Genomic DNA, 44,860 nt, shown 5'->3' with positions numbered 1-44,860 from the left:
CACCAACCAATGGGGCACCCAGATGGGCAAAACCACCATCGGCAGCGACGGCACCTGGGCCTTCACCCGCAACCTCGGCCCCACCAACCCCGGCTACGTGCTCACCTTCACCGCGACGCTCGGCAGCGACGTGCGACAGGAGAAACTGTCGCTGACGTACGAGACGGGCGACCTCGTCGACGTGCAGATCGCCTCGCCGGTCATCCGAGACGGCGGCATCGCCGAAGCCCACCGCACCATCACCTTCCGGGGCACCGCCACGCCCTTCGCCACGGTCGTCGGCAAGAACCAGTGGGGCACGCCCTTCGGCAGCACCACGGCCTCGTCGACGGGGGCCTTCGCGTTCGACCGGTACGTCGGGCCGGTCGGAACGGTCTACCAGCTGACCTTCGAACAGACAGGTCTCGACGGAGCGACGAAGACCACCACCGGAATCGACTTCGTCACCGGACGCTGACACCACCGCACCCACACCCACACCAGGGCCGGCCCCGCTTCACGCGAGGCCGGCCCTGCATCGCACGAGGCCGGCCCACCCCCGACACCACTGACGCCACCACCCACGACCCCGACGTCCGCATCGGACGACACCCCGACGCCGGCCACGCCTGCCGCGCACGTGAGCCAGATGAAAAGGCCTCGTGCCCGCCGCCTTCGTCGTGCTCATGCTGCCGGTGAGGACGATGCGGCGCGCGTCGACTGATCCTGACGCGAGGCAGGAGGCTCCGGGCATGTCATATACAATATGCTTTCGACCGCCCCGTTCGGTCGCTCACCACCGACCGGAAGAAGACATGAAGACCCTCTCCTCGACCATGGCCGTCATCGGCCTCACGAGCCTCGCCCTCGTCGCCGCGAGCCCCGTCACGGCAACGGCGGCCCCGACGACCACCACCCCCTCCCCTCGTGCCTCCGCCCCGTCGTCGACACCGAGCACACCCGTGGTGCACGCCGTCAGCCGGTACTCGCCCGGCACGCTCGTCGTCGAGGGAACCGTGGCCGACGCCCCCGCCGGCACCCTCGTGACCGCGAGCATCGACGGCACCGGCGTCACCGAGCAGCTCGTCGAGAACGGCAGCTTCTGGCTGAGCGTGCCCGACGAGCACGCGGGGCAGGACGTCGAGATCCGGGCGTTCGTCGACGACTCGCCGAGCGCGACGACCACCGTCGACCTCGTCGAGACCGAGGACAACACCGCGTCGGAAGCGTGGCCCCTAGCCCTCGACTCCCCGGTCGCGGGCAGCCTCCTCACCGATCAGACGGCGTCGTTCGTCGGCAGCGGCATCCCCGACTCGCGGATCACGGTCACCCGCGACGCCGGACAGGGCTCGCCGGTCGTCACCCTCTGTGAAGCCCGAGTCGTCTCGTCCGGCGACTGGAGCTGCACGTCGCCGATCCCGCCCGGCGACCACGCAGCCACTGCCACCGAGGTCCCGACCTGGGCGTCGGCGGCGCGTCAGACCGCCGGCACGGCGTTCTCCGTGACCGACGAGGTGACGGCGGTGCCCCGGCCCCTGCTGCCCACCGTCTCGTCCATCACGGTGGACGAACGCGGCGACCTCGTCGTGCGTGCCGTGTCGCACGGCGCGGGCAACGCCCGCATCGTCGTCGGCGACCACAGCTGGGCCGTGCGAGCCGAGCAGGGCCGCTTCGCGTTCACCCTCGACCCCTCGTCGCTCGGGAAGACCGCCACCATCACCGGCATCCACGGGCTCACCGAGAGCCGCCCCCTCGCCGTGGCGTTGACGCCCGTCGAGGCCGCAGCCCCCTCGCCACTCACGCCGCCGACGGTGCACGGCATCTCGCAGGCCGACCCCGCCCGGAGCTTCGTGCTCGAGGCGACGACGGACTACTTCGCCGACGAGTGGGAGGTGCCGAGCGTGACCGCCTACGTCGACGGCGAACTGGCCGGTCGGCCCGTCACGAACGCCGCGGGCGCCGTCTCGCTCTTGCTGGGCGACGCCTACGCCGGCAAGTGGGTCGAGCTCGTCACGACCCGGGGCGACGAACGGTCCGAGGCCGTCGAGTTCTGGCTGGAGCCGACCGAGGGCAACACCGCCCCCGAGACGTTCCCGCTCGACGTGACCTCGATCGCCGAGGGTTCCACCGTGCCGACCGACACCCCGGTCATCACGGGCAAGGGCATCCCCGGGTCGACGATCTCGCTCACGACCGACGTCACCCGCGACGCCGCCCCCCTCCTGGCCGACGTCCTCGGTGACGGCACGTGGACGGTCGAGGTCGACGAGCCCCTCGCCGTCGGCGCCCAGACCATGACCGTCACCGAGACCCCGTACTGGTCCACCGTCGCCCCGATCACCTCGACCCGCTCCTTCACCGTCTCCGACGACGAAGGCGGCGACGAGGGCGACACCACGCAGCCCCTCACCGTCACCAGCCACACCGACGGCGACCGCTACTCCACCGGCATCGCGACGTTCGCCGGCCGCGGCACGCCCGACGCCCGCCTGACCGCCGCCAACCAGTGGGGCACGCCCATGGGTTCGACCCGCGTGGACGAGGACGGCTATCGCGACGTTCGCCGGCCGCGGCACGCCCGACGCCCGCCTGACCGCCGCCAACCAGTGGGGCACGCCCATGGGTTCGACCCGCGTGGACGAGGACGGCGACTGGAGCTTCAGCCGCAACCTCGGCCCGACCAGCGCCGGCTACGACATCACCTTCACGATGACGCCCACCACCGGTGCACCCACCCAGCTGACCCTGCACCTCGACTACCAGGCACCCACCCAGCCGCTCGCCATCACCAGCCAYGTCGACGGCCAGACCTACCACGAAGGCATCGCCCGCTTCACCGGCACAGGCACCGTCGGCGCCCAACTCGTCTCCACCAACCAATGGGGCACCCAGATGGGCAAAACCACCATCGGCAGCGACGGCACCTGGGCCTTCACCCGCAACCTCGGCCCCACCAACCCCGGCTACGTACCCAGCCGCTCGCCATCACCAGCCATGTCGACGGCCAGACCTACCACGAAGGCATCGCCCGCTTCACCGGCACAGGCACCGTCGGCGCCCAACTCGTCTCCACCAACCAATGGGGCACCCAGATGGGCAAAACCACCATCGGCAGCGACGGCACCTGGGCCTTCACCCGCAACCTCGGCCCCACCAACCCCGGCTACGTACTCACCTTCACCGCCACCCACGGCACCGACATCCAGAAGGAGACCCTGACCCTGACACACCACAAGGGCGACCTCGTCGACGTCACGATCTCCTCACCCGTCATCCGCGACGGCGGCATCACCGAAGCACACCGCACCCTCACCTTCCGCGGCACCGCCACCCCCCACGCCACCATCACCGGCAAGAACCAATGGGGCACCCCCTTCGGCACCACCACCGCCACCGCGACCGGAGCATTCGCCTTCGACCGCTACATCGGCCCCGCCGGCACCACCTACCAACTCACCTTCGAACAAACAGCCCCCGACGGCACCACGAAAACCACCACCGGAATCGACTTCGTGACAGGACACTGACACCACCACCCACCACCCACCACCCACCAGGGCCGGCCCCGCACCCGCGAGGCCGGCCCTGCCTCGCGCGGGGTGACCCGACACCGACATCACTCCTCCTCGAGACCGACGACAACGTCGGCCCCCCTCCGTAGGCTGAGCGGGTGAGCACCCTCGACGACCACTACGACCTCCGCACCTTCGCAGCCGCGCTCGATCCCGAGGCGAGCGACGACTCACCCCGGGCCGATGCGTCGACCGCCGCCTGGGTCGACGCCGAGTCGATGGGCTTCCACGAAGCAGCCGGCGACGACGCCGCCCTCGGCCGTGCCGCGCGTCGTCTCGTCGCCGACGGGCGCCGCCTCACGGGCGTCTACGGCCGCGAGGCCAACCCCGGCTCGCTCGACGCCGAGGGTCGCCCCGTCGCCACCTTCGCCTCGTTCGACAAGACCCTGCACGTCGGCGGCGGTCGCCTGATCGACGCCGACCTGGTCGCCGCCGTCACCGTGCAACCGACCCACCGTCGCAAGGGCATCCTGCGTCGCCTGATCACCGACGACCTCGCCCGCGCCAAGGCGGCCGGCACCCCGGTCGCCGCCCTCACCGCGAGCGAGGCGTCGATCTACCGCCGCTTCGGCTTCGGCGTGGGCGTCCGCGAGCGCACGATCGAGGTCGACGTCCGTCGTGCGGGGGGCCTGCTCAGCGAGCCCGAGGGCAGCACCGAGCTCGTCACCACGGCCTCGCTCGCCGAGGTCGCCCCCGAGGTCTTCGCCCGGTTCCACGTCCGCAGCCCCGGCTCGATCGACCGCCACGAGGGTGCCTGGAACCACGCGCTCGGTCGCGAGCGCGCCGACGGCACGCCCGACCCGGCCGTTCGGGCCGCAGTGCACCGCGACGCCACCGGCACCGTCGACGGCTACGTGACCTACCGGGTGGAGTCGGTCGGCGGTGGCCCGGGTGCAACCGGCACGCAGACCCTCGTCGTCGTCGACCTGGTGGCCGCCACCGACGACGCCTACCTCGGCCTCTGGCAGCTGCTGCTCGCGGTCGACCTGGTCCAGGCCGTCCGGTACTCGAACGCCCCGCAACACGACCCCCTGCCCCACGCGCTCGTCGACGGTCGCGCCCTGACCATCAGCCACGACGAGGACCACGTCTGGTTCCGCATCCTCGACCCGGTCGCCGCCCTCCAGGCACGCCCGTGGGCCGCCGACGGCGTCGTCACCATCGCCATCGGCGACGCGCTGGGCCACGCGGCCGGCACGTACCGGGTCACGAGCGAGGCAGGCGAGGCCACGGTGAAGAAGGCCGCCGTGCGCCGGGCCGACCTCGAGCTCGACGTCGCCACGCTCGGTTCGCTCTGGCTCGGCGGCTTCGACCCGGTCACGCTGGCCGCGGCCGGCCTGGTGCGCGAGCGACGCAAGGGCGCCGTCCAGAAGTTCCGCGCGATGCTGCTGCCCGATCGACCCCTGCACGGCATCACGTACTTCTAGGCCCGGCATCGGCCACGGGGCCGAGACGCAGGAGGCGCGGGTCACCCGACCCGCGCCTCCTGCGCCCCTGTGCCTTGCGCACCCGGTCGTGACATCTCGGCAGCCGGGCTAGGCCCGGGGCAGCCCGTTCGCGCGGGCGACCTCGCCGTACCAGCGGGCACTCGGCTTGGGAGTGCGCTCGAAGGTCTCGCGGTCCCAGCCGATCAGGCCGAACGTGGGGCGGAACCCGCTGGCCCACTCGTAGTTGTCGAGGGCGCTCCAGTGCTGGTAGCCGAGCACCTCGATGCCCTCGTCGATCGTGTCGTGGATGTGCTCGAGCGCCCCCTGCGTGTAGGCGATGCGACGGGTGTCGTCGGCGGTCGCGATGCCGTTCTCGGTGACCATGACGGGCACGTGGCCCGACAGCTCCCACGCGCTGCGGATGCCCTCGGCGGCGGCCGGCGGGTAGAACTCCCACCCGGTCAGCGTCGTCTCGAGCCCCTCGGCGACCGGACGCGGCCCCTCGGGCCCGACGAACGTCTGCGTGTAGGCCTGCACCCCGACGAAGTCGTCGCCGGCCGCCATCTCGCTGTACCAGTCGTCACGGACGTAGCCGTACTCGCGGGTCTTCTCGGCGGCACCGGGCTCGTCGACGGCCTTGAACGCCTGGGTCGCGACGGTCCAGCCCGACTTGATCTGGGGCAGCTGCGAGAGCACCTCGCGGCTGCGCTTGTGGGAGGCGAGCAGGGCGTCCGCGACCTCGAGGTCGGGGTTCGGCAGGCCGTAGGCGACGAGGTTCGAGGCGTCCTCTCCCCCGGCCAGCATGGCGGCGATGTTCGGCTCGTTGATCGTGCAGACGTAGTTCACGCCCTCGGCGACGACCGGCAACGCGAGCTCGGTGTAGCGCGCGAACAGGTCGGCGGCGTCGGGCGCGCGCCAGAAGCCGTCGCGCTCGAACCAGCGCGGCACGGTGAAGTGCATCAGCGTGACGATGGGCTCGATGCCGAACTCGTGGCAGGTCTCGACCATGCGGCGGTAGTGCGCGACCTGGGCCTTGCTGACCATGCCGCGCTCGGGCTCGATGCGGGCCCACTCGATGCTGAAGCGGTAGCTGTTCAGGCCGAGCTCGGCGAGCAGCCGGATGTCGTCGCGGAACCTGTTGTAGCTGTCGGCCGCGTCACCGCTCGGCTCGACGATCGTCGTGCCGGGGGCGTTCTCGTGCACCCACCAGTTGCTGTTGACGTTGTTGCCCTCGATCTGGTGGGCGGCGGTGGCGGCTCCCCACAGGAAGCCGTCGGGGAAGGTCAGCACAGGGTGGTTCCTTTCGGGTGGAGCGAGAGGGGAGGTCAGGAGGCGCGGTGCGAGCGGCGCGGGTTGGGCACCGCGTCGAGCAGCTTCACCGTGTACGGGTCGGTCGGCCGCTGCAGCACCTCGGCGGTGTGCCCCCGCTCGACCACGGCTCCCTGGTTGAGCACCATGATGTCGTCGGTGATCAGCCGGGCACTGAGCAGGTCGTGGGTGATGTAGAGCATCGAGACGCCCCACTGCTCGCGGAGGTCCTCGAGCAGGGCGAGCACGCCGGCCCGCAACGAGACGTCGAGCATCGAGACCGGCTCGTCGGCGATGATCACCTGCGGGTCGCTCGCGAGCGCCCGGGCGATCACGACGCGTTGCCGCTGTCCGCCCGACAGCTGGTGCGGCAGCTTCGCCGCGAACTGCTCGACCGGCGTCAGACCGACCGTCTCGAGCAGCTCGAGCATCCGGCGCCGCGCCTCCTGACCGGTCAGGCCGGTGTAGTTCACGACGGGGCGCGTGAGCGTGTACTCGACCGTGTGCAGCGGGTTGAGCGCGGCGTAGGGGTCCTGGAAGACCATCTGCACGTCGCTGCGGAAGCTGCGGAGCGCGCGTCCCCGGAGCTTCGTCACGTCGGTGTCGCCGAACGTGACGCTGCCGCTGGTCGGCTTCTCGACGCCGGTGACGAGCTTGGCGATCGTGCTCTTGCCCGAGCCGCTCTGCCCGACGAGGGCGAGCGACTGTCCCGGTTCGAGCGTGAACGACACGTCGCGGACGGCTCGCACGGGGTCGTCCCCCCGACGAGGAGGCGCGTAGGTCTTGCTCACGCCGCTCACGGTGATCGCGTGCTGCGCCGTGCGCTGGCCGCGCGTGGCGACGGTCGGCACTGAGGTCGTGGTGTCGACGCGGCGGTCGCCCCGGGCCCGGCGGACCGAGCGGTCCTCGAAGCCGGGCAGCGAGACGACCTCGGCCCGCGGGTCGGCGTAGTGCGACAGCAACATGCGCGTGTAGTCGTCCTGCGGGTCGGCGAGCACGTCGGCCGAGCGGCCGTCCTCGACGATGCGGCCCTCGTGCATCACGAGCACGCGCTGCGCCGACTCGAGCACGATGCCGAGGTCGTGGCTGATCAGCACGGCCGTGAAGCCCTCGCTCTGCTGCAGCGAGATGATCGTGTCCATCACGGCGTGCTGCACGAGCACGTCGAGCGCGGTGGTCGGCTCGTCGAAGACCATCAGCTGCGGCTCGAGCGACAGGGCGAGGGCGATCGAGACGCGCTGGCGCATGCCGCCGGACAGCTCGCCGGGGAACCGCGCGAGGACGCCCGGGTCGAGCTCGACCTTGGCGACCAGCTCGGCGGCGCGGGCGTGCCAGCGGTCGCGTGGCACGTGGCCGTGGGCCTTGAACACGTCGACGAAGTGGTTGCGGATCGTGCGCACCGGGTTGAGCGCGTTCATGCCCGACTGCAGCACCATCGCGAAGCCACCCTGGCGCTGCTGACGCAGGGCCTCGGTGTCGAGGTGGCGGACGTCGGCGCCGTCGAACCAGATGCTGCCGCCGTTGGTGCGCGCCGGTGGCTTCTGCAGCCGGGTCAGCGCGTAGCCGAGCGTCGACTTGCCCGAGCCGGACTCTCCGACCAGGCCGACGAACTCGCCCCGCTTCAGCTGGAACGACACGTGGTCGACGGCCTGCACCGGCTCGGCGCCGGCGCTCTCGTAGACGACGCTGAGGTCGCGGACGTCGAGCAACACGTCGTCCGAGGACGAGGAGGCGCGGTCTGCGGTGGTGAGGTCCGTGGCGGTCATGCGCGCGCCTCCTTCTTGGTTCGCTTGGCTCCGCCTTCGCGGAGGCGGGGGTTGCCGACGGCGTCGACGCCGAAGTTGATCAAGGTCAGGCTCATCGCCAGCAGGGCGATGCAGAGGCCGGGCGCGAAGAGCAGGATCCACTGGCCGGTGAGCAGGGCGTTCGAGTTCTGCGCCCAGTAGAGGATCGTGCCCCAGCTGACGATCGACGAGTCGCCGAGCCCCAGGAACTCGAGGCCGGCCTCGGCGAGGATCGCACTGGTCGCGGCACCGAAGAACGAGCCGGTGATCAGCGAGGTCATGTTGGGCAGGATCTCGCGGAACACGATGCGTCCGGCGCTCTCGCCCGAGAACCGTGCCGCCGTGACGAAGTCGCGCGATCGCAGCGACTGCGTCTGGCTGCGCAGCACGCGCGCTCCCCAGGCCCAGCCGGTGATGACGATCACCGCGAGGATCACGGTGATGCCGCCGTTCTGCAGGTAGGCCGCGATGACGATCATCAGGGGCAAACCGGGGATAACGAGGAAGAGGTTCACGATGAAGCCGACGACGTCGCCGCCGAAGCCCTTCATGTAGCCCCAGCTCAGCCCGATCGCGACGGCGACCAGCGTCGACAGCACGCCGGCCACGACGCCGACGAAGACGCTGATGCGGGCGCCGTAGATCAGCTGGCTCAGGACGTCCTCACCGGCGGCCGTGGTGCCCATCCAGTGGGCCCAGCTGGCGTCGGCGTTGCGCTCGAAGCCGTTCTCGCTGCCGCCGTAGGGGGCGAGCAGCGGGGCGAAGATCGCGACGAGCACGAAGAGGCCGAAGATGACCACGCCGATCTTCGCCTTGGGGTTCGACCAGATGGTCGCGGCCATGCGGCCGATGGTGAGCCAGCGACTGGGCGCCTTCTGCTCGGCGGGGCCGGTGGGAGGCGCGCCCTCGGGCAGGTGGACGGACACGGTGGAGGTCATCGGCGGGTCCTTGGGTCGAGCACGCCGTACAAGATGTCGACGAGGAAGTTGGCGACGAGCACGCTGACCGTGATCATCAGGAAGAGGGCCTGCATCAGCGGGTAGTCCTGGCCGATGACGGCGTTGAACAGCAGGTAGCCGATGCCGGGGTAGCCGAACACCTGCTCGACGAGGATCGAGCCGCCGACCACGCCGCCCAGGGCGAGGCCGAAGCCGGTCAGGTTCGGCAGGATCGCGTTGCGGGCGGCGTAGCGCACGGCGACCGTGCGACCCTTCAGGCCGTTGGCCTCGGCGAAGGTGACGTAGTCGTCACCCAGCGTCGAGATCATGGCGTTGCGCATGCCGAGGATCCAGCCGCCGAGGCTCGTCAGCAGGATCGTGATGGCCGGGAGCACCGCGTGCTGCAGCGCGTCGCCGACGAAGGCCGGCGTGAACCCGGGCGTCGTCGTGGCGCCATAGGCCCCCGTGGTGGGGAACCAGTGCAGCACGTAGCCCAGGAAGAACAGCAGCAACAGGGCCGTCCAGAAGTACGGGAACGTGCTCATGAAGCTGCCCGACAGGGTGGGCAGCGAGTCGAGCCAGGTGCCGCGCTTCCACGCCGCGGCGACGCCGATCAGGGTGCCGAGCACGAAGGCGATGATCGTGCAGACCCCGACGAGGATCAGCGTGAACGGCAGGGCCTGGCCGACCAGGTGGCCGACCGTCTCGGGGAAGAACGTGTAGCTCGTGCCGAAGTCGAGACGCACGACCTGGCCGAGGTAGGCGACGTACTGCTGCAGCACGTTGCCGTCCGGCACGCCGAGCTGGGCCTCGATGGCGGCACGGGTCGCCGCGCTGACCGGACCGTTCAGCGACAACTTCGCGATCGCGGCGTCGGTCGGGCTGCCGGGCATCAACCGCGGCAGGATGAAGTTCAGGGTGACCGCGGCCCACAGGGTGAGCACGAACAGGCCGAGTTTCTGGGCTGCGTACTTCACTGGTCGCCCTCTTTCTGGTCGACGCGCTTGAGCTTCGTGAAGATCAGCAGCGGTGCCTGGTCGTAGTTCTGCGGTGCCATGTACGGGTTCTCGGCGGTGGGCCAGCCGGTGAACTTCGAGTCGTTGAACAGACCCCAGAGCCCGCCGTAGTAGAGGCCGATCACGGGCAGCTGGTCGTAGACGACGTTCTGCAGCTGGTAGCTGTACTGCTTCTGCTGCTCGGGATCGGTCGTGGCCTTCCACTCGTCGAGCAACCGGTCGACCGCGGGGTCGCTGAAGCGCTCGTAGTTGGCCGCCGTGGTCTCGCCGACCGGGGTCGCGAACTGGCTGTTGAGCAGGTTGTTGTAGGCCTGGTAGACGTTCCCGTTGCCCATGCCGCCCATCGCCATGTCGAACTCGCCGTTCGCGATGGCCGACTGGTAGCCGGCCGGCTGGGGAGCCTGGATCTGCACGTCGATGCCGATCGCGCCCAACTGGCTCCGCACCTCCTGCACGGCCCGCAGCCAGTCGGTGTAGCCGTTGGCGGTGAGGATCGTGATCTTCAGCTGCTTGCCGTCGGGGCCGACCAGCTCGTCGCCCTGCTTCGTGTAGCCCGACTCGGCGAAGGCCGCGAGGGCGCCGTCGACGTCCTGCTCGAGGATGCCGGCGTTCGGGATCGACGGGTCGAGGTCGTCCTGCTGGTTGGGCAGGATGAGCCCGGTCTGACCGGCCGGCTCGAGGTACCCCTCGGTGGCGGACTCGGCGATGGGCCCGCGGTCGAGCGCCAGCGCGATGCCGCGCCGCACGTTCACGTCGTCGAACGGCGCCTTGGTGAGGTTCGGCACGAGACCGATCACGCCGCCCGGCGGGAACCAGAAGTGGTTGTCGGGGCTGGCAGCACCCCAGGTGCCCTCGACGTCGCTGATGAACGAGTACGACCAGTCGTAACCGCGCGTGACGGTGTCGAGCTGGTTGTTCGTCGCGGGCAGGATCAGGTGCCCGATCTCGATCTTGTCGGCCTGCCAGTAGGTCTCGTTCTTGTCCATCGAGTACTGCTGCGGCGAGTAGTTGCCGAGCGTGAACGGTCCGGTGCCGACCGGGTCGGGGTTGCGGAAGGTCGTGGGGTCGTCGACGTCCTTCCACAGGTGCTCGGGCACGATCGTCGTCTGGCCGATGATCTCCATCGCGGGCACGTCGTCGGTCTGCAGGTGGAAGACGACGTGGCCGCCCTCGGTCTCGATCGTGTCGATGTGCTGCCAGGCGCCCTTGAGGTCGAGCGTCGGGTTCGCCTTGATCAGGTCGAACGTGTAGACCACGTCGGCCGGGGTCATCGGCGTGCCGTCGGACCACTCGACGCCGTCGCGGATCGTCATGTCGATCGTGCGCGCGTCGGGCAGGACGGTCTCGCTCGCGAGCCAGGGCGTGATCTCGCCGTCGAGCGGGTTGATCTCGAGCAGGGGCTCGTAGATCCAGGTCGAGGCGGTGCGCTTGTTCGTGAGGAACGGGTTGAAGTTGCGCTCGAACTGCGGATTGCCCTTGTCGGCGTTGATCAGCATCGTGTCGGCCCCGATGCTGGGGTCGGGCTGGCTTCGGATCTGGATGCTGCAGCCGGTGGCCACGAGCACGGCGGCCGTGGCCGCTGCCAGGGCCGCGAGCGTGCGGAAGCGTCGGCGCGGGTGTCGCCGAGGGGGTGTCGCGTGCGTCATCGCCACGTTCTCTCATTCGTCGTCGAGGTGAGCTGCGCCCACTGTAAGCGCATACATCGCGTGGGCGCAAGCGGTCGGGCTCGGCGAGATGGCACGACGTGCCGCTCACGTCCTGACATGAGCGGCACGTCGTGACGTCTCGGGGTCGCGAACCCCGAGGGACGAGGAGGCGCGAGGTCGTTCGACGCCGAGCCAACCGTCAGGGGACGCCCGGGCCCGCACGCCAGAATCGGCGTCGGGTGCCGGTCGCGGCGCCCCGGCCGACCGGAGGGACCCGCATGGCCAGCACGACGCAGCTGCGAGCGCTCCGCGCCTCGCTGCCCGTGGTCGCCGAGCGGGCGCACGACATCGCCGACGACTTCTACCGCCGCCTGTTCGCCACCCGGCCCGACCTGCTGCGCGACCAGTTCAACCGGGGCGAGCTCGCGCAGGGGCGGCAGCAGCGCGAGCTCGCCCGCACGATCGTGGCGCTCGCGCAGGCCGTCCTCGACGCGGCCCCGGGGTCGACGCGAGGCGAGGGCGCCGACCGGCACCGCGCCTCCTCGGGGGGCCGAACGTCGGACGGGGACGCCGCCCGCCAAGCCGGGGCGCCGACCCTCGCGCCGGCGACACCCGGCGAGATCGTCTCGCGACTCGCCCAGCGGCACGCGGCGCTCGGCGTCACCCGCGACGAGTACGACCTGTTCGAGCGGCACCTCGGCGAGGCGTTCGCGGACGCCCTCGGCCCGGACTTCACGGCCGAGATCGCCGACGCCTGGGCGGCCGTCTACCGTCAGGCCCGCGACGAGATGGTGGCGACGGTCGAGGCGATCTACCGGCAGGCCGACCTCGAGCCGGGCGAGGAGTGGCGCGAGGCCCTCGTCACCGAACTCCGCGTCGAGGCCGAAGACGTGGTCGCGCTCACCCTGGTCTCGGCCGACAGCGAGGCCCTGCCCCGGTACCGCGCCGGCCAGTTCGCGTCGGTGCAGGTGCGGCTGGCCGACGGGGCCCGGCAGATCCGGCAGTACAGCCTGCGCGGCGGGCACGACGAGCAGTGGCGCATCAGCGCACGGTTGCTGCTCGGCGAACCGCCCGCGCCCGACGGCGAGGTGTCGTCGCACCTGATGCGCGAGCTGCGGGTGGGCGACGTGGTGAGCGTCTCGCCCCCGATCGGATCGCTGACGATCGACGACCTCGACGACGCCCCGCTCCTGTTCGTCTCGGCGGGCATCGGCTGCACGCCCGTGCTCGGCATGCTCGACCACCTGGCCCGCACCGAGCTCGACCGCGTCGTGACGGTGCTGCACTTCGAGCGCACGCCCGAGCGGCACGCGCACCGCGTCGAACTCGAGGCGCTGGTCGCGTCGATGCCGAACGCGACGCTGCGGGTCAGCTACACGCAGGGGTCGCTGTCGGCGCTCAGCGCTCTGGCCGAGGCGTCGATCGACGGGCCGGGCGTCTACCTCGACCCGATCGACCTGGCCCGGGTCGACCTGACCGCGTCGCACCGGGTGTTCCTGTGCGGACCGGTGCCGTTCATGGCGATCGCCCGGGCGGCCCTGATCGGCCACGGGGTCGACGCCGACCGCGTGCACTACTTCGTCTTCGGGCCGGACGACGGCAGCGTCACCGGCGCCGACACCGGGCAGGGCGGGCTCGGGTAGGGCGGGCTGGCATGGGGCGACCCTCAGAGCGCGGGGCAGCTCTCGCGCAGCAGCACCTCGACCGGCAGGGTGACCCGCTGCGGCGGCGCCCCCGGGTCGGTCAGTCGTCGCACGACCGTGCGGACGGCGATGCGGCCGAGCTCGCCCATCGGTTGGCGCACCGTGGTGAGCCGGGGCCGGGAGAAACGGCCGGCGTCGATGCCGTCGAAGCCCGTCACGAGCACCCGGCCGGGCACGTCGACGCCCTGCTCGCCGAACACGTCGAGGACGCCGAGCGCCGACTGGTCGTTCGCGCAGAGGACGGCCCGGGGCAGGTCGCCGGCCTCGAGCAGGGCCGCCGCGGCACGACGACCGCCGGCGCGGGAGAACTCGCCCGGCTCGACCCGGACCGTGACGCGCGCCCCGGCGGCGCGGTGCGCCTCGACGGCCCGGTCGAAACCGGCGTGACGGTCGAGTTCGTCGGGCGAGTCGGACGGTCCGGCGACGTAGGCGACGTCGCGCACCCCTCGCGTTCCCAGTACGAAGTCGGTCAGCGCGTGCATGCCGGCGACGTTGTCGACGCCGACGTGGTCGAGGTCGTCACCCGGTCTCGAGTCGGCGAGCACGACGACGGGGATGCGTCGTGAGACGTGCGCGAGCAGGTCGCCCGGGACCGTCTGGGCCAGCACCGCGAGCCCGTCGACCCGGCCCGCGATGTCGTTGACCATCACCTCGCGGCTCGACCCCCGGCCGGCCGCGACCATGAGGGCGAATCCGCGTCGCCAGGCCTCGACCTCGGCGCCGCGCAGCACCTCGTCGAAGTAGAGGTTGGCCGGGTTCGACCCGTGGTCGGGCGCAGGAGGCGCGGTGGGGGTCGGCACACCGCGGCCCGGGTCGACGACGGCCGACGCCTCCACCCGCTCGCGGTCGTCGATCAGCGGGATGCGCGACGCGTCCGACACCCGGGCCCAGTCGGGTTCGGGGCCGTCGATGCCGTCGTGGCCCGGCAGGAAGAGGCCGAGCACGCCCGTGCGTCGCCCGGCGAGGCCGCGGGCCGCGCCGCTCGGCACGTAGCCGAGGGCACGCACCGACTCGAGCACCCGGCTGCGGGTCTCGGGGCGCACGTCGTCGGGACGGCGCAGCACCCTCGACACCGTCGCGATCGACACGTCGGCGTGGGCGGCCACGTCGTACACGGTCGGGGCCTTGGTCACGAGAGGTCCTCCAGGCGGGCGGCGGCGGGTCGCGGACCATCCTAGGTCGGTCGGTGACCGAGGCCGGGCCGCACCTCCCGTGCCGGACGGACGACGGACCGGGCCCGACCGACGAGCGGGCCGGGCCGCTACCGGCCGTCGTCGACGAGGCGACGGCGTCCGACGGCGACGCCGACCACGCCGAACACGACGATCAAGAGCGCGGCGAGAGCGACCGGCCTCGGCTCGGAGCCCGTCCAGGCGAGAGCGGCCGAGGAGGCGCGGGCCGGGTCCGCGGCGAGCGGGCGTCCCGAGGTGCCCGCCTCGGACACGGTCCCGCCCGCCAGGGCGTCCGGGGCGGGGACCGCGGACCCCGGACCGACCGGCGGAGCCCCGGGCCCGGCCGGGACGCCGCTCTCGCCCCCCGGCACGGGAGCGGGGAGCGGGTCGACGGCGAAGAGGACGACGGGACCGGTGGCCGAGACGACGTCGTCCACCGTCCAGGTGACGGCCGAGACCTGCCAGTCCCCCTCGGCGAGGTCGGTGAACGTCGCGCGGAACGTGCCGTCCTGCTCGGCGCGGACCGTCATGGACTCGGCGGCGACACCGGCAGCAACCCGGGCAGGCGCCGGGACGTCCGCTGCGGGCTCGACGGTGACGGCGACGCGGGCGGAGTCGATCGAGGTGCCCGCGACGGCCACGGCCTGCCCCGAGGGCAGACGCGCGCCGACGGCGGGTGAGGTGATGACCGGGCCGGCCAGCGCCTCCTGCACCTCGACGTCGACGACCGCGCTCGAACCCGACGACCCGACCACGGCGAACGACAGGGGACCCGGCGCGGTGCCGGGCGAGAGCCGGACGGGCAATTGGACCCGCCCACGCTCGTCGGCGACGGTCGACGTCGACTCGTCGAACGCGTCGCCCTCGGCCCGGACCGTCTCGCCGGGCACGAAGCCGGTGCCGCGCAGGGTGGCCGCCGCGCCCGCTCGCAGCGTGCCGTCGGGGGCGACGACGACCGGGCCCCGCCCGAGATCCTCGGTCACGGCGACGAAGGCGTCGACCATGCCGGCGCCGAAGTACTCGGCCGGGGTCTCGCCACCGGCCTGACGGGCGAGCAGGTCACGCAGCTCGGCCGGGGTCGCGTCCGGGTGCACGCTCGCCAGCAGGGCTGCGACCCCGGCCACGTGCGGAGCCGCCATGGAGGTCCCGCTGAGGGCGGCGAACCCGCCACCGGGGACCGTGCTGAGCACGGCGGACCCGGGGGCCGTCAGGTCGACGACGCCGGCCCCGTAGTTCGAGAACCGGGACTTCTCGATCGAGCCCCCGGTGCCCTGCTGGGCAGACGAGACGGTGACGACGCCGTCGACCTCGGCGGGCAGCTGCGCGCACCCCGACGAGACGTCGCGACCCGGCTGCGGGGTCGTGTCGTTCGGGCTGAGCGAGTCGGTCGTCTTGTGGGCGAGATCGACGGCGACGGCACCGGTCGCGGCGTTGCCTGCGGCCGCCACGTCGAGGACGCCCTCGTGCTGGGACCAGGCGACGGCCCGCGCGACCGCCTCGAGGGCCGGGGCCTGGTCGGAGTCGGCCGAGCACCAAGCGGCCCACGGGTCGACGAAGAAGCTGGCGTTCGTCACGTCCATCTGCTGCTGCGCCGCCCACATGTAGCCGCAGACCGCGTACTCGGGGTAGATGAAGCCGTCCGCGTCGACGACCTTGACGCTGGCCAGCCGCACGCCCGGGGCGACGCCGACGATGCCCCGGCCGTCGTCGGCCGCGGCGATGATGCCGGCCACGTGGGTGCCGTGCTCGCGGGTGCTCGTCGCGGCGTCGGGAGACGGCGCCCAGGCAGCAGGGGCGGTGTCGGCGACGCCGTCCACGCTGCAGCCCACCGAGGCGGCCGGGTCGACCTGGGAGGCGAGGTCGGGGTGCGTCGCGTCGATCCCGCTGTCGAGCACGCCGACCAACACGTCGGGACTGCCGGGCTGCACCGCTCGCGCCTCGGCGGCGTGCACGGCCTGGTCGTTCCACCCTCGTTCTTCGGCGGGGTCGGCGACGTCGGCGGCCTGCGTCGTCGCGCGCGCCGTCGCCGTGGTCGCGTCGACCGCCTGCTCGACCAGGCCGGTCGACTGGACGCCGCCCGTGTCGGCCGCGGACGTCGTGCGGACGGCGGCCGTGCGGGTCGGCCCGGCGGACTCGACGGCCGAGGAGGCGCGGACCTTCTCGGCGAAGTCGGTGACGGTCGACCGGGCGGTCACCACCCCGATCTCGGCCCAGGTCTCGAGGACGGTGCCGCCCGCGGCGATCACGGCGGCCGAGGCCGCCTCGGTCGTGACGGCGCCGGGCTCGGCGTTGACGACGTAGTTCATGGCGCCGGTGACGGCCGAGGGCGAGGGCGAGGGCGAGGCGGTCGACGCCGCGGCGTCCGGGGTGCCGGTCGAGACCGGCGCCGACGGTTCGAGGGTGGGCTCCGCCGGGGTGGCCGTGGCCGAGGCAGGGTCCGCGGCGCCGGCGGCGTCGGCGGCGAAGGCGGTGACCGGTGCGAGCACGAGGGCTGCCGCGAGCGCCGCGCCCACCAGCACACCGGTCGACCGGCGGGCGGAAGGGCGTCGGCGGGTGCTGGTCACCAGGCCACGATAGGCGGCGTCGAGTCACGACAGGGTCACGATCGTGCCGAGCGACGGACGCGATCGCGGGCACGCCGGCCCGTGCCCGACCGGGTGTCACGGAGCCGGATCGCCTCCCGTCTCGAAGACGAGCTCGCGCAACACGGGGGCGAGCTTCTCGTCGAACGCCCCGGTGAAGTGGGTGAAGTCCCGCTTCACCGGCACCCCGTCGACGAACGCCGGGCAGAGCCCGTCGACGCAGAGGAAACGCGACGTGTCGACGACGGAGCCGCCCAGGGCCTCCATCGTCTTCTGCGTCTCGACGAGGTTGGCGGCGTGATCCGACGACACGGACGAGATGCAGTCGACGGGCGAACCACCCGGGCGGTAGCAGTCGTCGAGCGACCGGTGGGCCGGCGGGGGCGTGACGAACACGGTGCTCGTCGCGGCGCCGCCGAGCGACTCGAGCTGGCGCTGCAGCGCCTCGGCGTACTCGCGCGGGGTGACGGGTGCGCCGGTGTCGGCGTGTTCGAAGGGGACGAAGGAGTTCGTGACGACGAGCACGTCGGGCACCTCCTCGACGATCGTCCGGACGGCGTCGACCTGATGGGTGGAGCAGTTCTCGGGGTCGGCCTTCTGGGTGACGGCGAGATCGACGAAGGGGCAGCCGAACATGGGCAGCGCGACCAGACGCCACCCGCTGTCGTCCGATTCGACCACGTCGACCAGGGCGTCGAGCTCGGCCGCCGCCGTCGAGTCCCCCACGAGGACGACCGTCTTGTCACCGGTGCCGAAGGTGCACTCGGCGCGCGGCAGGGGCAGATCGACGCGCCCGCAGTCGTTGTGCGCGCCGAACGGCATGGTGTCGCCCGGGTCGGGGGTGAGCGACGGCCACGAGGTCGCCGCGAGTGCGGACCGGACCGACTCGACCATCGCCCCCTCGGCCGCGCCGACCGGAGCGGCACCGCCGCCTGACGCCCCGGCCTCGACGGAGGCCCCGAGGTCCGTGCCACCGGCGACGGGCGGGAGCACGGGCGGCACCGCCACGGGCCGGACCGAGACCACGGCGGCCACCACCATGACGACGGCCAGCATGCCGAGGCCCCCGATGGCGGCTCGACCCGCGGACGGCGCCTGATCGTCGGCCCAGCGACGCCACAGCCGACGACGACCCTCGCCCCGTCGCGGGGCGAGCAGGGGCGACGAGATGAAGGGCTTCTCGACGAGGTGATGACCCACCACGGCGAAGCCGAGCGACAGGGGGTAGGCCAGCAGCTCGCCCTCGGGCAGGACCGCACGGATCATGACCACGATCGGGAAGTGCCAGAGGTAGAGCGAGTAGCTGATCGCGCCCAGGTAGTCGGTGACCCGGTTCGCGAGGGGCGCCGGCGCGACGGCACCGGGCACGCCGCCGCCCACGACGACCGCCAGGGTGGCGACCACCGGCAGGGCTGCCCACGGGCCCGGGAACGCGGTCTGCCCGTCGACGACCACGACGCTCGCCAGGATGCCGACGAGGCCGAGCCAACCGAGCGTCGTGCCGACCCCCCGGTGCAGCCGTCGGGTGAGCGGAACGGCCAGGGCCGCGAGGCCGCCGAGCCCGAGTTCCCAGACCCGGGTCAGCGTCGAGAAGTAGGCACCCGTCGGGTCGGCCGCCGTGTCGACCACGGCCCAGACGAACGAGGCGGCGCAGAGGAGGGTGATCACGGCCGCGAGCACGAGCCGCCTGCCCGGCCCCGTGTCCCCCGCGTCGGAGACGGGCGCAGGGTGCCCGGCACGCCGGAGACCGAAGCCGAGGACGACGATCACGAGGAGCGGCCAGAACGCGTAGAACTGCTCTTCGACCGAGAGCGACCAGAGGTGCTGGAACGCCGAGACGGGCCCGTCGGCGGTGAAGTAGTCGGTGCCCACGGCGGCGAAGTGCCAGTTGGCCACGAAGGCGAGAGAGTAGAGGGCATCGACCCCGAGCCCGACGACGCGTCGGTCGGGCAGGAGGACCGTCGCGGCGAGCAGGGTCGTGGCGACGACGACGAGCGCCGCCGGCATCAGGCGTCGGACCCGGCGCCGGTAGAAGTCGGCCAGCGAGATGCGGCCGGTCCGAGCGTGCTCACGGAGCAACAACCCGGTGATCAGGAAGCCCGAGATGACGAAGAAGACGTCGACACCTACGAACCCGCCGCGCGGCCAGCCGGAGACGTGCTCGAGCACGACCGCGACGACGGCGACGGCCCTCAAGCCCTGGACGTCACGCCGGAAGCCCGTCGAGCCGCCACCCGTCGAGGGAGGACCGCCCCGACGCGACGACGAGGGGGCGGACAGTGGACGGTGCAGGGTCGAGTCGGACATGTTCTCTTCTCGGGTCGGGATCACGTGACATACAAATATCTCACGTCGAATGCCGAACGACAAGGGGCCCGTCACTCGCCCTCAGCACCGGCACGGTCCCCGCGCGTTACGCAGAGTTGCCCCGCGGCGCCCGTCGCCGACGGGCCGCCCGTAGCGTGGGACGCATGGCCACCAGCGACACCATCTCGAACCTGCTCGACGAGCGACGGACCTTCGCCGCGCCTCCTGCGCTCGTCGAGGGGGCCAACGTCACGTCCGCCGAACACGCGCGAGCGGCCGCCGACCCCGTCGCGTTCTGGGCCGAGGCGTCGCAACGGCTCGACTGGCACACGCCGTGGACGGTCGCCCACACCTGGAAGCCCGTCACCGAGGGGCCGGGGGGCGAGCTCACGGTGCCCGAGGCGACCTGGTTCGCCGACGGCACGCTCAACGTCGCCGTCAACTGCGTCGACCGGCACGTCGACGCCGGCCTCGGCGACAAGGTCGCCCTGCACGTCGAGGGCGAACCGGGCGACCGCCGCGACATCACGTACGCCCAGCTGGAACGCGAGGTCGTGAAGGCCGCGAACGGCCTGCGCTCGCTGGGCGTCGGCCGGGGCGACCGGGTCGTCGTCTACCTGCCGGTGATCGCCGAGACGATCGTCGTGACGCTCGCCATCGCGCGTCTCGGCGCGATCCACTCGCTGGTCTTCGGAGGCTTCTCGGGCGAGGCGCTGAAGTTCCGCGTCGAGGACACCCGCGCCAAGCTGTTGGTCACGACCGACGGGCAGTTCCGTCGTGGGGCCGCGGTGCCGGTCAAGGCGAACGCCGACCACGCGGTCGGCGGCGACAACGAGATCGAGCACGTGCTCGTCGTGCGGCGCACCGGTGAGCAGACGCCCGACGTGCCGTGGACGGACGGCCGCGACCTGTGGTGGCACGACGTCGTCGACCCGCAACCCGACACCGACGAGCCCGAGTACTTCGGGGCCGAGACGCCGCTGTTCATCATGTACACGAGCGGCACCACCGGGAAGCCCAAGGGGCTCGTGCACACGAGCGGCGGCTACCTGACGCAGGCGAACTGGACCCACTGGGCCGTCTTCGACGCCAAGCCCGACGACGTGCACTGGTGCACCGCCGACCTCGCCTGGGTGACGGCGCACACCTACGAGATCTACGGCCCGCTGTCGAACGGCCTGACCCAGGTGATCTACGAGGGCACGCCCGACACCCCCCACCCGGCCCGGCACCTCGAGATCATCGAGCGCTACGGCGTGACCACCTACTACACGGCGCCGACGCTGGTGCGGACGCTGTCGTCGTGGTTCCCCGACGGGCTGCCCGACACCCACGACCTGTCGTCGCTGCGCCTGCTCGGCACGGTCGGCGAGGCCATCAACCCCGAAGCGTGGGTCTGGTTCCACGAGCAGTTCGGCCGGGGCGAGTGCCCGATCGTCGACACCTGGTGGCAGTCCGAGACGGGGGCCGCCGTCATGGCCCCGCTGCCCGGGGCCGACACCCTCAAGCCGGGCTCGTCGCTGCGGGCCCTGCCCGGGCTCTCGACCGCCGTGGTCGACGACGCCGGCGAGCGCGTCCCGAACGGCAGCGGCGGCTACCTCGTGGTGCAGCAGACCGGGCCCGCGCTCGCCCGCACGGTCTGGGGTAACCCCGAGCGGTACCGCGACAGCTACTGGGCGACGTACTGGCGGCAGGGCTGGTTCTTCTCGGGCGACGGCGCGAAGTACGACGCCGACGGCGACATCTGGGTGCTCGGCCGGGTCGACGACGTCATCAACGTGTCGGGGCACCGCCTGTCGACCATCGAGATCGAGTCGTCGCTCGTGTCGCACCCGGCCGTCGCCGAGGCGGCCGTCGTCGGTGTGACCGACGAGCGCACCGGCCAGGCGATCGCCGCGTTCGTCGTGCCGTCGACGCGACCGGCAGGAGGCGCGGTGCGAGACGCCGGTGACGCCGCCGAGGCGTCGGTGTGGGCTCCGCTCGCGGGGTCGCTGTCCCCCGTGCTGCGCGCCCACGTGGCCGACCAGATCGGCCCCATCGCCAAGCCCTCGACCGTGCTCGTGGTGCCCGACCTGCCCAAGACCCGCTCGGGCAAGATCATGCGGCGGCTGCTGGCCGACATCGTCGACGGCCGGCCCCTGGGCGACACGACGAGCCTGCAGGACGAGACCGTGCCCGGCCGGGTGGCGGCGATCCTCGCGGAGGCGACCCGCGCCTCCTGACGTCGGGAATCACGCGGGGGCGGGCGGAGTTGTCGTGTCCGTGGCTCGACGTCGCGCCCACCCCCTTGTCAACGAGAAGAAAGCGGCACCATGTCGATCTCCGAGTCCACCGCCCCGTCCACCATCCGCACCGCCGAGACCAGCGTCCCGATCGTGTCGCTGCTCGACGAGCGCTGGAGCCCCCGCTCGTTCGACCCGACCGCCGAGATCTCGGACCGGCAGCTCGACGCCCTGCTCGAGGCCACCCGCTGGGCTCCGTCGGCGCAGAACCACCAGCCCCGCCGCTTCATCGTGGCCCGCCGCGGCAGCGAGTCGTTCGACACGATCGTCGGCACCCTCATGAGCTTCAACGCGATGTGGGCCGGCAACGCCGCGGCACTGATCGTCGCCGTCGCCGAGACGTCGACCGTCGAGGGCGACGCACGCCCGACCGCCGAGTACGACCTCGGCCAGGCCGTCGCCCACCTGACGGTGCAGGCCCACGCCGAGGGCTTCCACACCCACCAGATGGCCGGCGTCGAGTGGGACAAGATCGTCGCCGCCTTCGACCTGACCGACAACCTCAAGCCCGTCACCGTCACGGCCGTCGGCGTCGTCGACGAGGCCGACAAGCTGATCGAGGCCCTCGCCGAGCGCGAGACCGCCCCGCGCGAGCGCCTGCCGCTCAGCGAGCTCGTCCTGCGCCGCGACTAGTCCCCGCCGAGATCGGCCCGGGCTGGTGCCTGCCAGCCCGGGCTGGTTGGCTGGGCGCATGTCGATCTCCAGCACGGCCGAGAAGGCCGAACTCCTCCGCTCCCTGCACGTCCCCGGCGACCCGCTGATCGTGACGAACGTCTGGGACAGCATCACGGCGCGCATCGTCGCGGGCGCACCGGGCGTGAAGGCCCTGGCCACCGCCTCCCACTCGATCAGCGAGGCCCACGGTGTGGAAGACGGCGAAGGACTCGACGTCGACGACATGCTGGCCGCCGTCCGCCTCGTGATCCGCTCGGTCGACCTGCCCGTCTCCGTCGACTTCGAGAAGGCCTACGCGACCGACGCCGCCGGCACGCTCGACAACGTCTTCCGCCTCATCGAAGAGGGGGCCGCCGGCCTCAACATCGAGGACAGCATCGGCCAGGCCAAGGCGCCCCTGTACGACATCGACGCCCAGGTCTCGAAGATCGCCGCCGCCCGCCGCGCCGGCGACCGTGCCGGGGTGCCGATCGTGATCAACGCCCGGGTCGACTCCCTGGCCGGCGACCCCGACTCGTTCGACGACGCGATCACCCGCGCCAACGCCTACCTCGACGCCGGAGCCGACTGCGCCTTCGTCCTCGGCCTGGGCACCGAAGACCTCGTCAAGGCCGCCCTCGACCGGATCCACGGCAAGGTCAGCGTCATCTCGAACCCGTCGTCCGTCCCGCTCGCCCGCCTGGCCGAGCTCGGCGTCTCGCGGGTCAGCTTCGGCCCGACCACGATGGGCCTGACGCTGTCGCACCTGCGCGACGCCGCCACCACCCTCACCGCACGCGGCGACTACCCCGCCGAGCTCGGCTTCGCGTTCTAGCCCACCCCACCGACGCACGGCCTCTCCACCTCGGTGTGCAATTCGCGACCATCCGAGCTCGACACGCCGTCCGCAGCCCCTGTCGGGCGGCGTGTCGCGGCCGCGTTGTCGGGTTCGGCACGCTCAACGCGTCCGTGCAGGTCGGGTTCGGCACGCGCAACGCGTACGCGCAGGTCGGGTTCGGCACGCGCAACGCGTACGCGCAGGTCGGGTTCGGCTCGCCGGTCGGGGCGTGCGCGACCCGGTGACCGTCGCCCTCGCACGAGAGACGACCCGCGCCTCCCGAGCTCGTGAGAGCCGAGGAGGCGCGGGTCGCGTCGTGCGGAGACGTCACCTAGTCGTCGCGGTCGCCCTTCGAGCCGTCGCCCTTCGAGTGCCCGTCCTCGGCGCGCTCGTCCTTCTTCCGGTCGGACTCGGACGCCTCGGAGCCGCCCTCGCCGTCCGGCTCGGGCACCTCGTCGCCGTTCTTCTCGATCGTCGCCGCGGCCGCCTGCCGCAGGCGCATGCCGGCGAGCTCGTCCTTGGCGAGGGCCGCGGCCTTCTTCTCGCTCTGGGCGGTGTCGCGGGGCGGCAGCAGGATGTCGCGCTCGGCCCGGAGGCCGGCCTGCAGCTCGCGACCGCGCTCGAGCTCGGCGTCGAACTCGGCGCCGAAGAGCAGGGCGTTGTTCGTGATCCAGAGCCACAGCAGGAAGACGATGACCGCACCGAGCGAGCCGTACGTCTTGTTGTAGTTCGAGAAGTTCGCGATGTAGAACGCGAACCCCACGGACGCGACCAGCCAGATGACCAGGGCCACGAGCGACCCGAGGCTCATCCACTTGAACTTCGGCTGCTTGACGTTGGGAGCCCAGTAGTAGAGCACCGCGACGATGACGATGGCGATGATCGCCAGGATCGGCAGCTTGGCGATGTCCCAGACGAAGACCGCGGTGCTGCCCAGTCCGACGAGGTCGCCGACCGTCTCGGCCACGGGGCCGCTGATGACCAGGATGAGCGCGGCGATCACGATGAGCACGACCGTGAACGCCGTGACGCCGAGCATGGTCGGACGGAGCTTCCAGATCGGACGCCCCTCGTCGATGCCGTAGACGCGGTTCATGGCCCGCCCGAAGGCACCCACGTAACCGGAGGCCGACCAGAGGGCACCGAGGACACCGACGACCAGGGCGACCCCGGCGGCCGGTGAGCCGGTGAGCTGCATGATCGGCTCCCGTAGGAGGGCGGCGACGTCCTCGGACCCGAACTGCGACACGAGGTCGAGCAGCGTTTTCGCGGTCGAGTCCGCCTGCCCCACGACACCGAGGAGCGACACGATCGCCAGCAACGCCGGAAAGATCGCCAGCACCGCGTAATACGTGAGCGCGGCGGCGAGGTCGGTGCACTGGTCGCGGGTGAACTCGCGCAGGGCCTTGCCCAGCACGTACCCCCACGAGGGCTTGGAGACGTCGGTCAGGTCCTGCGGCTTGCGGGAGTCGTCCTCGTCGGGTGACTGCTGCTCGCGCTCGGTGCTCTTCTGGGCCACGGGTCAGCGCCTGATCGTCTTGACGATGCCGGCGACGAGCGCCACGACGCCGACGGTGCCGGCCGCGGCGGCCGCCACGACGGGCTTCGGGTCGCTGTCGAGGCGTCGCTTGACGCTCGCCTTCAGCCGACGGGCGTGGGCGGGGACGCTCAACTTGTCCTCGATGGCGTCGAGCGTGGCCGCGAACTCTTCGCGGGTGCGGGCGAGGTCGAGCTCGATCTCGGGGATGCTCGCGCCGGGGCGGGGCCCGGCGGCGTTCTCGGCGTCCTTGTCGGGCGACGTGCTGCCGTGGGCATCGGCGCGTTCCTCGGCCGCACGGGCCTCGGCGAGCTCGGCACGCGGGTCGGGCTCGTCACCCTTGCCGCGCTTCGCCGTGCCGTGCTTCTCGTGATCGCTCGCGTCAGTGCTTCTCGGAGTCATAGCTGCCCTGCCCTTTCAACGCGCTGACGTCGGCCTTCACGCTGGCGACGGCCTTCTCGGGGGTCGGCGGCACGCCCTTCTTCAGGGCCTTGATGCCGAGCAGCGCCAGCACGGCCGTGATCACGAGCAGGACGGCCGCCACGATGAGCGCCGCGAGCCAGGGGGAGACGACGGTCGCGAGCCCCAGCACGCCGGCCGTGATGAGCACGGCGAGCAGGAAGAAGCCGAACAGGGCGGCGCCGACCAACAACCCGACGCCCACCCCGGCCTCTTTGGCCTTGGTGGCGAGCTCGGTCTTGGCGAGCGCGATCTCGCCGCGGATCAGCCGCGAGATCAGCTCGGGCAGGCTGCCGATCAGCGAGCCGAGCGAACGTTTGGTGCTCTGTTCGGGTGCCTTCAGGTCACTCACCGACCGTCACCCCCGGCAGCTTGTCGTCGTCGGGGCTGGTGCCCGAGGTCTGCTTCTTGACGTCGTCGGCCTTCTCGTTCACCTTGTCGGCGGCCTTGTGCGCGGCCTCGGTCGCCTTCGCGGCGGCCTTGTCGGTGGCGTCCGAGCCCTTGCCCGAGACGGACTTCGCCTTCGAGCCGACCGCGTGGGCGGCGTCGTTCGCGACGTCCTGCGCCTTCTTGGCGACGACCGGAGCGTTCTCCTTCACGAAGCCCTCGGCCTGCTGCACGCCCTTCTGGACGGTCGGGTTCTCCCACAGGCTCTCGGCCTGGTTCTTGATCTTGACGTAGGCGCCGCGGCCCGCGCGGGCTCCGAGGACGTACCCGACGGCCGCTCCTGCGACGAAGAGGATCTTGCCTTTCATGAGTGCTCCTTGGTTCGTGGTGGCAGGTAGGCCTCCCACGGTGGCACGAGACGGAGCACACGGCCCAGATTGGCCGGGCATCCGTGGACGACGCCACCCGTCGGCACGCGGGGGACGAGCCGCCCGACGCCGCGGTCAGGAGGCGCGGGTCGCCACCAATGGGACGCGCACCTCGAGCGCGTCGCTGCGCACCGTGGCGACCGCCAGCCGCACCAGGCGCACCGTGCACCAGCAGAACAGGACCACGAGCAGGGCGTTGCGGGCGCCCAGGACGAGCACGGCCACCGGGTTGAGCTCGATCAGCGGTCGGTAGAGGATCGGGAAGACGAGCGTCGTGAGCCCCGAGGCCCAGGCGGTCAACACGGCCGGCGTCCGGAACGCCTCGGGGCGCGAGGCGTACCCGACGGCCACGATCGGCACGATCCAGAGCAGGTACTGGGGCGAGCCCACCTTGTTGAAGACGACGAAGGCGAGGGTGAGGGTCAAGGCGCCGAGCAGCACCGTGCCGAACTCGTCGCCGCGGGCACGAGCCGGGACGACGGACACGGCGTCGGCGGACGCTGCCGACCCGCGCCTCCTCGACGCACCCCACCGGGGCAGGCCGAAGCTGGCCACGGCCAGCACGCCGGCCAGGAGCACGAGGACGGCGAGCATGACCTGGGTGCTCTCGTTGATCATCCAGGTGTCGCCCGGGCCCATCACCTCACGCGTGGCGAGGGCGACGTTCTGGTAGACCGAGGCGCCGGGGACGCGCAGCATGGCCATCCAGAGCCAGGGCGTCGAGAGCGTCGCCTCGAGCTGCAGTGCCCGCCCCGACTGCATCGTGACGAAGCTCGTGAGATCGTCGGCCCCCCGGCCGAGCAACACGCACGACACGACGACCATGGTGACGAGCACGCCCCCGCGCAGCACGACCGCCCGGTGACGCGACCCGACGACGACCGCCGCGATGACGGCGGCGGGCCAGACCTTGATCCAGGTCGCCGCGGCGAGCAGCAGTCCGGCCACCCGCGGACGCGTCGACAGCAGCATCAGGGCGGCGACGACCAACGGCGCACTGAACCCCTCGAGCCGCAGGAACGCCACGGGGCTGAGCACGAGCGTCACGAGGAGCCACCACCAGGCGGCCCGGTTGTCGACGGTGTGACGACCGCGGTCGGTGAGCAGCCAGAGCGCGACGGCGTTGAGGGCGGTCAGCAGTGCCAGCCAGACGAACTGGTAGTGCTGTTCGCCGAAGACGTTCGGCAGCACGATCGGCACGAGGGCCCCGGCCGGGTAGACCCACGAGAAGTCGAGGACGGGCCAGACGCCGTCGCTCAGGGCCCCCGTCGCCCAGAGGCGGTAGAGCGGCAGGTCGCCGCTGACCCCGCCGCCGATCATCAGCGGCGTGAGCGCCAGGAACACGGCGGCGTGCACGGCGACGAAGCCGTAGAGCAGGCCACGCGGATGCGCCTGCACGCGCGACCAGGTGCGGCGCAGTCGCGTGGGGAGGGGCGCAGGCGCGACGGCGCTCGAGGTGGTCACGCCTCGAATGTACGGCCGCGGCCTTGCCGTTGTCTTTCCGGCAGGTGAATCCATCGGAAGATCCCTCTCGAGACGGAGGTACGACCGGTGTACGGTGCCGTCCATGGACCGACGACGTTCCGCAGACGGAGGCGAGGTCACCCCGCCGACCGATGACACGCACGCACCTCTCGACCTCGGCAGCGTCGACGACGACCTGGCCGTCGACCGGGGGCGCCCGATCGGCTTCTGGCTGAAGCTCGTCGACGGGCTGATCGACCGGCGCTTCGACGAGGTCCTCGACGAACACGGGGTCACGCGCCGGCAGTGGCAGCTGCTGAACCTGCTCGAACGCGGCCCGGCGACCCGCGCCGCCCTCGACGGGGCCGTCGCGCCCTTCCTCGACCCGGCCACGGGCGAGTCGAGTTCGGACCACCTCGCCGAGCTGGTCGAGAGCGGCTGGGTGAGCCTCGCGACCGACGGGGTCGGTGACGGTCGCTACGCCCTCACCGAGCGCGGGAGCCTCGCGCACCGCAAGCTCGTCGACGTCGTCGAGGGCATCCGCGACGAGACTGTCCGGGGGGCCGAGCCGGGCGCCTACGAGACCGCCGTGCGGTTCCTCCGCACGGCGGCGCTCAACCTCGGCTGGCGCCCCTGAGCGTCCGGTCAGTCCGGTCCGCCCGACCCGGCGGGCCGAGGGGCGACGAGCGCAGGAGGCGCGGCGTCAGTTCAGCAGGAAGACCCACCAGATCATCAGCATCGTCACGACGAACCCGCTGACGAAGTTGAGCGCCAGGAAGCGCCGCCACCCACGGTTGACCTCTTCGGCCCGGTCGTCGGTCACGTTCCACCACGGGGCGCAGCTGATCGCGTAGGGCAGGGTCAGCAGGGCCGCGAGCGGGCCGGGCCACTCGGTGAAGGTCAGCAGCACGCCGGCCAGCAGGTAGGCCACCACCGAGAGGCGCACCGTCGCGCGGGCCCCGATCTCGGTCGCGATCGACGAGATGCCGCCCTCGCGGTCGGCCAGCACGTCCTGCACGGCCCCGAAGGCGTGACTCGCGACGCCCCAGAGGAAGAACGCGCCCAGCAGCGCCCACAGCTGGGGCGTGAAGCTCGCCCCGGCCAGCACGAGACCGTAGACGGCGGGGCTGACGAAGTGCGTGCTCGAGGTGATCGAGTCGACGAAGGGGCGCTCCTTGAAGCGCAGGCCGGGAGCCGAGTAGGCGATCACGGCGAAGACGCTGACGGCCAGCACGAGCCAGCTCAGGGGGTCGCCCACCGCGACGAGGAACACGAGGAACGGGACGTTCGTGATGACCGCGGCGCGCAACGTCGTGCGGTGCAGGCTGCGGTCGAGCAGCGCGCCCTCGACGCCGCCCTTGCGCGGGTTGTGCAGGTCGCTCTCGTAGTCGAAGACGTCGTTGATGCCGTACATCGCGAGGTTGTAGGGGATCAGGAAATAGAGGGCGCCGACGATCAGCACGAGCCAGTTCACCGGGCCCAGCGCGTTCTCGGCTCCCAAGAAGATGACGGCCGAGGTGGCGTCGGCCTGGGACAGCGGCTGGTACGAGCCGAGGTACCCGGTCGTCGTCGGCGCGAGCAGCGACGTCAGCACGTACGCCGCCGCGAACGGGAACGCCGTGTTGATCCAGCTCAGGGGCCGGGACGAGACGAACAGGGCCTTGATCGTGTTCACGAGCGCGCCTCCTTCACGGGCGTGGCCCCGCCGGCCGCCGGCGCAGCGGGCGCCCGGGGCGTCTTCGGCCCGCCGAGGAGCACCCACACCGACGGCAACAGCACGAGCGCCGCGATCGCGTAGGCGAAGTCCTCGAGCGGGGCGATGCCGACGAACACCCCGCTGATCCGGGCGGCGTCGTAGCCGACCAGCCCGATGCCGATCATGACGTTGTCGAACACGGCGGTCATCACGAGCAGCACGCCGGTCGCGAGGCCTGCGCCCAGCAGCCGTTCGCGCCGCCGACGCGACGTCTCGGCCGGGGACGAGGAGGCGCGCGCGGCCCGGCCACGCACCCCTGCGGCCACCAGCGCCAATACTCCGAGCACGGCGACGATCGACAGGAACACCGCGTTGACGGCCCAGTAGGTCACGACGGCACGCCGTCCACCGGGCGACCGGCCCGGCTCGCGTCACGCCGGTCGAGCACGACCGCCGCCGCCATCCGGGCTCCGGCCAGCAGGTTCATCGTCAGGTAGCAGAGCAGCGCCAGGAAGAAGACCTCTTCGAGCGGCAGCTCGGTCGCCACGAGGACGCCGGTCATGAACGAGGTCTCGCCCCGGAAGAAGATGCCGAGGTCGATGCCCACGACGTCCCAGATCAGGAAGAACACGACGCCGACCAGCAACGTCACCGCCGCCCGGGGGACGTCGCGCCAGAAGAACAGGTGGAACCTGCGGTCGAGCATCACCATGCCGAACAGCGAGACGAGCAGCGCCGCGAGGTACAGGAACCCCATCAGCCGGCGGCGGACTCGGACGGCGTCGACCGGGCCGCCGACGGCTCGGGGAGCGGCTCGGTGCTCGTGTCGCCGCGCAGGTTCTTCAGCAGCACCTCGGCGCTGATCAGGCACATCGGCAGGCCGATGCCCGGGCGGACCGAACCGCCGGCGTAGAACAGCGAGTCGACGCGGGTCGAGACGTTGCCGGTGCGGAACAAGGCGCTCTGGGCGAGCGTGTGCGCGGGGCCGAGCATGCTGCCGCTCCAGGCGTTGACGTCGTCGACGAAGTCGCGCGGTCCGCGGGTGCGTCGGACGACGACGCGGTCGGCGAGGTCGGGCACGTTCGCCCACTCGGCGATCTGGGCGATGACGCCGTCGGCGAGCCGCTCGATCATCGGGTCGCCGTCACCGTCGACGTCACCCGAGCCGAGCGCCGGGTCGGCGGGCAGCGGCACCAGGACGAAGAGGTTCGTGTGACCGGCGGGCGCCGTCGACGGGTCGACCGTGCTCGGTTTGCAGACGTACAGCGACGGCGGGTCGGGGATGCGCTTGTCGGCGCCGAAGATCAGGTCGAAGTTCTCGTGCCAGTCGCGGGCGAAGAGCAACGTGTGGTGCTCGAGCTCGGGGATCTCGCCCTCGACGCCGAGGTAGAGCAGCAGGGCGCTCGGCCCGGGGTTCTTCTTCGCCCAGTACGACGAGTCGTAGGTGCGCAGCTCGCGCGGCAGCAGCTGCGTCTCGGTGTGGTGCAGGTCGGCCGCGCTGACCACGAGGTCGGCGTCGACGCGGTGCGTCGCGCCCTCGGCGTCGACCCAGTCGACCCCGGTCGCCTCGGCGGTCGCCTTCGAGCCGCGCGGCAGGGCCGCACCCTCGGCCGCGAGCGGCTGCGTGACGATCTGCGTCACGGACGCACCGGTCACGACGGTCACCCCGGCCTCGACGGCCACGTCGCGGATCGCCTCGATCACCGAGATCAGGCCGCCCTGCGGGTACAGCACACCGTCGTCGAGGTCGAGCGTGCTCATCAGGTGGTACATGCTCGGGGTGTCGAACGGCGACGAGCCGAGGAAGACCGCGGGGTACCCCAGGATCTGACGGAGGCGCGGGTCGGTCACCGTGCGGGAGGCGAACGAGTCGAGGCTCGTCAGCAGCAGCCGAGCCAGCTTGGGCAGGCGCACCAGCACGTCGCCGCGCAGCAGCGGTGCGAGGCTGCCGAAGCTCGTGTAGAGGAACCGCCGCTTGGCGATGTCGTAGGTGTCGCGGGCCGAGCGCAGGTACCGGCGCATGCGCTCGCCGCTGCCGGGCTCGACGCGCTCGAAGAGCTCGACGTTCTGCTCGAGCCCACGGGGCACGTCGATCGGTGCGCTGGCCGAGGGGTCGTCGGGCGTCGGCTCGAACAGCACGCGGTAGCCCGGGTCGAGTTCGACGAGGTCGAGGCGCTCGGCCGCCGACGTGCCCATGAGGCGGAAGAAGTGGTCGAAGACCTCGGGCATGAGGTACCAGCTCGGGCCGAGGTCGAAGCGGAAGCCCTCGTGGCTCCACGACCCGGCGCGGCCCCCGACCTCGTCGTTCTTCTCGAGCAGGGTGACCTCGTGGCCTTCGCGGGCCAGCAGTGCAGCCGAGGCCAGGCCGCTGATGCCGCCGCCGATCACGACGACGCGGCGGCCGTGGCGGGTGACGCTGAGGCCGTGCGACTCGTCGGGCTCACCGGTGCCGGCGCCCGTGGCCCCGCGGTCGACCGTGTCGCGGCTCATGCGCGGGCCTCGGGCAGGCGCGTGACGCGGCCGGCCGCGGCCCCCGCGGCGATGCGCACCTTGACCGGGTTCGGCACGCGCACGCGCGCCCGGACCAGCGAGGAGGCGGGGGTCGCCTCGAGACGCCGGTTCAGCTCGGCGAACAGGCCGTGGGCCAGTGCCACCGCCCGACGCGAGGTCGTCGGCAGCACGGGGATGATCTCGCCGCTCACGCGGAGGTCGTCGTCGATGTCTCGCACCAGTCTCGTCTTCGTCTGCTCGTCGAACGTGGTCACGTCGACCCCGGGGAAGTAGCTGCGGCCGAGCTGTTCGAAGTCGGCCGCGAGGTCACGCAGGAAGTTCACCTTCTGGAAGGCGGCGCCCAGGCGGCGGGCCCCTTCTTCGAGCTCGGCGACCGTGCTCGGTGGGAAGGAGTGCCCCTGCAGGAACGCCTTCAGGCACATCAGCCCGACGACCTCGGCCGAGCCGTACACGTACGCGTCGAACGAGGCCTGGTCGTGCTCGCGGGCGCTGAGGTCGGCCCGCATCGAGGCGAAGAAGGGGGCCGTCAGCTCGGCACCGAAACCGGTGGCGCGGGCGGTGCGGGCGAAGGCGTGCACGACCAGGTTCGGGCTGAAGCCCTCGACCAGGGCGCGCTCGGTCTCGGCCTCGAAGCCGTCGAGCAACCGGCCCGCGGCCTCGGCGCCCAGACCGGCCTCGGTCGCAGGACCGTCGACGATCTCGTCCGCGATGCGCACGAGCGCGTACACGTTCTCGACGTGCTGCCGCACCTCGCCGCCCAGCAGGCGCGAGGCCAGACCGAAGGACGTCGAGTAGCGGCGGATCACGCCGCCCGCGGTCGCGTCGGCCACGGAGTCGTACAGCGACAGGCCCGTCATCGCACCCTCTCGAGGACGTCCTGGACGACCGGCGTCAGCGCCTCGCGCAGCGACTCGGGCACCTCGGGACGGTCGAGTACGTCCAGCGCGCGGCGGGCGTGCTGCTCGACGAGCCCCTCGGCGAAGGCGCGGGCGCCGCAGACCTCGAGGCGGCCGCGGACGTGCTCGGCCTCGGCCTCGCTGAGGTCGGCCTTGCCGATGAACGGCTGGATCGTGAACCACTCGTCGGTGGTCGCGGCGTGCGCGACGAGCACCGTGCGCTTGCCCTCGCGCAGGTCGCCGCGTGTGGTCTTGCCGGTGGCCTCCTCGGTGCCGAAGACCCCGAGCAGGTCGTCGACCACCTGGTACGCGACCCCGACCTCGCGGCCGAAGTCGCCGACCGCCGTGACGACGGCCTCGACCGCCCCGGCCAGGACGGCGCCCGCCTGCAGCGGCGCCTCGAACGAGTAGACGGCCGTCTTGGCGCGTTCCATGTCGAGGATCTCGTCGACGGTCGGCAGGTCGGCGGACAGCGAGAACTCGACGTCGACCATCTCTCCACCCGCGCTGACGAAGATCGCCTCGTCGAGCAGGTCGAGCAACCGCGTGCGGACGTGGTCGGCGCAGCCGATGCCGAGCAGCATGCGGCTGGCCCCGGTCAGGGCGAGGTCGCCGGCGATGACGGCGGCCGACATGCCCCGGTGCTCGGCCGCGGGGGTCGGGATGCCCGCCGTCGTCGCGGTGTCGCGGTAGCTGCCCGAGACGTTGGGGATGCCGCGTCGCGAGAAGTCGCGGTCGATCACGTCGTCGTGGACGATCAGGGCCGTGTGCAGCAGCTCGAAGGCCGCGCCGACGCGGGCCACGGCCTCGTCGTCGGCGCCCCCGAGGGCGTCGTAGACCGTGAAGACCATGCGGGGCCGGAAGCGCTTGCCCCCGGCGCTGTTGCGCTCGAGCACCGACCACAGGTCGACGTAGCGCCAGCCCACGGACTCGGCCCGGCGCTTGGCCAGGGCGAAGAAGTCGTCGAGGACGGCGTCGACACGATCGTGTCTCGCCCGCGTGCCTGCGTGCAGGTGATCACCGTCCACCAGGGCAGACTACCTCTCATGACCCGTGAGATCTCGACGCATCCCCAGCCGACGTCCGGTGACCGCCCGGGCGCGCACGACGAGCTCGTGGTGCTGCTCGACGACGAGGGCACGCCCATCGGCACCACCGCGAAGGCGACCGTGCACACCGCCACGACGCCGCTGCACCTGGCCTTCAGCTGCCACGTGACCGACGACCTCGGCCGCGTCCTCGTCACGCGTCGTGCCCTGTCGAAGAAGACCTGGCCCGGCGTCTGGACCAACTCGTTCTGCGGCCACCCCGCCCCCGGCGAGTCGCCGGCCGAGGCGCTGATGCGCCGCGCCCACCAAGAGCTCGGCATGGAGGTCCGCGACGTCGAGGTGATCCTGCCCGACTTCCGGTACCTCGCCACCGACGCCTCGGGCGTGGTCGAGAACGAGATCTGCCCGGTCTTCACGGCCCGCGCCGTCGGCTTGCCCGACCCCTCGCCCGACGAGGTCGCCGAATGGGCCTGGGTCGAGCCCGCCGAGCTGCGCGACGCCGTCGCGGCCGCGCCGTTCGCCTTCTCGCCCTGGTTGGGCTGGCAACTGGCCGCCTGGCCCGCCTGAGAGCGGCGAACTTTCGAAGCTAGCGCTCACCGAAGGGCCTGACAAGCCCCTCGCGAGTGCCCCCGACCACTCGTATCGTGGCGGTCGAGGCTCCGGATGCGACGTCCGGCCCACGACGGGAGGCGACCGTGGATTCCGGTTACACGAGGGGGACTCGACGACGTCCCCGCTCGTGATCCACCCCTACCCCAAGCAACAGTCCCGACCGGCCGGCAGCCGCGACCGCCCGTCGGCGGTCCGGGAGGCGCGGGCCGCGTCCGGCGACGCACGTCCCGTCCGCTACGAGGACTTCTTCGAGGACGACGAAGGCGCGAGCCGGTCCGCCTGACCCGGCCCGCGCCTCCTGCGCTCGTCGTGCTCGTCGCCGACTAGCGGGGACGCAGCGCGTACGCCGCGGGGCAGTCGAACGGGTCGCGGGCCGAGAGGCCGACGCGGTTGAGGTACCGGATGACGATCGCGTAGGACTTGCCGATCGTGGTCTCGGTGTAGGGGATGCCGTGCTCGGCGCAGTGCGCCTTGACCAGGGCGCTGGCCGCACGCAGGTTCGGACGCGCCATGCTCGGGAAGAGGTGGTGCTCGATCTGGTAGTTCAGCCCGCCCATGAACGCGGTCGAGTGCCGACCCGTGATGTTGCGCGAGGTGAGGACCTGCTTGCTGAGGAAGTCGACCTTGGCGCCCTCGGGGATGATCGGCATGCCCTTGTGGTTCGGGGCGAACGACGACCCCATGTAGAGACCGAAGACGGCCATCTGCACGCCGATGAAGGCGAAGGCCATGCCGACCGGCAGGAACCAGAAGACGACGCCGAAGTAGGCGACCAGCCGCACGGCGATCAGCGTGATCTCGAGCGCCCGGCCCTCGATCTTGTCGCGACCGAGCAGCGTGCGGAACGACGTCACGTGCAGGTTGACGCCCTCGCCGAGCAGCAGCGGGAAGAAGAAGTAGCCCTGGCGGCGGGTGATGAAGCCGAGCACGCCGCGCTGCTTCGCCGCGTCCTCTTCGAGGAACGAGATCGTGTCGAACGCGATGTCGGGGTCTTTGCCCTTGGTGTTGGGGTTGGCGTGGTGACGGCTGTGCTTGGTCATCCACCACGCGTAGCTGATGCCCACGACGCCGGCGGCGAGCACGCGACCGACCTTGTCGTTGCGCGTGCCCGACTCGAACACCTGACGGTGCGCGGCCTCGTGCGTGAGGAACGCGAACTGCGTGAGGATGATGCCCAGGGCCCCGGCGATCAGCAACTGGAACCAGCTCGAGCCCAGCAGGACGAAGCCGGCGGCCGCGCCGCCGAGGCAGACCACCAGCACGACGAAGACCGTGACGTAGAAGCCGGTGCGACGCTGCAGCAGGCCTGCCTCACGCACGGACTTGAGCAGGCTCGAGTAGGTGCTGGTCGGCTTGCCGACCTGGCCCGCGACGGTGGGACGGAACCCGGCGGGCGCCGCACCTGCCGGTGCGTGGACGATGCGCGGCTGCGCGGTTCGGGTGGTCGTGGGGACGGTGGCGGTCATCGGGCTCCCGCGGCTGGTCGACTTCTCAGCCGGGTGGAGGGGCCGGAGGCGGCCCGCAGATGCTGCGAACGTAACGGCGCGGGCTGGGAAGGTGTCGGGAGATCGCCGCACATGACTCGTTTGCGTGCCACCATATGTCACACGTAATCTATCGCGGGTGACAGCCAGTTTCGTCGAGCGACTCAGCGGGGTGGTGCACGACCTCGAGCAGGTGCCGTACAGGACGGGCGAACGCGACGCCCGCCAGGGCCACGGGCTCCGGGACTGCGCGCTCGAGGCCGCCGCATCGGACGCACCGGCGCACGAGATCGAGATCTCGGGGCTCGAGGTGCTCGTCGAGATCTGGCCCGACGCCAAGGACGGCCACGGCTCGTGGGTCACGGGCGGCACCGTCGTCGGCACCGGGCCGCGGCCCGCCTCGGTCGTGGCGGGCTACGTCGACCTGCTCTTCATGAGCACCGAAGGCGTCCGGCGCACGTACTACCGGCTGCTCACCGTCGACGATCCCGACCCCGACGTCGCGACGGTCCGCCTGATCGAGTGCGTCAAGGAGGTCGGACCCGACTGGCGGTCCACCTGGGCCGACACGACGACCGCCTACACCCGGGTCAGCCGCCTGCCGGCCGGCGTGCTGATCGCGGCCGAGCTGGACACGTCCGAGGGGCTGGCCTCCACCCGACGCGTGATGGACGGCGTGCTCACCGGGTTGTCGCTCGAGTCCGAGGGGGTGCTGAGGGTGACGCCCTACGGCATGGCGCGTCAGCTCACGACGCTCAAGGGCCGCGGCTGGCCGCTGACCTTCGGCACCGCCCGCCGCCTGGCGTTCAGGAGCGCGCGGTAAACTCGGCGGGTCCCCCACCCGTGAAAGAGGTCTCGTGACGCCTGCGCACCACGACTCCGGCGCGACCGCCCCCGTGGCGTCGCCCGACCCCTCGGACCGGGGCGTCGACCCGTCGCTCTCCGCGTACTGGCCCGTCCCCGTGCTGCGTGCCGTCCCCGCCCTCGCGGCCGCCGCGGCCATCACCTTCACCCCCGACCACTCGCCCCAGGTCGGCCTGCTCGCCTTCGGCTCGGCGGCGGTCGTCGGCGGCGTCGTGCTCGCCGTGGGGTCGGCCCTGCGCCTCTCCGACCGCTCGAGCCGCACCATCGCCGTGCTGCAGGGCGTCGTCGGGGCCGTGATCGGCGCCCTCTGCCTCGTCTTCTCGCACGGGCAGTTGCCCGTGCTGGTCGCCTTCGTCACGGCCTGGGCCGTGCTGACGGGCGTCCTCGAACTGCTCACCGGCCTGCGCCGTCGCCGTCGTTCGCCGCTCGCCCGTGACTGGACGACCGTCGGCGTGCTGACCCTGGCCCTGGCCGTGGTCTTCCTCGTCGTCCCGCCGGACTACAGCCAGCAGCTCGGCGGCATCGAGCAGATCGAGGGCGAAGTGACGTCCTCGACCGTGCTCGTCGGCATCCTGGGCGCCTACGGCGCCCTGGTCGGCGTGTTCCTCGTGATCGCCGGCCTCTCGCTCAAATGGCAGACCGGGCACCCGGCCGCTGCCGACACCCCTGACGACAAGGCACGAACGTCATGACCCACCCCACCTGGCGCGACCGGTTCCGCCCCGCCGAGTTCCTCGGGCTGTCGGGGGTCTTCGCCGCCTTCGTCGGCCTCGTCGTCCTCATGACGACGCGCGACCTGCAACTCGCGCTGATCTTCCTCTGCATCGGCTTCATCGTCGCGCTCGTCACCATCGCCATGCTCGCCCTCGCGGCCAAGCCCAACGACGACGAGCGACACGAGATCGACGACGCCGACAAGCCTCGCGGCCACTGACGCACGCTGCCGCGGCGCGGCATGCCGCGTCGGGGTTGCCCCGTCGCGGGTTGCCCCGTCGCAGGCCGGGTCTCGGGCCGCGGGCCCAGGTGGGTTCTGTCGAGGTGCTGCCCGGCAGGTGACGCACGGTGATCCCGGGGGGCGACTCGCGCCTCCTTCGGGCACGGCATGCGACCGACCCCCGCCGGCGTACCGAACCCGACCGGCCGCACCGCGTCAGGCGAACCAAACTCGACGATCGGTGCACGCCACGCCGCTCGACTTCGCCCTCGACGGCCTGAGACGTCGTGCGTGTCGCGATTTGCACGCCGATCCACCGTCGGGGCATCGTTGCGCCGAACGGGCTCAGGCCAGGCGGTCGACCAGCTGCGACGCGATGCCCGTGTAGGTCGCCGGGGTCAGGGCCACGAGGCGCCGCTTCGCCTCGTCGGACACGTCGAGGCCCTCGACGAACGCGACCAGTTCGGCCTGCCCGACCCGCTTGCCACGGGTGAGCTCTTTGAGCATCGCGTACGGGTCGTCGATCGACGATCGCCCGGCGACGACCTCGGCGCGGATCACGGTCTGGATCGCCTCGCCGAGGACCTCCCAGTTGGAGTCGAGGTCGGACTCGAGCGTCACGGTGCCGACGGCGATCTCGCCGAGGCCGCGGCGCAGGTTGTCGAGCGCGAGCATCGAGTGGCCGAAGGCGACCCCGATGTTGCGCTGGGCCGACGAGTCGGTGAGGTCGCGCTGCTGGCGGCTGGTGACCAGGGTCGAGGCCAGCGAGTCGAAGAGCGCCGACGAGATCTCGAGGTTCGCCTCGGCGTTCTCGAAGCGGATCGGGTTGATCTTGTGGGGCATGGTCGACGACCCGGTCGCCCCCGCCTGCGGGATCTGCGTGAAGTAGCCCATCGAGATGTACGACCACACGTCGGTGGCGAGGTTGTGCAGCACACGGTTGGCGTGGGCGACGCGCGAGTAGAGCTCGGCCTGCCAGTCGTGCGACTCGATCTGCGTCGTCAGCGGGTTGAAGGTCAGCCCCAGGGCGTCCTCGACGAAGGCGCGGGCCGTCTCGGGCCAGTCCAGACCGGGGTCGGCGACGACGTGGGCCGAGAACGTGCCGGTCGCCCCGCTGAACTTGCCGAGGAACTCGGTGCCGACGATCTGCGAGCGCAGGCGCTGGAGGCGGTGCGCGAAGACGGCGAACTCTTTTCCGACCGTGGTCGGCGTCGCCGGCTGCCCGTGGGTGTGCGCGAGCATCGGCACGTCGCGGGCATCGGTCGCCCAGGTGGTGAGGGCGGCGAGCACGGCGTCGAAGGCCGGCAGCCAGACGTCGAACAGGGCCGCCTTGACGGTGACCGCGTACGAGAGGTTGTTGATGTCCTCGCTGGTGCAGGCGAAGTGGGTGAGTTCGGCGATCCCGTCGAGCCCGAACTCGGCCAGACGGGCCCGGACGAAGTACTCGACCGCCTTGACGTCGTGTCGGGTCGTCGCCTCGAGGCCGGCGAGCTCGTCGATCGCGGCCTGGCCGAAGTCGGCGACGACGGCCCGCAGTGCCCGCTTCTGCTCGTCGTCGAGCGGGGTCGAGCCGAACGCGCCGCGGTCGGTCTGGGCGATCAGCCACTCGACCTCGACGTGCACGCGGGCCCGGTTGAGCCCCGCCTCGCTGAGGTGGTCCCCCAGCGTGCCGACCGACGAACGGTAACGGCCGTCGAGCGGGCTGAGGGGCTGAGGAGGCAACGTCATGACTGTCCCTTGCGGAGTGCGGGTTCGATCTGGCGGAAGAGGGCCGAGCAGGCGCGCTCGACCATGTCGAGCACCTCGTCGAAGAGTCCTGCGTCGGAGTAGTACGGGTCGGGGACGTCGAGACCGCCGCCCGCCGGCGCCGCGTCGGGAGCGAAGGTGAGCAGCAGCTGCACCTTCGAGCGGTCGGCGTCGTCGCCTGCCCAGGCCCGGAGGATGCGTTCTTGGCCGCGATCGAACGCCACCACGAGGTCGTAGCGCGCGAAGTCGTCGGCCTCGAACTGCTTCGCCCGGTGCCGCGAACCATCGTAGCCGCGGCGTTCGAGGGCCTGGACGGTGCGGGGATCGGCACCCTCGCCGACGTGCCAGTCGCCGGTGCCGGCGCTCGTGACCTCGACCCGGTCGCCGAAGCCCGCGTCGTCGGCGAGCGAGCGCAGCACGGTCTCGGCCATGGGCGAGCGACAGATGTTGCCCGTGCAGACGAAGCAGATGCGGAACCGGTTCACCGCTGACGGTCACCCCGCCCGACCACGGGGCGGACGACGACGCCGATGGCCCACGCGAACACGGCGAGCACGACGGCGCCGAGCACGCCCCACCAGAAGCCGTCGACGGTCAGCCCGAAGCCGAACAGGCCCGAGATCCACGCCACGATCAGCAGCAGCAGGCCGTTGACGACCAGGGCGATCAAGCCGAGCGTCAGGATGTACAAGGGGAACGCCACGACGCGGATCGCCGTGCCGACCACGCCGTTGACGATGCCGAAGACCAGGGCGAGCAGCAGGAAGGTCACGATCGTCTCGAGGGTGCCCCCGGCTCCGTAGGGCGTCACCGTCACCCCCGACACGAGCAGCGTGGTGAGCCAGAGGGCCACCGCGTTGATGAGCAGCCTCACGACGAATCGGGTCATGCCCCCATCATGCCGACCTCTCGTCCACAGGCGGTAGTGCCCGAGCAGATCCCCCCGAGGAGGCGCGGTGCCCTGACGCGACGCGGCCCCCGCCCCATAGGCTGGTCGCGTGACCACTCCCGTCCGACTCCGTCCCGAGATCGCCGCCCTGCCGCCCTACCGCCAGGGCAAGCAGGCGTCCCCCGACGCCTTCAAACTGTCGTCGAACGAGAACCCGTTCGAGCCCCTCCCCTCGGTCGTCGAGGCCGTCCGTGGCGCCGTCTCGCTCAACCGCTACCCCGACGCGTCGGCGACGGCCCTGCGGACGGCCCTCGCGACGCGCTTCGGCGTCACCGTCGACGAGGTCCACGTCGGCGCGGGCTCGGTCTCGTTGCTGGCCCAGTTCGTGCTCGCCGCCGCCTCGGTCGGCGACGAGGTCGTCTACGCCTGGCGCTCGTTCGAGGCCTACCCGGGGCTCGTCACGGTGGCCGGTGCGACGAGCGTCCAGGTGCCGCTGCGGGCCGACGGGGGCCACGACCTCGAGGCCATGGCCGCGGCCGTCACCGACCGCACCCGCGTCGTCATCGTCTGCTCCCCCAACAACCCGACGGGCACCACGGTGTCGACGAGCGAGTTCGAGTCGTTCATGGCCGCGGTGCCCGACGACGTGCTCGTGCTGCTCGACGAGGCGTACGCCGAGTTCGTCACCGACAGCACGGCCGTCGACGGCGAGACGCTCACCGAGCTGCACCCGAACCTCGTCCTGCTGCGCACCTTCTCCAAGGCGTACGGGCTGGCCGCACTCCGCGTCGGGTACGCGATCGGCGCCTCCTACCTGCTCGACGCCGCGCGGGCCACGGCCATCCCCCTCGCCGTCACCGAGCAGGGCGCGGCCGCGGCCCTCGCCTCGCTCGACCACGCCGACGAACTGCTCGGCCGGGTCGATCGCATCGTCCTGCTGCGCGACCAGGTGCGACGCGCCCTGATCGACCAGGGGTGGACGGTCCCCGAGGCCCAGGGCAACTTCGTCTGGCTCGCCACGGGCGATCACACGGCCGCGGCGGCCCAGGTGTTCGCCGACCACGGGGTCGTCGTCCGGCCGTTCGCAGGCGAGGGCGTCCGCGTCACGATCGGCGAACCGTCGTCGGTCGACAAGCTGCTGCACGCCGCCCAGCAGATCGTCGACCTCACATCCCGGTGACGGCATATGCCGCGGAATAGATTGGACGCCATGTCTTCCTCCGAAGCGACCGACGCGCCCCCGCCCGTCCAGCTCCTGTCGCCGTCGGGCGAGGTGGTCGAGTCGGCTGCGGCCGACGAGTTCCGCCCCTACGTCGACGCCCTCGGCGACGACGGACTCCGCGCCCTCCACCGCGACATGGTGCTGACCCGTCGGTTCGACCGCGAGGCCGCGGCGCTGGCCCGCCAGGGTCAGCTCGCCCTGTGGGTGCCGAGCCACGGCCAAGAGGGGGCCCAGGTCGGCCTGGCCCACGCCACCCGTCCCCAGGACCATCTCTTCCCGTCCTACCGCGAGCACGCCGTCGCCCTGTCCCGCGGCATCGACCCGGTCGACATCCTGCGCCTGCTGCGCGGGCACACGCACGGCGGCTGGAACCCCGCCGAGCACCAGAACTTCCACATCTACACGCTGGTGATCGGCTCGCAGACGCTGCACGCGACCGGTTTCGCCATGGGGCTCGGCCTCGACGGCAAGAGCGGCACGGGTGATCCCGAGGTCGACCAGGCCGTCGTGACGTTCTTCGGCGACGGCGCGACCAGCCAGGGCGACGTCAGCGAGGCCCTGGTGTTCGCCGCGAGCTTCCAGACCCCCGAGCTGTTCTTCCTGCAGAACAACCAGTGGGCGATCAGCGTGCCGGTCGCGCGCCAGTCGCGCACGCCCCTCGTCGCCCGAGCCGGCGGCTTCGGCATCCCCGGCACGCAGGTCGACGGCAACGACGTGCTCGCGAGCTACGCCGTCAGCCGCCGCGACCTCGAGGCCGCCCGTGGCGGCGGTGGGCCCCGCTTCATCGAGGCGCTCACCTACCGCGTCGGCGCACACACCTCGTCCGACGACCCCACCAAGTACCGCACCGACGACGAGCTGCAGTCGTGGATCGCCCGTGACCCGATCACGCGGTTCGAGGCCTTCCTGCGGAACCGAGGCGAGGGCGACGCGTTCTTCGCCGACCTCGAGACCGAGGGCGACGACCTCGGAGCCGACGTCCGACGGCGCACGGTCTCGCTGCCGAACCCCGACCGCGGCCTCATCTTCGACCACGTGTACTCCGAGCCGCACCCGCTGATGACCGAACAGAAGCAGTGGCTGGCGACCTACGAGCAGAGCTTCGGCGGCGCGGGCGAGACCGCGACCACCGACGAGGGGGCAGCATGACCGACACCGTCGAGAACCCGACCGGCACGGTCGAGCCGACCCGCGCCTCCGTGCAGACCATGCCGCTCGGCAAGGCGATCAACGCCGGACTCCGCAAGGCCATGGCCGACGACCCCCGCGTGCTCCTGATGGGAGAAGACATCGGCACGCTCGGTGGCGTCTTCCGCGTGACCGAGGGGCTGCAGGCCGAGTTCGGCGAGAAGCGCGTCATCGACACCCCGCTCGCCGAGTCGGGCATCGTGGGCACCGCGATCGGACTCGCCATGGGCGGCTTCCGCCCGGTCTGCGAGATCCAGTTCGACGGCTTCATCTACCCCGGCTTCGACCAGATCACGTCGCAGCTCGCCAAGATGACCAACCGTCACGAGGGTGCGGTCATGATGCCGGTCGTGATCCGGGTGCCCTACGGCGGACACATCGGCGCGGTCGAGCACCACCAGGAGAGCCCCGAGGCGTACTTCGCCCACACGGCGGGCCTGCGTGTGGTCAGCCCGAGCACACCGCACGACGCCTACTGGATGATCCAGGAGGCGATCGCGTCGAACGACCCCGTCATGTTCTTCGAGCCCAAGAGCCGCTACTGGCCCAAGGGCGAGGTCGACCTGAGCGACCCGCAGGCGCCGTTGCACGCGAGCCGCGTCGTCCGGACGGGCACCGAGGTCACCCTGCTGGGGCACGGCGCGATGGTCAGCGTGCTGCTCCAGGCGGCCGAGATCGCGGCGGCCGAGGGCGTCTCGGCCGAGGTCGTCGACCTGCGGTCGCTCTCACCCGTCGACTACGGGCCCATCCTCGAGTCGGTCCGCAAGACCGGGCGCCTCGTCGTGGCACAGGAGGCCCCCGGTTTCGTCTCGGTCGGCTCCGAGATCGCCGCCACCGTCGCCGAGAAGGCCTTCTACTCGCTCGAGGCGCCCGTGCTGCGCGTCAGCGGCTTCGACGCTCCCTTCCCTCCTGCCAAGCTCGAGACGCAGTACCTGCCCGACGCCGACCGCGTGCTCGAGGCGGTCGACCGGGCCCTGGCCTACTAGGAGTCACGACATGACCAGCGAATTCACCCTGCCCGACGTCGGCGAGGGCCTGACCGAGGCCGAGATCGTCGAGTGGAAGGTCGCCCCCGGCGACAGCGTCGAGATCAACCAGGTGCTCGTCGAGATCGAGACCGCGAAGTCGCTCGTCGAGCTGCCGTCGCCCTACGCCGGCGTGGTCGAGAGCATCCTCGTCGAACCCGGCACCACGGTCGACGTCGGCACCCCGATCATCCGGGTCGGCGACTCGTCGGCACCCGCGACCCCGTCGGGTCGTGCCGCCGAGTCCGAGTCGCTCGAATCGGGCGGACTCGCGCGCACGGCGCAGGTCGTGTCGCAGAACGAAGAGGCGCTCTCGGCGCAGCGTGCCCGTCAGGCCGAACCCGCGGCACCCACCGCCGCGGCGCCGGCACAGGGCTCGATCTCTGCTGCCCCGGCCCGCTCGGCCGACGCGGTCAGTGCCGACGGCGACACCGGTTCGGTGGCGCACGCACCCGAGACCGCACCCGAGGCACCGGCCGACTCCGGTTCGGGTGCCGTGCTCGTGGGCTACGGCGCCGCGGGCGGTCACGGCGCGACCCGCCGCCGTCGTCCGTCGCAGACCGAGGTCGACGCCCGGCAGTTGCGCGTCGCCGAGCAGGCCCGGCGGCGCCCCACCACGTCGGTGCCCGCCGCCCAGGCCCTGCCGATCATCGCCAAGCCGCCGATCCGCAAGCTGGCCAAGGACCTCGAGGTCGACCTCGCCGTCGTCCAGCCGACCGGCCTGGCCGGCGAGGTCACGCGCGACGACGTCATCCGTCACGCGCAGCAGGCCAGCGTCTTCCGCAACATCGAGACGCCCGAGTGGGGCGAGGAGCGCGTCGAGCGCATCCCGGTCAAGGGCGTCCGCAAGGCCATCGCCGCCGCCATGACGTCGTCGGCGTTCACCGCCCCGCACGTCAGCCTGTTCGTCGACGTCGACGCCACCCGCACGATGGAGTTCGTCAAGCGGCTCAAGGCCTCGCCGCAGTTCGCCGGCGTCAAGGTCTCGCCGCTGCTGATCATGGCCAAGGCGATCATCTGGGCCGTGCGTCGCAACCCCATGGTCAACTCGGCCTGGACCGACCGCGAGATCCTCGTGCGGCACTTCGTCAACCTCGGCATCGCCGCGGCCACCCCGCGTGGCCTGATCGTGCCGAACGTCAAAGAGGCCCAGTCGATGAGCCTGCTCGAGTTGGCCCAGGCCCTCGAACAGCTGACGCTGACGGCGCGCGACGGCAAGACGACGCCCGCCGACATGCGCGACGGCACCATCACGATCACC

General features: G+C 71.8%; 40 protein-coding genes (1 of these 40 cut by a window edge). 17 read left to right on the top strand and 23 right to left on the bottom strand.

The features are described from left to right. The 3 genes from ASG28_RS14650 to ASG28_RS14640 all read left to right on the top strand — a co-directional run. The coding region (locus ASG28_RS14650) for a hypothetical protein (protein ID WP_235477960.1) at window positions 1-457 on the top strand (457 nt) is incomplete at its 5' end. Between the two features lie 337 nt (window positions 458-794). Further along, window positions 795-3,506 carry a hypothetical protein gene (locus tag ASG28_RS14645; RefSeq protein WP_055976547.1) on the top strand — a complete coding sequence of 904 codons (2,712 nt, stop codon included), beginning with the start codon at window positions 795-797 and terminating at the stop codon, window positions 3,504-3,506. A gap of 143 nt (window positions 3,507-3,649) precedes the next feature. Further along, the gene (locus ASG28_RS14640) at window positions 3,650-4,978 is read left to right on the top strand and encodes a GNAT family N-acetyltransferase (protein ID WP_055976543.1); all 1,329 of its coding nucleotides are present in this window, start codon (window positions 3,650-3,652) and stop codon (window positions 4,976-4,978) included. A 108-nt stretch (window positions 4,979-5,086) separates the two neighbouring features. On the opposite strand, the gene ASG28_RS14635 is transcribed toward ASG28_RS14640, so the two are convergent. The 5 genes from ASG28_RS14635 to ASG28_RS14615 are packed head-to-tail and all read right to left on the bottom strand — an operon-like array spanning window position 5,087 to window position 11,670. Then, complete coding sequence (locus ASG28_RS14635; protein WP_055976541.1) at window positions 5,087-6,268, bottom strand: glycoside hydrolase family 1 protein; 1,182 nt, start codon at window positions 6,266-6,268, stop codon at window positions 5,087-5,089. Between the two features lie 35 nt (window positions 6,269-6,303). Continuing rightward, the gene (locus ASG28_RS14630; RefSeq protein ID WP_055976538.1) at window positions 6,304-8,052 is read right to left on the bottom strand and encodes an ABC transporter ATP-binding protein; all 1,749 of its coding nucleotides are present in this window, start codon (window positions 8,050-8,052) and stop codon (window positions 6,304-6,306) included. Beyond that, window positions 8,049-9,008 (bottom strand): ABC transporter permease, encoded by a 960-nt coding sequence (locus ASG28_RS14625; RefSeq protein ID WP_055976535.1) that lies wholly within the window; start codon window positions 9,006-9,008, stop codon window positions 8,049-8,051. Before ASG28_RS14625 ends, ASG28_RS14630 begins: the two co-directional genes overlap by 4 nt. Continuing rightward, entirely contained in the window at window positions 9,005-9,985 is a 981-nt protein-coding gene (locus ASG28_RS14620; protein WP_055976530.1) for an ABC transporter permease, read from the bottom strand. The genes ASG28_RS14625 and ASG28_RS14620 overlap by 4 nt, the downstream gene beginning before the upstream one ends. Further along, on the bottom strand, window positions 9,982-11,670 hold the full coding sequence (locus tag ASG28_RS14615; RefSeq protein WP_055976527.1) for an ABC transporter substrate-binding protein: 1,689 nt from the start codon (window positions 11,668-11,670) through the stop codon (window positions 9,982-9,984). Before ASG28_RS14615 ends, ASG28_RS14620 begins: the two co-directional genes overlap by 4 nt. Before the next feature lie 278 nt (window positions 11,671-11,948). Here ASG28_RS14615 and ASG28_RS14610 point away from each other — a divergent pair, with 278 nt between their 5' ends. Further along, entirely contained in the window at window positions 11,949-13,313 is a 1,365-nt protein-coding gene (locus tag ASG28_RS14610; RefSeq protein WP_055976525.1) for a globin domain-containing protein, read from the top strand. A gap of 23 nt (window positions 13,314-13,336) precedes the next feature. Here ASG28_RS14610 and ASG28_RS14605 read toward each other — a convergent pair whose 3' ends face one another. From ASG28_RS14605 to ASG28_RS14595, 3 genes are all read right to left on the bottom strand, one after another. After that, window positions 13,337-14,506: a LacI family DNA-binding transcriptional regulator gene (locus ASG28_RS14605; RefSeq protein ID WP_200925346.1), complete on the bottom strand. Its 1,170-nt coding sequence runs from the start codon at window positions 14,504-14,506 to the stop codon at window positions 13,337-13,339. Window positions 14,507-14,634: 128 nt separating this feature from the next. Beyond that, window positions 14,635-17,109: a S8 family serine peptidase gene (locus ASG28_RS16590; protein WP_157485820.1), complete on the bottom strand. Its 2,475-nt coding sequence runs from the start codon at window positions 17,107-17,109 to the stop codon at window positions 14,635-14,637. Between the two features lie 96 nt (window positions 17,110-17,205). After that, a complete protein-coding gene (locus tag ASG28_RS14595) occupies window positions 17,206-19,434 on the bottom strand; it encodes an acyltransferase family protein (RefSeq protein WP_157485821.1) in 2,229 nt (742 codons plus the stop codon). Between the two features lie 164 nt (window positions 19,435-19,598). Here ASG28_RS14595 and acs point away from each other — a divergent pair, with 164 nt between their 5' ends. The 3 genes from acs to ASG28_RS14580 all read left to right on the top strand — a co-directional run bounded on the left by acs (window position 19,599) and on the right by ASG28_RS14580 (window position 23,205). Next, a complete protein-coding gene (gene acs / locus ASG28_RS14590) occupies window positions 19,599-21,656 on the top strand; it encodes an acetate--CoA ligase (RefSeq protein ID WP_055976516.1) in 2,058 nt (685 codons plus the stop codon). 90 nt (window positions 21,657-21,746) lie between these two features. After that, window positions 21,747-22,349 carry a nitroreductase family protein gene (locus ASG28_RS14585; protein WP_055976511.1) on the top strand — a complete coding sequence of 201 codons (603 nt, stop codon included), beginning with the start codon at window positions 21,747-21,749 and terminating at the stop codon, window positions 22,347-22,349. Between the two features lie 58 nt (window positions 22,350-22,407). Continuing rightward, entirely contained in the window at window positions 22,408-23,205 is a 798-nt protein-coding gene (locus ASG28_RS14580; RefSeq protein ID WP_055976509.1) for an isocitrate lyase/PEP mutase family protein, read from the top strand. Between the two features lie 334 nt (window positions 23,206-23,539). Here ASG28_RS14580 and ASG28_RS14575 read toward each other — a convergent pair whose 3' ends face one another. The 5 genes from ASG28_RS14575 to ASG28_RS14555 all read right to left on the bottom strand — a co-directional run bounded on the left by ASG28_RS14575 (window position 23,540) and on the right by ASG28_RS14555 (window position 27,483). Beyond that, entirely contained in the window at window positions 23,540-24,727 is a 1,188-nt protein-coding gene (locus ASG28_RS14575) for a YihY/virulence factor BrkB family protein (RefSeq protein ID WP_055976506.1), read from the bottom strand. Between the two features lie 3 nt (window positions 24,728-24,730). Then, entirely contained in the window at window positions 24,731-25,147 is a 417-nt protein-coding gene (locus ASG28_RS14570) for a DUF3618 domain-containing protein (protein ID WP_055976503.1), read from the bottom strand. Next, window positions 25,128-25,556 (bottom strand): phage holin family protein, encoded by a 429-nt coding sequence (locus tag ASG28_RS14565; RefSeq protein WP_055976502.1) that lies wholly within the window; start codon window positions 25,554-25,556, stop codon window positions 25,128-25,130. The genes ASG28_RS14570 and ASG28_RS14565 overlap by 20 nt, the downstream gene beginning before the upstream one ends. Beyond that, window positions 25,549-25,959, bottom strand: coding sequence for a YtxH domain-containing protein (locus ASG28_RS16585; RefSeq protein WP_157485822.1), 411 nt, complete (start codon window positions 25,957-25,959; stop codon window positions 25,549-25,551). Before ASG28_RS16585 ends, ASG28_RS14565 begins: the two co-directional genes overlap by 8 nt. A 135-nt stretch (window positions 25,960-26,094) precedes the next feature. Further along, window positions 26,095-27,483, bottom strand: coding sequence for a glycosyltransferase 87 family protein (locus ASG28_RS14555; protein WP_055976499.1), 1,389 nt, complete (start codon window positions 27,481-27,483; stop codon window positions 26,095-26,097). Window positions 27,484-27,586: 103 nt separating this feature from the next. Between ASG28_RS14555 and ASG28_RS14550 the strand changes: the two genes are divergently transcribed. Next, a complete protein-coding gene (locus tag ASG28_RS14550; protein WP_235477962.1) occupies window positions 27,587-28,120 on the top strand; it encodes a MarR family winged helix-turn-helix transcriptional regulator in 534 nt (177 codons plus the stop codon). A 66-nt stretch (window positions 28,121-28,186) separates the two neighbouring features. On the opposite strand, the gene ASG28_RS14545 is transcribed toward ASG28_RS14550, so the two are convergent. Genes ASG28_RS14545 through ASG28_RS14520 form a run of 6 tightly spaced genes read right to left on the bottom strand, consistent with a single transcriptional unit; the run spans window position 28,187 to window position 33,614 of the window. Then, window positions 28,187-29,158 (bottom strand): prenyltransferase, encoded by a 972-nt coding sequence (locus ASG28_RS14545; RefSeq protein ID WP_055976496.1) that lies wholly within the window; start codon window positions 29,156-29,158, stop codon window positions 28,187-28,189. After that, window positions 29,155-29,571: a lycopene cyclase domain-containing protein gene (locus ASG28_RS14540; RefSeq protein ID WP_082454834.1), complete on the bottom strand. Its 417-nt coding sequence runs from the start codon at window positions 29,569-29,571 to the stop codon at window positions 29,155-29,157. Before ASG28_RS14540 ends, ASG28_RS14545 begins: the two co-directional genes overlap by 4 nt. Beyond that, on the bottom strand, window positions 29,568-29,936 hold the full coding sequence (locus tag ASG28_RS14535; protein ID WP_055976493.1) for a lycopene cyclase domain-containing protein: 369 nt from the start codon (window positions 29,934-29,936) through the stop codon (window positions 29,568-29,570). Before ASG28_RS14535 ends, ASG28_RS14540 begins: the two co-directional genes overlap by 4 nt. Beyond that, on the bottom strand, window positions 29,936-31,669 hold the full coding sequence (crtI, locus tag ASG28_RS16225) for a phytoene desaturase family protein (protein ID WP_167599062.1): 1,734 nt from the start codon (window positions 31,667-31,669) through the stop codon (window positions 29,936-29,938). The genes ASG28_RS14535 and crtI overlap by 1 nt, the downstream gene beginning before the upstream one ends. Beyond that, complete coding sequence (locus ASG28_RS16800) at window positions 31,666-32,547, bottom strand: phytoene/squalene synthase family protein (RefSeq protein WP_055976489.1); 882 nt, start codon at window positions 32,545-32,547, stop codon at window positions 31,666-31,668. The genes crtI and ASG28_RS16800 overlap by 4 nt, the downstream gene beginning before the upstream one ends. After that, window positions 32,544-33,614, bottom strand: a complete 1,071-nt coding sequence (locus ASG28_RS14520; RefSeq protein WP_082454835.1) for a polyprenyl synthetase family protein — start codon at window positions 33,612-33,614, stop codon at window positions 32,544-32,546. The genes ASG28_RS16800 and ASG28_RS14520 overlap by 4 nt, the downstream gene beginning before the upstream one ends. A gap of 18 nt (window positions 33,615-33,632) precedes the next feature. Here ASG28_RS14520 and idi point away from each other — a divergent pair, with 18 nt between their 5' ends. After that, window positions 33,633-34,202: an isopentenyl-diphosphate Delta-isomerase gene (gene idi, locus ASG28_RS14515; RefSeq protein ID WP_082454836.1), complete on the top strand. Its 570-nt coding sequence runs from the start codon at window positions 33,633-33,635 to the stop codon at window positions 34,200-34,202. A 172-nt stretch (window positions 34,203-34,374) separates the two neighbouring features. Next, window positions 34,375-34,530, top strand: coding sequence for a hypothetical protein (locus ASG28_RS16580; protein WP_157485823.1), 156 nt, complete (start codon window positions 34,375-34,377; stop codon window positions 34,528-34,530). Between the two features lie 40 nt (window positions 34,531-34,570). On the opposite strand, the gene ASG28_RS14510 is transcribed toward ASG28_RS16580, so the two are convergent. Beyond that, window positions 34,571-35,713: a fatty acid desaturase family protein gene (locus ASG28_RS14510; RefSeq protein WP_055976486.1), complete on the bottom strand. Its 1,143-nt coding sequence runs from the start codon at window positions 35,711-35,713 to the stop codon at window positions 34,571-34,573. A 157-nt stretch (window positions 35,714-35,870) separates the two neighbouring features. On the opposite strand from ASG28_RS14510, the gene ASG28_RS14505 reads away from it, so the two are divergent. From ASG28_RS14505 to ASG28_RS14495, 3 genes are read left to right on the top strand one after another with little or no spacing between them, the layout of a single operon-like run. Continuing rightward, entirely contained in the window at window positions 35,871-36,554 is a 684-nt protein-coding gene (locus ASG28_RS14505; RefSeq protein WP_157485824.1) for a hypothetical protein, read from the top strand. Window positions 36,555-36,588: 34 nt separating this feature from the next. Continuing rightward, window positions 36,589-37,287 (top strand): DUF308 domain-containing protein, encoded by a 699-nt coding sequence (locus ASG28_RS14500; protein ID WP_235477964.1) that lies wholly within the window; start codon window positions 36,589-36,591, stop codon window positions 37,285-37,287. Beyond that, the gene (locus ASG28_RS14495) at window positions 37,284-37,529 is read left to right on the top strand and encodes a hypothetical protein (RefSeq protein ID WP_043594098.1); all 246 of its coding nucleotides are present in this window, start codon (window positions 37,284-37,286) and stop codon (window positions 37,527-37,529) included. The genes ASG28_RS14500 and ASG28_RS14495 overlap by 4 nt, the downstream gene beginning before the upstream one ends. A 345-nt stretch (window positions 37,530-37,874) precedes the next feature. Here the strand turns inward: ASG28_RS14495 and purB are convergent, their stop codons facing one another. From purB to ASG28_RS14480, 3 genes are read right to left on the bottom strand one after another with little or no spacing between them, the layout of a single operon-like run. Continuing rightward, window positions 37,875-39,257 carry an adenylosuccinate lyase gene (gene purB / locus ASG28_RS14490; protein ID WP_055976477.1) on the bottom strand — a complete coding sequence of 461 codons (1,383 nt, stop codon included), beginning with the start codon at window positions 39,255-39,257 and terminating at the stop codon, window positions 37,875-37,877. Then, on the bottom strand, window positions 39,254-39,760 hold the full coding sequence (locus ASG28_RS14485; protein WP_255351273.1) for a low molecular weight protein-tyrosine-phosphatase: 507 nt from the start codon (window positions 39,758-39,760) through the stop codon (window positions 39,254-39,256). Before ASG28_RS14485 ends, purB begins: the two co-directional genes overlap by 4 nt. Beyond that, window positions 39,757-40,164, bottom strand: a complete 408-nt coding sequence (locus ASG28_RS14480; protein WP_055976474.1) for a phage holin family protein — start codon at window positions 40,162-40,164, stop codon at window positions 39,757-39,759. Before ASG28_RS14480 ends, ASG28_RS14485 begins: the two co-directional genes overlap by 4 nt. A gap of 109 nt (window positions 40,165-40,273) precedes the next feature. On the opposite strand from ASG28_RS14480, the gene ASG28_RS14475 reads away from it, so the two are divergent. The 4 genes in view from ASG28_RS14475 to ASG28_RS14460 are tightly spaced (at most 30 nt apart) and all read left to right on the top strand, a layout consistent with a single transcriptional unit that may run on beyond the window. Next, on the top strand, window positions 40,274-41,344 hold the full coding sequence (locus ASG28_RS14475) for a histidinol-phosphate transaminase (protein ID WP_082454837.1): 1,071 nt from the start codon (window positions 40,274-40,276) through the stop codon (window positions 41,342-41,344). A gap of 30 nt (window positions 41,345-41,374) precedes the next feature. Next, complete coding sequence (locus tag ASG28_RS14470; protein ID WP_055976471.1) at window positions 41,375-42,535, top strand: thiamine pyrophosphate-dependent dehydrogenase E1 component subunit alpha; 1,161 nt, start codon at window positions 41,375-41,377, stop codon at window positions 42,533-42,535. Beyond that, window positions 42,532-43,560: an alpha-ketoacid dehydrogenase subunit beta gene (locus ASG28_RS14465; RefSeq protein WP_055976468.1), complete on the top strand. Its 1,029-nt coding sequence runs from the start codon at window positions 42,532-42,534 to the stop codon at window positions 43,558-43,560. Before ASG28_RS14470 ends, ASG28_RS14465 begins: the two co-directional genes overlap by 4 nt. A 10-nt stretch (window positions 43,561-43,570) precedes the next feature. After that, window positions 43,571-44,860, top strand: the 5' portion of a protein-coding gene (locus tag ASG28_RS14460; protein ID WP_055976465.1) for a dihydrolipoamide acetyltransferase family protein. It continues 240 nt past the right edge of the window; only the first 1,290 of its 1,530 coding nucleotides appear in the window; it begins with the start codon at window positions 43,571-43,573; its stop codon lies off the right edge, out of view.

Origin of the sequence: Frigoribacterium sp. Leaf415 (assembly GCF_001424645.1) — a bacterium.
Lineage (GTDB): Bacteria > Actinomycetota > Actinomycetes > Actinomycetales > Microbacteriaceae > Frigoribacterium.
This window is presented reverse-complemented; position numbering and strand designations above follow the sequence as displayed.

Coding starts and splice junctions, on each gene's coding strand:
- ASG28_RS14630 (WP_055976538.1), bottom strand. CDS start 8,052: ATGACCGCCACGGACCTCACCACCGCAGACCGCGCCTCCTCGTCCTCG.
- ASG28_RS14625 (WP_055976535.1), bottom strand. CDS start 9,008: ATGACCTCCACCGTGTCCGTCCACCTGCCCGAGGGCGCGCCTCCCACC.
- ASG28_RS14615 (WP_055976527.1), bottom strand. CDS start 11,670: ATGACGCACGCGACACCCCCTCGGCGACACCCGCGCCGACGCTTCCGC.
- ASG28_RS14610 (WP_055976525.1), top strand. CDS start 11,949: ATGGCCAGCACGACGCAGCTGCGAGCGCTCCGCGCCTCGCTGCCCGTG.
- ASG28_RS14595 (WP_157485821.1), bottom strand. CDS start 19,434: ATGTCCGACTCGACCCTGCACCGTCCACTGTCCGCCCCCTCGTCGTCG.
- acs (WP_055976516.1), top strand. CDS start 19,599: ATGGCCACCAGCGACACCATCTCGAACCTGCTCGACGAGCGACGGACC.
- ASG28_RS14585 (WP_055976511.1), top strand. CDS start 21,747: ATGTCGATCTCCGAGTCCACCGCCCCGTCCACCATCCGCACCGCCGAG.
- ASG28_RS14580 (WP_055976509.1), top strand. CDS start 22,408: ATGTCGATCTCCAGCACGGCCGAGAAGGCCGAACTCCTCCGCTCCCTG.
- ASG28_RS14570 (WP_055976503.1), bottom strand. CDS start 25,147: ATGACTCCGAGAAGCACTGACGCGAGCGATCACGAGAAGCACGGCACG.
- ASG28_RS16585 (WP_157485822.1), bottom strand. CDS start 25,959: ATGAAAGGCAAGATCCTCTTCGTCGCAGGAGCGGCCGTCGGGTACGTC.
- ASG28_RS14550 (WP_235477962.1), top strand. CDS start 27,587: ATGGACCGACGACGTTCCGCAGACGGAGGCGAGGTCACCCCGCCGACC.
- ASG28_RS14535 (WP_055976493.1), bottom strand. CDS start 29,936: ATGGGGTTCCTGTACCTCGCGGCGCTGCTCGTCTCGCTGTTCGGCATG.
- crtI (WP_167599062.1), bottom strand. CDS start 31,669: ATGAGCCGCGACACGGTCGACCGCGGGGCCACGGGCGCCGGCACCGGT.
- ASG28_RS16800 (WP_055976489.1), bottom strand. CDS start 32,547: ATGACGGGCCTGTCGCTGTACGACTCCGTGGCCGACGCGACCGCGGGC.
- idi (WP_082454836.1), top strand. CDS start 33,633: ATGACCCGTGAGATCTCGACGCATCCCCAGCCGACGTCCGGTGACCGC.
- ASG28_RS14510 (WP_055976486.1), bottom strand. CDS start 35,713: ATGACCGCCACCGTCCCCACGACCACCCGAACCGCGCAGCCGCGCATC.
- ASG28_RS14495 (WP_043594098.1), top strand. CDS start 37,284: ATGACCCACCCCACCTGGCGCGACCGGTTCCGCCCCGCCGAGTTCCTC.
- purB (WP_055976477.1), bottom strand. CDS start 39,257: ATGACGTTGCCTCCTCAGCCCCTCAGCCCGCTCGACGGCCGTTACCGT.
- ASG28_RS14480 (WP_055976474.1), bottom strand. CDS start 40,164: ATGACCCGATTCGTCGTGAGGCTGCTCATCAACGCGGTGGCCCTCTGG.
- ASG28_RS14470 (WP_055976471.1), top strand. CDS start 41,375: ATGTCTTCCTCCGAAGCGACCGACGCGCCCCCGCCCGTCCAGCTCCTG.
- ASG28_RS14465 (WP_055976468.1), top strand. CDS start 42,532: ATGACCGACACCGTCGAGAACCCGACCGGCACGGTCGAGCCGACCCGC.